The 49450-nt window shown below is 29.7% G+C and carries 61 protein-coding genes and 1 other annotated feature (1 of these 62 running past the window's edge); of the genes, 58 read left to right on the top strand and 3 right to left on the bottom strand.

All coding sequences use genetic code 11. From position 1 onward, the window contains the following. The first annotated feature begins 634 nt into the window (after nucleotides 1-634). The 12 genes from L1S49_RS12385 to L1S49_RS12330 all read left to right on the top strand — a co-directional run bounded on the left by L1S49_RS12385 (nucleotide 635) and on the right by L1S49_RS12330 (nucleotide 12382). Entirely contained in the window at nucleotides 635-2239 is a 1605-nt protein-coding gene (locus L1S49_RS12385) for an RNA-directed DNA polymerase (protein ID WP_238904901.1), read from the top strand. Nucleotides 2240-2418: 179 nt separating this feature from the next. Continuing rightward, nucleotides 2419-3033 (top strand): SLATT domain-containing protein, encoded by a 615-nt coding sequence (locus L1S49_RS12380; RefSeq protein ID WP_238904899.1) that lies wholly within the window; start codon nucleotides 2419-2421, stop codon nucleotides 3031-3033. A gap of 250 nt (nucleotides 3034-3283) precedes the next feature. Beyond that, complete coding sequence (locus L1S49_RS12375) at nucleotides 3284-6001, top strand: AAA domain-containing protein (RefSeq protein ID WP_238904897.1); 2718 nt, start codon at nucleotides 3284-3286, stop codon at nucleotides 5999-6001. Nucleotides 6002-6076: 75 nt separating this feature from the next. Continuing rightward, the gene (locus L1S49_RS12370; RefSeq protein WP_238904895.1) at nucleotides 6077-6973 is read left to right on the top strand and encodes an HNH endonuclease; all 897 of its coding nucleotides are present in this window, start codon (nucleotides 6077-6079) and stop codon (nucleotides 6971-6973) included. Nucleotides 6974-7194: 221 nt separating this feature from the next. Further along, nucleotides 7195-7755: a GIY-YIG nuclease family protein gene (locus L1S49_RS12365; protein WP_238904893.1), complete on the top strand. Its 561-nt coding sequence runs from the start codon at nucleotides 7195-7197 to the stop codon at nucleotides 7753-7755. Between the two features lie 200 nt (nucleotides 7756-7955). Beyond that, on the top strand, nucleotides 7956-8528 hold the full coding sequence (locus L1S49_RS12360) for a TetR/AcrR family transcriptional regulator (RefSeq protein ID WP_238904891.1): 573 nt from the start codon (nucleotides 7956-7958) through the stop codon (nucleotides 8526-8528). Between the two features lie 16 nt (nucleotides 8529-8544). Further along, on the top strand, nucleotides 8545-9363 hold the full coding sequence (locus L1S49_RS12355) for a CPBP family intramembrane glutamic endopeptidase (protein ID WP_238904889.1): 819 nt from the start codon (nucleotides 8545-8547) through the stop codon (nucleotides 9361-9363). Nucleotides 9364-9567: 204 nt separating this feature from the next. After that, the gene (locus tag L1S49_RS12350; RefSeq protein ID WP_238904887.1) at nucleotides 9568-10230 is read left to right on the top strand and encodes a Type 1 glutamine amidotransferase-like domain-containing protein; all 663 of its coding nucleotides are present in this window, start codon (nucleotides 9568-9570) and stop codon (nucleotides 10228-10230) included. 293 nt (nucleotides 10231-10523) lie between these two features. Then, nucleotides 10524-11291 carry a CPBP family intramembrane glutamic endopeptidase gene (locus tag L1S49_RS12345; protein WP_238904877.1) on the top strand — a complete coding sequence of 256 codons (768 nt, stop codon included), beginning with the start codon at nucleotides 10524-10526 and terminating at the stop codon, nucleotides 11289-11291. Between the two features lie 74 nt (nucleotides 11292-11365). Next, nucleotides 11366-11593: a hypothetical protein gene (locus tag L1S49_RS12340; RefSeq protein WP_238904869.1), complete on the top strand. Its 228-nt coding sequence runs from the start codon at nucleotides 11366-11368 to the stop codon at nucleotides 11591-11593. A gap of 65 nt (nucleotides 11594-11658) precedes the next feature. Then, nucleotides 11659-12051 (top strand): hypothetical protein, encoded by a 393-nt coding sequence (locus L1S49_RS12335; protein WP_238904867.1) that lies wholly within the window; start codon nucleotides 11659-11661, stop codon nucleotides 12049-12051. Between the two features lie 145 nt (nucleotides 12052-12196). Continuing rightward, nucleotides 12197-12382, top strand: coding sequence for a hypothetical protein (locus L1S49_RS12330; RefSeq protein WP_238904861.1), 186 nt, complete (start codon nucleotides 12197-12199; stop codon nucleotides 12380-12382). Here the strand turns inward: L1S49_RS12330 and L1S49_RS12325 are convergent. Together L1S49_RS12325 and L1S49_RS12320 are read right to left on the bottom strand one after the other, a co-directional pair. Continuing rightward, on the bottom strand, nucleotides 12363-12581 hold the full coding sequence (locus L1S49_RS12325; protein WP_238904858.1) for a DUF2922 domain-containing protein: 219 nt from the start codon (nucleotides 12579-12581) through the stop codon (nucleotides 12363-12365). The two genes, L1S49_RS12330 and L1S49_RS12325, sit on opposite strands and share 20 nt — an antisense overlap. A gap of 36 nt (nucleotides 12582-12617) precedes the next feature. Next, complete coding sequence (locus tag L1S49_RS12320) at nucleotides 12618-12854, bottom strand: DUF1659 domain-containing protein (RefSeq protein WP_238904855.1); 237 nt, start codon at nucleotides 12852-12854, stop codon at nucleotides 12618-12620. 258 nt (nucleotides 12855-13112) lie between these two features. On the opposite strand from L1S49_RS12320, the gene L1S49_RS12315 reads away from it, so the two are divergent. The 18 genes from L1S49_RS12315 (at nucleotide 13113) to L1S49_RS12235 (ending at nucleotide 24877) form a co-directional block, all read left to right on the top strand. Continuing rightward, nucleotides 13113-13526: a hypothetical protein gene (locus tag L1S49_RS12315; protein WP_238904852.1), complete on the top strand. Its 414-nt coding sequence runs from the start codon at nucleotides 13113-13115 to the stop codon at nucleotides 13524-13526. Between the two features lie 254 nt (nucleotides 13527-13780). Then, nucleotides 13781-14041, top strand: coding sequence for a hypothetical protein (locus L1S49_RS12310; protein ID WP_238904849.1), 261 nt, complete (start codon nucleotides 13781-13783; stop codon nucleotides 14039-14041). A gap of 46 nt (nucleotides 14042-14087) precedes the next feature. Next, on the top strand, nucleotides 14088-14549 hold the full coding sequence (locus L1S49_RS12305) for a DUF6882 domain-containing protein (protein ID WP_238904907.1): 462 nt from the start codon (nucleotides 14088-14090) through the stop codon (nucleotides 14547-14549). Nucleotides 14550-14767: 218 nt separating this feature from the next. Further along, nucleotides 14768-15196: a hypothetical protein gene (locus L1S49_RS12300; RefSeq protein WP_238904847.1), complete on the top strand. Its 429-nt coding sequence runs from the start codon at nucleotides 14768-14770 to the stop codon at nucleotides 15194-15196. Between the two features lie 60 nt (nucleotides 15197-15256). After that, nucleotides 15257-15793, top strand: coding sequence for a hypothetical protein (locus tag L1S49_RS12295; RefSeq protein WP_238904844.1), 537 nt, complete (start codon nucleotides 15257-15259; stop codon nucleotides 15791-15793). A 70-nt stretch (nucleotides 15794-15863) separates the two neighbouring features. After that, nucleotides 15864-16166, top strand: coding sequence for a hypothetical protein (locus L1S49_RS12290; protein WP_238904842.1), 303 nt, complete (start codon nucleotides 15864-15866; stop codon nucleotides 16164-16166). Between the two features lie 89 nt (nucleotides 16167-16255). Then, nucleotides 16256-16756, top strand: a complete 501-nt coding sequence (locus L1S49_RS12285) for a hypothetical protein (RefSeq protein ID WP_238904839.1) — start codon at nucleotides 16256-16258, stop codon at nucleotides 16754-16756. A 116-nt stretch (nucleotides 16757-16872) separates the two neighbouring features. Further along, nucleotides 16873-17118, top strand: coding sequence for a hypothetical protein (locus L1S49_RS12280; protein WP_238904836.1), 246 nt, complete (start codon nucleotides 16873-16875; stop codon nucleotides 17116-17118). A gap of 99 nt (nucleotides 17119-17217) precedes the next feature. Further along, entirely contained in the window at nucleotides 17218-17628 is a 411-nt protein-coding gene (locus L1S49_RS12275; protein ID WP_238904833.1) for a hypothetical protein, read from the top strand. Between the two features lie 52 nt (nucleotides 17629-17680). Beyond that, on the top strand, nucleotides 17681-18103 hold the full coding sequence (locus L1S49_RS12270) for a DUF4275 family protein (RefSeq protein WP_238904830.1): 423 nt from the start codon (nucleotides 17681-17683) through the stop codon (nucleotides 18101-18103). A gap of 273 nt (nucleotides 18104-18376) precedes the next feature. Further along, entirely contained in the window at nucleotides 18377-18874 is a 498-nt protein-coding gene (locus tag L1S49_RS12265) for a VanZ family protein (RefSeq protein ID WP_238904827.1), read from the top strand. A gap of 260 nt (nucleotides 18875-19134) precedes the next feature. Then, complete coding sequence (locus tag L1S49_RS12260; RefSeq protein WP_238904823.1) at nucleotides 19135-19314, top strand: hypothetical protein; 180 nt, start codon at nucleotides 19135-19137, stop codon at nucleotides 19312-19314. A 339-nt stretch (nucleotides 19315-19653) separates the two neighbouring features. After that, entirely contained in the window at nucleotides 19654-20439 is a 786-nt protein-coding gene (locus L1S49_RS12255) for a type II CAAX endopeptidase family protein (RefSeq protein ID WP_238904800.1), read from the top strand. 341 nt (nucleotides 20440-20780) lie between these two features. After that, nucleotides 20781-21620 carry an aminoglycoside 6-adenylyltransferase gene (locus L1S49_RS12250; RefSeq protein ID WP_238904798.1) on the top strand — a complete coding sequence of 280 codons (840 nt, stop codon included), beginning with the start codon at nucleotides 20781-20783 and terminating at the stop codon, nucleotides 21618-21620. A 111-nt stretch (nucleotides 21621-21731) separates the two neighbouring features. Then, complete coding sequence (locus tag L1S49_RS12245; RefSeq protein WP_238904795.1) at nucleotides 21732-22286, top strand: GNAT family N-acetyltransferase; 555 nt, start codon at nucleotides 21732-21734, stop codon at nucleotides 22284-22286. A gap of 305 nt (nucleotides 22287-22591) precedes the next feature. Next, nucleotides 22592-23032 carry an SMI1/KNR4 family protein gene (locus tag L1S49_RS12240; RefSeq protein ID WP_238904788.1) on the top strand — a complete coding sequence of 147 codons (441 nt, stop codon included), beginning with the start codon at nucleotides 22592-22594 and terminating at the stop codon, nucleotides 23030-23032. A 290-nt stretch (nucleotides 23033-23322) separates the two neighbouring features. Further along, nucleotides 23323-23457 carry a hypothetical protein gene (locus L1S49_RS23255; protein WP_275299586.1) on the top strand — a complete coding sequence of 45 codons (135 nt, stop codon included), beginning with the start codon at nucleotides 23323-23325 and terminating at the stop codon, nucleotides 23455-23457. 157 nt (nucleotides 23458-23614) lie between these two features. After that, nucleotides 23615-24877 (top strand): hypothetical protein, encoded by a 1263-nt coding sequence (locus tag L1S49_RS12235; protein WP_238904786.1) that lies wholly within the window; start codon nucleotides 23615-23617, stop codon nucleotides 24875-24877. 121 nt (nucleotides 24878-24998) lie between these two features. Here the strand turns inward: L1S49_RS12235 and L1S49_RS12230 are convergent, their stop codons facing one another. Next, nucleotides 24999-25478, bottom strand: a complete 480-nt coding sequence (locus L1S49_RS12230; RefSeq protein WP_238904782.1) for a YbaK/EbsC family protein — start codon at nucleotides 25476-25478, stop codon at nucleotides 24999-25001. A 122-nt stretch (nucleotides 25479-25600) separates the two neighbouring features. Between L1S49_RS12230 and L1S49_RS12225 the strand changes: the two genes are divergently transcribed. From L1S49_RS12225 to alaS, 28 genes are all read left to right on the top strand, one after another. Beyond that, nucleotides 25601-26155, top strand: a complete 555-nt coding sequence (locus tag L1S49_RS12225; RefSeq protein ID WP_238904772.1) for an XRE family transcriptional regulator — start codon at nucleotides 25601-25603, stop codon at nucleotides 26153-26155. A 233-nt stretch (nucleotides 26156-26388) separates the two neighbouring features. Further along, nucleotides 26389-26667: a DUF3953 domain-containing protein gene (locus L1S49_RS12220; protein ID WP_238904769.1), complete on the top strand. Its 279-nt coding sequence runs from the start codon at nucleotides 26389-26391 to the stop codon at nucleotides 26665-26667. A gap of 94 nt (nucleotides 26668-26761) precedes the next feature. Then, nucleotides 26762-27193 carry a hypothetical protein gene (locus L1S49_RS12215; protein ID WP_238904766.1) on the top strand — a complete coding sequence of 144 codons (432 nt, stop codon included), beginning with the start codon at nucleotides 26762-26764 and terminating at the stop codon, nucleotides 27191-27193. 22 nt (nucleotides 27194-27215) lie between these two features. Continuing rightward, the gene (locus L1S49_RS12210) at nucleotides 27216-27770 is read left to right on the top strand and encodes a hypothetical protein (RefSeq protein WP_238904764.1); all 555 of its coding nucleotides are present in this window, start codon (nucleotides 27216-27218) and stop codon (nucleotides 27768-27770) included. A gap of 21 nt (nucleotides 27771-27791) precedes the next feature. Continuing rightward, a complete protein-coding gene (locus L1S49_RS12205; RefSeq protein WP_238904761.1) occupies nucleotides 27792-28355 on the top strand; it encodes a GNAT family protein in 564 nt (187 codons plus the stop codon). A gap of 105 nt (nucleotides 28356-28460) precedes the next feature. Continuing rightward, nucleotides 28461-28592 carry a hypothetical protein gene (locus L1S49_RS23250; RefSeq protein ID WP_275299585.1) on the top strand — a complete coding sequence of 44 codons (132 nt, stop codon included), beginning with the start codon at nucleotides 28461-28463 and terminating at the stop codon, nucleotides 28590-28592. A 19-nt stretch (nucleotides 28593-28611) separates the two neighbouring features. Next, nucleotides 28612-29148 carry an HXXEE domain-containing protein gene (locus L1S49_RS12200; RefSeq protein WP_238904755.1) on the top strand — a complete coding sequence of 179 codons (537 nt, stop codon included), beginning with the start codon at nucleotides 28612-28614 and terminating at the stop codon, nucleotides 29146-29148. A gap of 277 nt (nucleotides 29149-29425) precedes the next feature. Beyond that, nucleotides 29426-29968, top strand: coding sequence for a hypothetical protein (locus tag L1S49_RS12195; protein WP_238904752.1), 543 nt, complete (start codon nucleotides 29426-29428; stop codon nucleotides 29966-29968). Between the two features lie 144 nt (nucleotides 29969-30112). Further along, entirely contained in the window at nucleotides 30113-31033 is a 921-nt protein-coding gene (locus L1S49_RS12190) for an ABC transporter ATP-binding protein (protein WP_238904749.1), read from the top strand. A 2-nt stretch (nucleotides 31034-31035) separates the two neighbouring features. Continuing rightward, on the top strand, nucleotides 31036-31818 hold the full coding sequence (locus tag L1S49_RS12185; protein WP_238904747.1) for an ABC transporter permease: 783 nt from the start codon (nucleotides 31036-31038) through the stop codon (nucleotides 31816-31818). Nucleotides 31819-32050: 232 nt separating this feature from the next. After that, entirely contained in the window at nucleotides 32051-32425 is a 375-nt protein-coding gene (locus L1S49_RS12180) for a hypothetical protein (protein WP_238904746.1), read from the top strand. 33 nt (nucleotides 32426-32458) lie between these two features. Beyond that, the gene (locus tag L1S49_RS12175) at nucleotides 32459-32806 is read left to right on the top strand and encodes a TIGR04076 family protein (RefSeq protein ID WP_073015836.1); all 348 of its coding nucleotides are present in this window, start codon (nucleotides 32459-32461) and stop codon (nucleotides 32804-32806) included. Nucleotides 32807-33122: 316 nt separating this feature from the next. After that, on the top strand, nucleotides 33123-34016 hold the full coding sequence (locus L1S49_RS12170; RefSeq protein WP_238904744.1) for a DUF4351 domain-containing protein: 894 nt from the start codon (nucleotides 33123-33125) through the stop codon (nucleotides 34014-34016). 470 nt (nucleotides 34017-34486) lie between these two features. Further along, complete coding sequence (locus L1S49_RS12165) at nucleotides 34487-35272, top strand: electron transfer flavoprotein subunit beta/FixA family protein (RefSeq protein ID WP_238904741.1); 786 nt, start codon at nucleotides 34487-34489, stop codon at nucleotides 35270-35272. A 20-nt stretch (nucleotides 35273-35292) separates the two neighbouring features. Then, entirely contained in the window at nucleotides 35293-36231 is a 939-nt protein-coding gene (locus tag L1S49_RS12160; RefSeq protein ID WP_238904739.1) for an electron transfer flavoprotein subunit alpha/FixB family protein, read from the top strand. 125 nt (nucleotides 36232-36356) lie between these two features. After that, nucleotides 36357-37898: an L-lactate permease gene (locus L1S49_RS12155; protein WP_238904737.1), complete on the top strand. Its 1542-nt coding sequence runs from the start codon at nucleotides 36357-36359 to the stop codon at nucleotides 37896-37898. 73 nt (nucleotides 37899-37971) lie between these two features. Next, nucleotides 37972-39405, top strand: coding sequence for an FAD-binding oxidoreductase (locus L1S49_RS12150; protein WP_238904905.1), 1434 nt, complete (start codon nucleotides 37972-37974; stop codon nucleotides 39403-39405). A 50-nt stretch (nucleotides 39406-39455) separates the two neighbouring features. Continuing rightward, nucleotides 39456-40595 carry an acyl-CoA dehydrogenase gene (locus tag L1S49_RS12145; RefSeq protein ID WP_238904724.1) on the top strand — a complete coding sequence of 380 codons (1140 nt, stop codon included), beginning with the start codon at nucleotides 39456-39458 and terminating at the stop codon, nucleotides 40593-40595. A 143-nt stretch (nucleotides 40596-40738) separates the two neighbouring features. Then, nucleotides 40739-40900 (top strand): hypothetical protein, encoded by a 162-nt coding sequence (locus L1S49_RS12140; protein WP_238904722.1) that lies wholly within the window; start codon nucleotides 40739-40741, stop codon nucleotides 40898-40900. 153 nt (nucleotides 40901-41053) lie between these two features. After that, nucleotides 41054-42364, top strand: a complete 1311-nt coding sequence (locus L1S49_RS12135) for an MATE family efflux transporter (protein WP_238904720.1) — start codon at nucleotides 41054-41056, stop codon at nucleotides 42362-42364. Between the two features lie 14 nt (nucleotides 42365-42378). Further along, nucleotides 42379-43020 (top strand): uracil-DNA glycosylase, encoded by a 642-nt coding sequence (locus L1S49_RS12130; RefSeq protein ID WP_238904718.1) that lies wholly within the window; start codon nucleotides 42379-42381, stop codon nucleotides 43018-43020. A gap of 206 nt (nucleotides 43021-43226) precedes the next feature. After that, entirely contained in the window at nucleotides 43227-43985 is a 759-nt protein-coding gene (locus tag L1S49_RS12125; RefSeq protein WP_238904716.1) for an NERD domain-containing protein, read from the top strand. A gap of 22 nt (nucleotides 43986-44007) precedes the next feature. Next, nucleotides 44008-44283, top strand: coding sequence for a hypothetical protein (locus L1S49_RS12120; RefSeq protein ID WP_238904714.1), 276 nt, complete (start codon nucleotides 44008-44010; stop codon nucleotides 44281-44283). A gap of 157 nt (nucleotides 44284-44440) precedes the next feature. Continuing rightward, complete coding sequence (locus L1S49_RS12115; RefSeq protein WP_238904711.1) at nucleotides 44441-45022, top strand: helix-turn-helix transcriptional regulator; 582 nt, start codon at nucleotides 44441-44443, stop codon at nucleotides 45020-45022. A 22-nt stretch (nucleotides 45023-45044) separates the two neighbouring features. After that, complete coding sequence (locus tag L1S49_RS12110; RefSeq protein WP_238904706.1) at nucleotides 45045-45461, top strand: hypothetical protein; 417 nt, start codon at nucleotides 45045-45047, stop codon at nucleotides 45459-45461. 194 nt (nucleotides 45462-45655) lie between these two features. Further along, nucleotides 45656-46144, top strand: coding sequence for a PRC-barrel domain-containing protein (locus L1S49_RS12105; RefSeq protein ID WP_073015848.1), 489 nt, complete (start codon nucleotides 45656-45658; stop codon nucleotides 46142-46144). Next, nucleotides 46137-47165 carry an AI-2E family transporter gene (locus L1S49_RS12100; RefSeq protein ID WP_238904704.1) on the top strand — a complete coding sequence of 343 codons (1029 nt, stop codon included), beginning with the start codon at nucleotides 46137-46139 and terminating at the stop codon, nucleotides 47163-47165. Before L1S49_RS12105 ends, L1S49_RS12100 begins: the two co-directional genes overlap by 8 nt. Before the next feature lie 75 nt (nucleotides 47166-47240). Next, nucleotides 47241-47417, top strand: a binding site (T-box leader). 54 nt (nucleotides 47418-47471) lie between these two features. Continuing rightward, nucleotides 47472-49450, top strand: partial view of an alanine--tRNA ligase gene (gene alaS / locus L1S49_RS12095; RefSeq protein WP_238904702.1) — the 5' portion only. The gene runs 661 nt beyond the window's last position; 1979 of the gene's 2640 nt are visible here — the first part of the coding sequence; the start codon lies at nucleotides 47472-47474; the stop codon falls past the right edge of the window.

Raw genomic sequence — 49450 nt, 5'->3', positions numbered from 1 at the left:
TATAAAAAAAAGCAGGGCATGTATTTCTACATACTCTACTCTTTGAGTGTATCATCTTAACTTAATGACATTGCTCTAAAAAGGTGCTCTTTTTTTCTTATAAAGAACTAGAGAGTATGTGAGTGTAGCAGAATAGCAAAAATGACATGAGTATCAACAGTACGAAAATTAATATTAAAGTTTATCTAGATTAAAATTATCAGAAATACTCCTTATTCTGTTAAACTACATATAATCTGTATAAATGAAATTTGAAAAAGGTGAGAAGCGCAACGATTGACTTTTAATTTAATATAGACGGCGACTATTATACATGTTAAGGTCAAAGATGGCTTATATTAAGAAAGGCCTAATAAATATTTTTATTTGAAATGATATAGTAGTAATACTTATATATATGTAGTCTACTTTATATTGCGAATACTATTATTATGATGTAAGAATAGGTTGCATTATATTATAAATTAAGATATTTAGTTGAGATTAGAAGGAATTTGGATAGAATTGTTGAATAAAATATGTTGGAAATATAAAGAATTTATTTAATAACCAGATAAAATCTTAAATATGGGATTGGAAACTTTAGATTATATAAGTTAACTTAAAAAATTTCTCGTGAAAATGGAGGATAGAAATGTTTTATTTGAAAGAAACGAGTATTGAATGGGCTATGAAACATTTAAGAACTTATTATGATAGTGATTTTTTTCCTAAAATTCTTGAATTTACTGCCATAATGCATGATTGGAAGTCAATTAAAGCATATATAAGTAAAATTAATTTACTCGAGTATTCAGCACATTCACCTATCATATGTTTAGCACCAAAAAAAAATAATAATTTTAGAGTAGTTCATCAATTAGATCCAATAGATTCAATTATATATACTGCTCTTATATATGAAATTGCGGATAAAGTTGAAAAATTTAGAATACCTAAAGAAAAGAAAAATGTCTATTCATATAGGATTTTACCAGATAGCAATGGATCATTGTTCGAGTCAGAAGTAGGATGGACTGATTTTACTAAAAGAACAAAAGAATTGTGTGAGGAGTATATAGATGGATATGTTATAGTAGCGGATATAACAGCTTTTTATAATCAAATATACACGTCAAATATAAAAAATTTAATTGACGAGGCTGCTAATGGAGAGTTAAATGGACATGCAAAAGTTGTTGAAAAGTTTATAAATGATTTAAATAGACAAACTGCAAGAGGTATCCCAGTTGGTCCAGCTCCAAGCATTATATTATCTGAGATTGTAATGGGAGATGTAGATAGAAAAATTTTAGAATACACAAGTGATTTTGTGAGATATGTTGATGATATGAGAATATTTTTTAAAGATAAAAAAGGTGCGATTGAAGCAATGCATGGAATTTCAAAATATTTATACTCATCACATAGATTAGTTTTTGCAAGTTCAAAAACCGAATTAGTTTCAGTACAAGATTTCCTTAATAACTATAAAGAAGATGAGGAAAATCAAGAGGAGATAGTTAAAAATTCTATTAAAACTGAGTTGTTAGATGAAAAGCTACAAATAATTTTTGAGGATATATATAAGGAATCACCATATTCATTCTTTAATAGTAGGTTGCCACATGATGCAATAAAAACATATGGGATAACAGAAGAAGAAGAAGCTGAAATTTTAGAAAATTGTTATTTTACTATTTTAAAAAGTCTTTTAGATGAAGAGAATTTAAATTATTCTTTTATCAGATATATAATAAAGAAGGCTACAAAATTTAGAGTCAGTAATTTAGTTGAGACTATTTTAGATAAATTTGATTTTTTTATGCCAGTTATAAGAGAGATAAGTATATATTTAAAAACAGTTCTTGATACGGAATTGATTATAAAGTATGAAGAGCAACTAAAAAATATTTGGTTTAGTCCGTATATTGATATAGAGTATATCAATAGATGGATTAGTTTTTTATTTCAACATGATAACTTTATTGAATTTAATAGAAATAACTTAGATTTAAAAAGTGTTAAAAGTGTAAGAGATAAAGCTATATTTGCGTATAAATTAAGAAATACAAGTTGGTTTAGAGATTATAGAGATGGTGTAGAACAGCTTGCATCTTGGGATAAAAGAGCAGTATTATATGCTTCAAGTGTATTACCATATAGTGAAATGAAAGAGTGGGTTACTTCTGTTGCATCTGCTGGTGATATTATTGATAAAGCAATAGCAGCTTATATTGTTGATAAATTTAAACCTTAGTAGGTAATAGTTTTCGGATAATTATATACAGCGATAAAATTAATAAATTACAAACAAGCTTTAAAAGAAACCATTGATTTTATAAAAATTCATTTAATTTGCTTATGAAGTTGTAGCATATTTAAACATATTAAATAAATATTATAAAAAGCTTCAATGAATATCTGGAGGGAACTTTAATGGGAGAAAATAAAATTGAAAAGGAAGCGTTATTAAAAAGTTTAGCAGAGAATGGATATAATATTGGGATTGGAGCAAAACGACACCTCAAAAGCTATGATATCTTATCTGGTGTTCCTAGATTGCTTAGTTTTATATTAATATGTATAGGTATTATTCAAATGACATCACTTTATAAAGATCAGTTTTCGAGTATAAATGATATTATCTCAGTTATTTTAATAATTGCAGGAATTATTGCATTAGTAGCAGATTTATCTTCTGAAAACAAAGAAGAATTTAATAATAAGGGTGTAATGCTAATTGAACTTTTTAATGAACTTAGAGATATATATAATCAAGTACAGAAATTAGATGACAATGATTTACTTAGTTTAGAAAAGAAAAGAATGCGTGAAATAGTAGAAATTGCTTCACAAAACTCAATAAGTAGGCAAATTTGGTTCAGTAATTGGTGGGCACACTTTGGTTTTTTTTATGAAATGCAAATTGACTGGATAAATAATGAGTTGAAATTTAAATTTTGGAGAGATAAGGTTCCAGCAACTTTAAAATTTGTATTTTTCATGATTATAGTTGGTTATATTATTAATAAAATTAGATTGGTGATATAAAGAGGGGTACTAAATGTGGTATTTATAAATAAGTAATTTTCAACACATAAGTATATAAGATATGGAAATATTTATCTTTAAGTCTAATTTAACTATACCCAACCACAAACAATCATCCACAACACCCGCAGGTGACAAACCATCACCTGCATTTTTTATACCCATAACTATCTATAAAAATTGGATATTACTATCAATAAATGGTAAAATACCAGTATACTTACACCAAAACAAAAGGAGACCTTAAATATTGAATATAAAAGAACACCTTGTACTTATAAATGGTAAAGATGAAACTAGCAATATTATATGTTATAAACTAATTGATGGAATATATCACTTTACTTTGAGAGACGGAAAACCTTGCTTATGCGACTATAATAAGCTTAAGTGGATAAAAGATCCTGCTGAATTAGATGTAGAAGCTACAAGGTTATATGAGAATAATCAGCTAATATCAGACATAGATAAGATTTTCAGATTTGATGATTATATTAGAGTTTTTTTTAAGCATAAAGAGAATAAGTTATATCCTATGTGCAATCTAACAATTGAAAAAATTTGTTTGAATAAGGCTGGTTCAAACAATTGTTTTGAGTATCTTAAAAGTTTATCACCCTTACTTAAAGTATCTAAGGATGAAGAAGATAGTTTTTTGAATAAAGAATACAATAAGATAAAAACAATTAATTCACTTAGTGTTTTAGACATCTACTTAAATCCTAGAGAATTTGAAAAGCTAGAACATGTAGGAAATACTATATTCCCTTTTGGATTTAATATTAGTCAAAAAGAAGCGACTCATAAGGCATTAACTAATCAGATAAGTATTATTGAAGGCCCACCTGGGACTGGAAAAACTCAAACCATACTTAACATTATTGGAAATGCCATAATAAATAATAAAACTGTTGCAGTAGTTTCTAATAACAACTCTGCTACGTTAAATGTATTAGAAAAGCTTGAAAAATATGGGGTAGGATTTATAGCGGCATACCTAGGCAATAAAGTAAATAAAGAGAACTTCTTCAATAACCAACCAGAGTATAATAAAGATATAGAAAACTGGCAAAAGAGTGAAGATGAACTTGAAGGGATAAAAGCTAAACTAATAAATTCTCAGAAAAAGCTTGAGGAAATGCTAGATAAACAAAATACATTAGCATCATTGAAACAAGAGCTTTCGGAATTATCCACAGAAATTGAGTATTTTAATAGTTATTATGATAATACCATGTATAATACCTCATACAGATCCATATTCAGGCATAACTCTATTAAAGTAATGTCAATATTGGTCAAATATAATGCTGACATTATAAAATATAATAAATTTTTGTTTAGACATAAGCTTAGTAATCTAGTATCTCATGGAATCTTCACTTTTGATTTTTATAATAAACCTTATGAGAATATAGTGGATCATCTTAAAAAACTCTATTATGATAAAAGAATAAAAGAATTAAATAAAGATATTGAAAGTTTAGAAAAAGAATTGGATAGATATAGTTTTAAAGATTCTATGGGAGAGTACAGTGGAAATTCAATGCTACTTCTTCAAGCTAATTTAGCTAGTAGATTTAAAAATAAAGAAAATAGAGTTAAATTCTCAAAAAATGACTTATGGAAGAACTTTGATAGCTTTATAAAGGAGTATCCAGTAATCCTAAGTACTACGCATGCTTTAAGAAGCTGTGCAAGCGAAAATTATTTATTTGATTATATAATAGTGGATGAAGCATCTCTGGTTGATATAGTTAGTGGGTCTTTGGCACTTTCTTGTGCTAAAAATGCGGTAATTGTAGGTGATTTGAAGCAGCTACCTATTGTAGTTGATAATGATTTGAAAGGTGAAACGAGTAAAATCTTCGAAAAATTTGATTTAAATAGTGCATATAGTTATAAAGATAACAGTTTGTTATCCTCAATGATTAAGCTATTTAAGGATGTTCCTAGAACTATATTAAAGGAGCATTATAGATGTCATCCTAAAATAATTGGATTTTGTAATAAGAAGTTTTATAACAATGAACTTATCATATTAACACAAGAAAATGAGGGTGATAAACCTCTTACAGTTTATAAGACAGTTAAAGGAAATCACGCTAGAGGAACCTTTAATCAAAGACAAATAGATATAATAATTGAAGAAGTTATTCCGGTCTTGGATATAGGGGAATCAAATAAATCTATTGGTATAGTAGCTCCTTTCAGAGCACAGACTGAAAAACTTCAAGCTTTATTTAACACCACTGATATTGAAGCAGATACTGTTCATAAATATCAAGGAAGAGAAAAGGAAACTATCATTTTAACTACAGTTTCTAACTATATAAATAATTTTATAGATGATCCTAAACTTATAAATGTAGCAATATCAAGAGCAGAGAATAAATTGATACTTATAGTAGCTGACAACTATACTTCAAGTAAAAATAGCAATATTGGAGATTTGATAAGATATATAAAGTATAATAACCTTGAAATCATAAATAGTGAGATTTATTCTATTTTTGATTTACTTTATAAATGCTACTCTAAGGAACTCTTAAAAGTGTTGAATAAAAGTAAAAAAGTATCGAAGTATTCTTCAGAAATTCTAATGAACAATATGATAGAAAAGATCTTAGAAAAAGATGAGTTTAAGATACTTGATAAAGTTTTACATCATCCTCTTAAGATGCTTATAAGAGATACGTCAAAATTAAATGAAGAAGAATACAGATTTGTTGTAAAAACACAATCCCATAATGACTTTGTCATATTTAACAAAATCGATAAAATGCCAGTACTAGCAGTAGAAGTTGATGGATACAAGTATCATGAAAATAACCCAGCTCAGCTAAAAAGAGATAAAATGAAGGATGAGATACTGAGAAAATATGACATACCTATATTAAGATTTTCTACTGTAGGGAGTGGGGAAGAGAAGATATTGAGTGATAAGCTTTTGTCATTAGTAAAATAGAAAAATATCTATAAAATTAGATTAATCTTATTTAACACGGGAATATAAAGATTTATTATACATTGGAGGAGCGGCATGATAGAAAAAATATGTGAAATTATTGATGATGAGTATTGTTGTGATATAGATATAACTGTAGAAGAATGGAAACAGCTATTAATTAATCCTAAAGTTTTTGATGATAAAAGCAAAGAAGCTATAAGAAAATGGTATATAGAGCCCGGATACTCAGCAAGCTGTAGTTATATAGGGAAAAAGTACAACGAGCACAGTATGAGTGCAAATGGAATTATCAATGGTTTGGCTGGGAGAGCTCAAAAAGAACTTGGAAGATTTGTTGTTAAGGGGATAGGTAACATAGCTAAAGGGACAAGATTTATTGTTGTGATGAAAAGCAAACAAGTTGATAAAAAGCCAAAGACTTGGGAGTGGACACTTAGAGAAGAACTTGTTAAAGCTATTGAAGAATTAAAAATATTTTCAGAGGATAGTTACTCAGATGATGAGCTTATTTCAGATATTACTAATAGTGATATTTCTAATAATGACTCTTGCGTTGAATATGGAGGTAAGCCTAAAGGGAAGAGAGAACTTGTGTATGTCCAAAATAAATATTTATATCCTAGAAGTAGAAATATATCAATAAATGCTTTGAATCATGCAAATTATAAGTGTGAATTTGATACTAATCATTTAACATTTACTAGGAGAAACTCGGATTTAAACTATACTGAACCTCATCATTTAATTCCAATCTCTTACCACAGTAGTTTTGATGTATCTCTTGATGTTGAAGAAAATATTGTTTCTTTATGCTGTAATTGTCACAAACAAATACATATGGGCAAGGGATTTGAAATTATACTGGAAAAGCTATATAATGAGCGAAAAAATTTATTAAAAATAGTTGGCATAAATATATCTTTAGATGAGTTGATTATGTTATATAAAAATATAAAGAGTGATAATTAAAAATAGGATTTAGAATATTATTAAGAAATAGCACTAGATTAGAGTTTTAATTAAATTTGCAGCAGCCACATCTAGTCTTTCACCTTCAGCAATTATTCCCAGGCGCAGACAACCATCCATAATACCCGCAGGTGACAACCCATCACCTGCATTTTTTATACCCACAACTATTTATACAAATTGCATACTATAACTAATCAATATGATTTAAGGAGAATAACATGAACTTTGAGTATTTGTTGAAGCAATTAAAGGCTAATATATTTCTACCTAAGGAAGATTCACCAACTAAGTTACCAGACGAAGCAGGAGCATACGTAATATGTGCTAAATGTATAGAAGATCTACCACTTAAGATGAAGGAGTTAGAGTTTTTATATATTAACGGATTACCTGTAATATATGTGGGAATAGCAGGCAGACCGACTTCAAAAGTAAAAAGTTTAAGAAAAAGAGATTACAAAAATCATTTTAATGGAAAAGCAAGAACATCAACTTTAAGAAAAAGTATAGGAGTATTGTTTGACTTAGAAAAAAGATATTTGTATAAAGAAAATAAATCCAAGTATAGCTTTATTCCAGAGCATGAAGAAAAATTGTCATTATGGATGAAGGATAATCTAGTGATGCACTATATTTCTATTGAAAACCCAATGGAGTTTGAAAAATACTTAATTAGTTTTTTTGAGGCTCCTTTGAATTTGAAGAGCAATAATAGTGAAAATAATAAAGATTTTAGAAAAGAGCTGTATAATTTGAGAAATCACACACAGATTAAATAAAAATATCACGTAATATAGCTCAGCTATAAACTTTTATATGTTTATAGCTGAATTTTTTTAACCAGAAGCCATAAGTAGTAGATATTCTCTGTCCATTGGAATATTCATTTGATAATGTTTGACAAGTATGAATTAGAATGATATGGTAAGCATATACTCAATATTAAGCATGTGCTTAATTAAGAAAGGCGGGTTATTATTTGGGAAATCGTGATAAGGAAAGGGAAAAACGACAGGGACAAATTCTACAAATAGCACTGGATCAATTTATTATGAAAGGATATTATGGAACATCTACCCGTGAAATATGTAAGATAGCTGAAGTAAGCTCTGGACTTATGTTTCATTATTTTGATTCAAAAAAAGCTTTATATGAAACCCTTATTGAAATTGGTTGTGAAAAGATGGTTTTTATGCCAGGGGAAGATCTTAGTCCATTGAAGATATTTGAGAAGAACATTCAAGATTTATTTCAGCTGATTAGGAGTAATCCATTTTCCGCAAAGATGTTTGTGTTTATGGGATATGCAGTATACAATGCTGCTCATATTTCACAAAAGGCAGGTGAGTTACTTGCGCAGCATGACATTATCAATCAGAGTGTACCTCTAATAGAAAAAGGACAAGAGTTAGGAGAAATTCGTTCAGGAAATCCTCTTGCTCTATCAATTTCATTTTGGTGCTCAATTCAAGGTATTGCAGAAGCTATAGCACTTAATCCTGATAATCCAATACCTGATGAGAAATGGATATTAGATATTCTTAAAAAGTAAAGGAGTGATAATTTTAGTGAAGAAGCAGAATATACGCAAACTAATTATATTTATAATAATAACTCTTGCAAGTGGCTGGATTGGAGTAGCCATTGACTCAGTTCTTACAGAACAGCCAGAGGGGAACTCTCTGGGCATGGGACTATGGCTGATATTACCTTTTTTGACTGGAATAATATTAAGGATAGTGTATAGAGACTGGAAGAACATAGGTCTTAAACTTAATATAAGAGATAACAAGAAATGGTATATATTATCTATAGGAATTTATCTGTTAGTAACAGCAATAACTATTGGACTAGCAAAGATCTTTAACTTAATTGAGGTGTCAAATTTCACAAAAGGTTCATTTTTATCATTTGCAATAGCTTCTGTTACTGGGGGATTACTTAAGAATATTTTTGAAGAATTTGCGTGGAGAGGTTATTTAACACCGAAACTTATTGAATTAAAACTCAATGACTGGTATATTTACGGTATTTCTGGTCTTGTATGGGCATTATGGCACGTCCCATATTATCTTGTATTTCTTCCAGATATCTATTTTGAATCAATATCAAGAGGTAATATGATTTTAATAGGATGTATATTAATGGTATGTTGGACTATTATGTATGTAGAAATATATAGGATTACAAAGTCTGTTTGGCCATGTGTGCTTATGCATACTGTTGAAGATGCAGTACCTAATGTTATGGTCATGACAGGTGGATTTGTTTCATTAACTAAAATAGGGGATATCTTATTAAATCCAATCACAGGTGTTATAGCTACAGCTATATTTATTACAACAGGACTTTTGCTTAGAAGATTCAGAATTATGAAGTATGAATAAACATGTGTAATCTTGATAATGTAAAATGTTAGATTTATATTTTAAATAGGAAACATATACTCAAATTATAAATCTATAAAATAAATAGTCTTTGAAAACTGAACAATACTGTATTGGATAAATATGATATAATTTATTCATAATTGTAAATTAAGGTGCGCTACAGACTATTTATATAATATAAACTTTACTACGGAGGTACTTATGAAAATACACTATTATTTGGGTTGGTTTAACGATGTTTTTCTAGAGAAGCTTGTCAGGTTGTTGCATGAAGATATAACTGATAGAAAATCGCTTGTTATGATTAGCGCCAATCCATTTCTTCATGAAGATGAGGAAGTTGGTGCTACTGAACGCTCGTGGCTTGATCAGGCCAACATTAAGTTTGATGAATATCATTTAATTGATTATGGTATACAGAAGGAAGAGGCACAAAAATTAATTCAAAATGCTTCGGTAATTTTCTTGTTGGGTGGAAAGACCATTGAACAGAACGGTATTTTAATTAAATATGAATTGTCGGATTTGATTAAAAAAAGCAGAGCTGTTGTGATGGGAACAAGCGCTGGTGCGATAAACATGTCCTCTAAATGGTTATGCTCTAAATACACTGGCTATGAAGGTGAAATAAGCTCTATTTACGATGGTATAGGCCTTGACGATTTTTCTGTCCTGTCTCATTGTGATCTTGAAAATAACATTACGCAGATTCAAGGAGATCTATCTCCCTTATTAGAAGAAATGAATGTTTATGCGTCGAACAAAGACTGTGCTGTACGTGTAAAGGGAGCCAAAATCGATATTTTAGGCAATGTATATTTAATTTCCAATTCAAAGATTCAGAAGTTGGATGAGACACTTTAGCTGTGGTGAATTTCTTGCACAATGTTCTTATATTATTCAAATAAAACTAAATATAAAGTTATTATGATACCGTATTGTTCAAAATGAATAGCGGTATTTTTTACTTTGCAATACAAAAAGGTTAGCTAAAAACATGAAATTAATGTGAAGTAAGTGGTTCTTTGAAAATTGAACAATACTGTATTGGATAAATGTGATAGAATTAACTTATAATTGTAAGATGATGAGGAATTAAGTTATAGAGCTAAACAGTAATTTGTTAAGAAGCTAAATAATTAAAGGTGGAATAAATAATGCTTAAAATTAAAGAAAAACTAACAATTGACTATAAAAATTTACTTGTTGAAGTAATATTTATTTCAATAATATCTATATTATTTTATAAATCTAATTTCATTAGTATTAATAAAGCTAAATATATGGCTGTTATTATATTAAGTATTGTATTAATGAATTTATATACCATTCTTTTTGAGAAAAAATATAAGTATAATATAATGACTCTAAAAGAAAATGGTAATTCATTTTGGATAGTAATTTACTATACCGTAGTATGCTTAATAGGAAATAAGTTATTGACAAATATCACCAATATATGGATTCCATATATATTAAACCTTTTATTATTATTTATAGTATTTAGAATCTGTAAAACTAAATTAAAAAACTTCAACTATAAAACAACTTTATTTTGGATAGTTGCAGTGTTAATTAGTGCTTACTTTTTATTGAATACAGGACTAAGAGGTAGGAGCAATTATCAAAATATTGTTAACTTTTTAGTATTTGTAATTGCTAATTTTATTTCTAATTATGGATTAGAAGAAGTTGTTTATAGAGGTTGTGCATTTAATGGATTGAGTAAAACAAAATTAAATTATACTCAGATTAATATTATTCAATCACTTTTATTTGCATTTAGCCATTTAGGTGGATTTGGGCATAATATAAATTCGCTCCCATACTATATATTGTTTGGTTATTTATTTGGAAAGATTTATGCAACATCTGGTTCATTAACACCTGGTATATTACTACATGGAATTTTTAATACGTATTAATATAAAGCTAAATTCTAATTCATCCATCATATTTTATTTAAAATGTATCTGTATCTTATGCAGGAGGTTAGCAAATGAGTTCTAAAACTAAATCAAGAGTTTTATTTGGAATTGGAATCGTACTATTAATGTGTTATTTAATAGGCATATTTTATTTTTATAATATTCAAGAGTATAGCCCCTATGCTTCTGCTGGGGCTGATCTTGATGCTTTAATTCACAGCGTATTATTTTTACCTCCAACTGCAATATGTCTTATATTTGCTCTTATATTACATATAAAAGCAAAGAAATACAGATAAGCAATTTGGTATATTTGCTAAGTTTTCATAATAATATATTATAAAAACATATTTGGAGTATTTGAATGAGAGAATTAGAGCAGGAATATTTTTATGAAAACTTAAAACCAGGAATTATAAAAAAGTATAATGATTTAATATCTAAACAAAAAACAGTTAACCTTTGTGAAAAAGTTGAACTAGGAACATATATAACTGCTATTATTATTAGTGTTAAAAATTATAAAGCACTAACAGGAACTATTACTGGAAATACGATAGCTGAACTTTGTGTAGCATTGTTAATAATTACTGCTGTAAATATTAACACTAAGCCAATAAAGGATAAATATAAAAAAATGAAAGAAGAGATGAGAAATAACTTAATAATAAAAGTTTGTAAATGTGAGGAATATTGTAATTGCAAAGAAGACTTTGTTAAGTTACTGAAAATGAAAAACATAGATGTATTTAAATAATCTTTATTAGCGAACCTCGCCCTTCACCCTCAGCAATTTTGCCAGTGCACAGACAACAATTTCAAAAGCAAATAGATCACACCATCCCCCACCTTTAGACTAGTATATTACTAAGTTTCATTTTTTGTGAAAGGAGGTAGTATAAATGACAGAGAGTATATTAACACGTATTTCTTTAGAAGTGGAATATAAAGCAGACTTAGATAAAGAAAGAAAAGATGAGTTTAAAAAGCAGAGCTTTATAGGAATTGATTACAAATTTATGAGAAGAGAGGCTGAAATAATTCAGCCTCTCAAATATTTTAAAAGGATTAGTCTAATTCATATTTAGTACTTTTCTTTTCATCCATTTTTGCAGAATATAGAGACACAAGATCGCCATTTTTAGTGGTGAAGATGTTTTGCTCTAATATGGCATTAGCTAATTTAACTACTTCTGATTTAGGCAGGTCAGGTTTAACATCTGAAACAGAGAAAGTTGCTTTATCTCCGCTTGCTGTTAAAAATATAAGGCTAAGAACATAATTCATTGGTATCCCTCCTTTGTAATTATTTTTTAAAATATACTAGGCTTCAGATAATATAGAAACTTCATTTAGCATAATGTTTCTAATAGGCGCATCAAGTAATGATGCAATTGCCTTAGCTACAATTAATACATTGTTTATAGGTGCATCCACCTTAACATTAGAAAAGCTCTTTTTCTTAAAAGTATCTGCTCCAGAATCATTTGTTCCTGATTTTAGTTCTATTACTAAAGAAGAGCTTTTAGGATCTTTTTTAGCTTCCGTTAATATAGTCACCTCCTTCCTATTAAAAATTGCCTATACTATATAAGTAAAACAATAAATAAAAAAGTGGCGTTTTTTCGTGAAAAAAGTTTGAATTAAGTTGAAAAAATCTAATATTTCTTTTCTCAGCACCAGTCTAATACGTTTAGTAGCTGTATAGTGGAATAACCATAAAGTCGACAAACCATAAAGTAGAATAACCATATAGTTATATTAGATAGTGGAGGCATATAATATAGAATAAATAAAAAATATAGGGGGGAAGTATTGGTGGAAGAAGATTTAAATAAGGATAAAAAAGGAGTAACAGATGGATTTGGTGGAAATAAAGATGATATTACAGTAGGGGGTACTTGGGATGATGGGGAGAAAAGCTATGGGAGAACGGTTAAAAATTTTAAAATTGATCCTGGGGAAGTTGTTAGTCGTGAACATGATGGTGAAGATAAAAAAGGAGTATTTCTTCAATTCAATAGAAAATTGAGTATGATAGACTATGATATTAAAGATGATGAGGCTGTGTTAAAAAAGACATTTAGTCTAAAGGAGTCAATTGTTGTAATGATTAATCAATTAAAGCTTGTTCATCCAAATGCCAATGCAAGATATAATTCGATAGTTGAAAAAGCAATAAAACACTACTATAAATACATTATGGAAGAAGGTGGAATCCAAGAAGATTAGTTCTTTTAAGGTTTTATGCATAAAAGGTAGTAATAGTCTTGTTTGAACTGCTCATTGTTAAGTAGACAAGGGGCAGTTCAAACGAGTAAGTGGTGTTTTTTGGTTAGCATTTCAAAATTTGTATTATGTATTTTGGAATTAATATAAAGTTAGCGATTCTTGGGAAAGTGAAGAGTATGGTAAATTTTTATTTATTATAATATCTTGAAATGGTACAATTTTGGAAGATATATTTATTTAAAGGGGAAAATAATATGCTTGAAAAGCTTAAATCCTTAAGACCGTTATTACATAAAATATTTTGGATAGACAAGTTTCAAGGAAAAGATAAATCATTGTTTACTGCTGCTAAGCTCTTTATGTATTTCTATATAATAGCAATTATAATATCTTTTTTAGATTCAGTAATTAATTTGAGTTTTGTAGGATTAGTTGAGACTGTATGTGTAGTAATTATAATTCCTATAGTTTATGGAATAGTAATGTGGATGCATAAAGCTATGAGAGGATTGTAAATTAACTAGATAAAGGCATTCAATTCAAATAAAAAATAGATTGAAGGTGTTATTAATGACTGAAGAGCAGTTTGGTAATTTTGTTGATAAATGTTATGAGGAAATGGAACAAAAGCAGGAAAAACTTTTTAATACTTATAATATAGGAATATATGATAGATACTGGTTTGATCAAGAAACCAAGACGCTTCAACTTAAAAACAATGACGAAGTCTCACTAGAATTTAATATTGTATGCATTGGGACTTGGGGACATCAAAAAAATACTTGGATGTGGGGTTGGGCTAATGCAAGCTTTACAAATGAGATAAGAGAAGATGCCATCTTACTAAAAGGATTAACGGAATACACTGGCTATGAAGTGTTTAAAAAAATAGGGTTTGAATGTGATGAAGTTATGGCGTATGAGTCAGTTGCTATGGCTGTTAACTATTTAAATGCTTTGGGTATGTACAAGATTCCAGGGGAAAAAAGTGATCTGTTTGTTGCGCTAATGGAAATAAAATAATTTATATACAGTTATGATAATACCGTATTATTCAAATGAATTTACGGTATTTTTTAGTTCTCAATTCAAAAATAGTACTTAGTATTTTAAAAATAACGTGAAGTAATAGACTCTTTGAAAATTGAATAATAAGGTAATAATAATTTTTTTAAAGTTAAAATCATGATATACTTTTTATAGAAACATACTAAATATTATTTTTTAACATGGGAGAACAAATGAAGGATATATTAAATTATGTGTTTTTAGGAACAGGAGCTTTTATTTTATTGTTTGTTATTTATTTTGTAGAAAAAAATATTTTAGGAGCTAAAAAACTTTTGATGATACAAGGAAAGATCTTTATCCCTATAGAGATAACATTTACAGCAATAAAATGGTATAAAACTAATGAAATATTTGGACCCAAAAATTATTTTGGATTATTTCTTGTTTTGAATTCTTTTATCCTTGCTCTGTTAATAATAACTGACTTTTTATCAAAAAATTTAATTATTTATTCTATGAATAATATATATTTTGATAAAAGAAATTATAAATATGTTTTAGCTATAGCAATACAAGTATGTAATTCTATTTTTTGTTCACTTGGAACAATTCTGTTTATTATAAATGATTTTATAATAAAGCTTAATTTCATGAATTAGTTATAGCATATATTTTTAGTTAATTATTTTAAAAAATTATTATATAAATATGAGGAAAACATGAGTAAAAATAAATTAAATCAGTGTAAGAACATTGATAAGACTATATATCCAAAGCAGTTTACAGGCTATTTTATAGTTAGTATTTTTATTACTGTATCATTGTTTTTTATTACATACATCCTAATTAGAAAAGCTCCCTTAGAGGATATTAAGACTAGTGATGTATTTCTTATGACCTCTTGGTTAAGTGTAGTTACACTGATTATATTTAACTATGCAATAACAATTCTATTTTTAATCAAAAAGAAAATAAAAATAGAAATTAGGGATGGAGCAATAGAATTAAAGAAGGTATTCAGTAAAAAGAAATTTGAATTTTATGAAATAGAGTCTATTAGAATAAACCAGTTAAATCTTCGATATCCACTAACTTTTGTAATAATTAAGGGGAAGAAAAAAACTAATAAATTTATTAATAGATATATAATGTTTCCTAAATCGTGGTTTTCTACTAAAGATATAAAATATTTAGTGAAAATTATAAAAAAGTATAATGATAAGGTAAGTATTGATGGAATGTGGAGTTTAAATTAATAGTATATAAGAAAAAAATAAATAGGTGTTTATACGGAACTATTTCTATTAATACAAGGAGGTAAGCAAAGTGAAGTATGTATTATTAAGTGCAGATAATAGTCCATCTGTTTATTCAGTTCCAAATGAAGTTGGGGACAACTTAAGAAAATACTGTATAGATTTTTGTGAAGAATGGCTACATGAGAGTCCACATGCAAAGAAATATCGCATAGGTGGGGCCATTCGCTATGATGAAAAGGATTTTATTATTTATTTAAATAAATGGATTTTTCCTAACATGCCTTCAATATTTATTGAAACGCTTGAATGGATTGATTCAAAAAAAGACATTCCTGAAAAGTATAAAGGTTGTGAGTGGTTCAATTTTTAGTAGTGCCTTAGAATTATTAAATTATATGGAGTCAGTGAAATTTATGCAAACTAAAAAATAATTACTATACTGAACTGGAGTTGATTAAGTTGGATAAAAAATTACATACACTGTGGGAAACTTCAAGTTATCCTTTTAACCAAGTTACAATTCATTTAGGCCATGAATATATAGATATAACTGACCTACTTTTATGTTTACAAAAAGTTTCATTATTCCTAAAACAATACTTCAATGATAGTAAAATTTATTTAAATCATGATTGGCATGAACATGATGGATTTATTAATAATTCAATGGTAATTAAATGGAATGATTATGAAAAAAGTCTACTGGATACACAGTCACTCTTTGATTCAAGAGATGGAGATGATTATGTAAGAATTACAATTTACCCAGAAAACATAGGTTTTATATTAAGATATTATATTCTAGAAGAAGATGACTTAAATATTGGGGTTTGTGGTACTTTTGATTTAACAATTGATAAAATGTATTTGAATGATTTATCTAAGTTGATTGAATCAACTGGTATGCAATATTTCACTTCATATTCTAAAGACTATTTTGATAAAAATTATTCTGGTTAAGCATATTTATTACTTCGAAAGCTGAATAATACGGCATTGGATGAATATGGTATAATTGACTTATTATTGTAAAACATTGCTAATAAATAAAGATAATGGTTAAAGGATGAGGTAAAATGTTTGAAATAGTGAAAAAAGCGATTGATGAGTTTAATCTTTACGGATTATTGCCAGGGGCACCAAGTGACGAGTTTGATAGTGAATCAAGAAAAATATTAGGAAGAATAACTATTAATAGTACTGTAGAGGAAATAGCGCAAGTCACTTGTGACGTATTTTCAAAATCGTTTAATGAAAACTTTAAACTTACAGATTTTATGATTACTGCGGAAAAAATATATAATTCAATAAAAGACAATTAAAAATATAAGCAAATTACTTTGAAGGTTAATATTAGTTAAAAATAGTGGAATACTGGGAGTCAATATAGGCAGAATTTAATGTTAAGAGGTGAAACTTTTATGTGGAGTAAAATCAAGAAACAATTAGAAGGAATTATATGTGATTCTTTAAGGGAGAGAGTAGAATTTCATTGTTCTAATTATAGAATGCATGATGGCATAGGTAGGACGTATATAACTGTAGATGGAAAAGAAGTCTATAATATGTGTACTTTAAAAAGAGACTATTACAGAACACCAGTAGAAGGCAATTATTCACAGGTAGAATTTATAGAAACGGTGTATAAGTACTTAAATACTCCAATAGAAGATTGCATGAAAACCCAAAATCCATTAGTGAAAATGCTTTTAATTTTAGACAGAAGGATAGGAAAAAGAACATTGATTAAAATGAAAGAAAGTATTGAAAATGAAGATACAATTATACAGTATTTCTACAGATTAAGATGTGATGCAGAAAAAATTCATTAGGACGGAATGTTTTTATGTTATGTAGCAAATAAGCATTTAATGGAGGGATTTAGTGGAATTAGCAAGGATATTAAGAGATAAAAATATTAAGGTAATAGAAATTCCAAAATGGGGATCTTTCTTAAGAAAACAATGGGAAGAAAATTTTGCTAATCATTTAACTTCTGATGAAAAAAAGCATATTTTCTTAAATGATTCTGGTGGATATTTATGGCATTTATTTAGCTATGAAAAAAGAGTTTGTTTAAAAGGTGAAGAAGCTAATAAAGCATTTAATAATATTCCGAAAGGTTCTTGTTATGTGTTTTATCAACGAATTAATGATGCACTAATTGTAGAGAGCGCATCTAGCTTTAATGTAGATGATTTAAATGAGGAGTCAGATATTTATATTGTGGATAAAGAGTTTAATTGGACTTATATAAAAACACATGAAGAGGGATATTTAGGACCTTATTTTAGTATGAGACATTAGCAACTTTAATAAGATTTTATTATTCCACTTTACTTCTTATATATTATACAAATAAAACTTAATATTAAGTTATGCTAATACCGTATTATTCAAATGAATAAGCGGTATTTTTTGGTTCGCAATACAAAAGTAGTACTAAGTATTGTGAATTTATTTTAAAGCAAGTGCTTCTTTTAAAATTGAATAATACGGTGTTGGGTAAATGTGATATAATTTATACATAATTGTAAAATAATGCGTATTAAGTTTTAAAAATGGCGGGGAGAGAAAATATTGAATAAGAAACTAACTTCAAAAGGTCTTAAATTATTAATTTCGTTCTTTTTTATAGTTTATTTAGCAGTTCTTGTGAACGTGATTATCTTAAAAGATGGAACTGCTTTAGTTATGGCGAAACACAGAACTCAAATACCTTTTTCACAAAAAATAACCCAAATAAATATTATTCCTTTAGTAAATACAATAGTTCCATATTTACAAGGCGGCCCCTCTATCCGTATCTCAATTGAAAACTTATTGGGTAATATTTTTGCTTTTAGTCCACTTGGCTTTTTTCTGCCTTTATTGTTTAAGAAATGTAATAGGCTTAAAAATACCTTATTAGTGTCTTTGATTATAAGTTTGCTCATGGAAGTGGTGCAATTGATATTTTCCATGGGGGCTTGTGATATAGATGATATAATCTTGAATGTTTTTGGTTCTCTTTTAGGGTTTGGAGTATATTATTTATTTGGGAATTTGTATAAAAGAAAAGTTAACATTCTTTCATGATATTCTTATATTATTCAAATAAAACTAAATATTAAGTTATTATGATACCGTATTATTCAAATGAATAAGCGGTGTATTTAATTTGCAATACAAAAATAGCATCATGTATTTTTGTATTGCGAAATAAGTGGTTCTTTTAAATTTGAATAATGTAGTGTTGGATAAATATGATATAATTGATTCATAATTGTAAAAATATTGAACAATTAAGTGATATTATAAGAAGGCAAGGTTTGTCTATACAGATAGGAGGAATATCATTGAAAATAAGTATTAATATAGGTTTAGTAACTTCACTTATAATTACAGGGTATCTTGCTATTTCAAATTTTAATCGAAGCAGAATATTATTCTGGTTATTTACAATAGCTTTTTTATTTGGTCTTATAGGTTTCATAGTTGAACTTATTAGCAAGCAAAGACTTCATAAAAGCAAATAGAACTATTTTATGTATAATTTTCTTATATATTATTCAAATAAAATTAAATATTAAGTTATTATGATACCGTGTTATTCAAATGAATAAGCGGTGTTTTTTATTTTGAAATACAAAAAAGTTAGTTCAAAACATGAATTTGTTATGAGCTAACTATACAATAATATTCTTAATTAATTAATTAAGGAGATATTGGATGTTGATTTATACTTAAAACTGACCCACCTTTAACGAGTAAAGTTGACCCACCATAATGGATAAATATGATATGATTGATTTATTATAAAATAGTGTGAAGTAAAGATATAAATATGTAAATTTTGAGCAAGGAGGAAGGGGCTATTGAGAGCAAATAAAATAATGTTGAGAATAGGTATAATGTTACTGTTTTCAATTTTAATCTGGAAGTTTATTCTTTACCTAAATAATGTGTTTTTAGGTAATGAGTACAATCGTGAAAATCATTTGCTTATTGCTTTAACAACTACAATCCTATGTCTTATTTTAATTAATTTTGCACGAAGAATTGATAAAATATCATGGAAGCAGTTTGGAATGAATGGATTAAATAATAATATAATTTCCTTTTTTGTTGGAGTCTTGATTTGGATGGTTCCTGCGGTTATAGGTCTAGCTATCTGTTTATTGACTGGTTGGTCTGAAATAACAGTAAAAACAGACTTAAATCAACTTTTATTAAGTGTATTGCTCTTATTAGTGACTGTATTTTTAATAGAAGCATTTCCAGAAGAATTAATCTTTAGGGGATATGTTTATGGTTACTTAAAAGAATTATTTCCAAACTGGATAACGATTGTTATACAATCCGTGATATTTTCATTATTCGCTTATTTTATAGGAGCGTTGTATTCTATGGATCAACTCCTATTTATACCGGGATATGGTTTTATGTTAGGCTATTTTAGAGCAAAATCAGGAAATGTATGGACACCGATAGGGTTTCATGTAGCAATAATGACTGCAACTCAAATACTAAATCCCATCCATAGGCACTTTAATGTTGATGGGATCTTCGCTATTCAATTTTTTGCTTTCAATCTATTACCCTATGTATTAGGAGCTATTGTATTAGACTACTTTTATCCAAAAAATGATTTAGTGAAATAGTTTTACTATTTCAAGGTGTTTATTATAAATATTTCTTACATAGGTAAGATTAAAACTTAAAATATGGTAATCATAAATGCCGTAATATTCAGAACTGGATTTTACGGCATTTTTATTTCGCAATACAAAAGCAGTACTAAGTATTATGAAATTATTGCGAAGTAAGTGTTCTTTGAAAATTGAACAATATAGTATTGGGATAATATGTTATAATTGACTTATAAATGTAATAAAATATTGCGTCAAGAATAATAGGGTAACATTGGCTTCAGACAAATATCCAGTATCCGCATTAAAGTATTGAATTTGAAATATGATTAATGAAATGGGGGAATATGTGTATGGACAGCAGATATAAAGATATAGTAGATAAAATAATTAAATATGGAGAAACATCTGAACTCGTTAAAGCAGAAGTTCTAATTGGATCTCAGTCAAGGCAAATTGATTGTGCTGATGAGTATTCAGATATTGATGTTATGTTATTTGTTTCAGATATTGATTTTTTTATTAATTCAGATGAATGGATTAGCTCCCTTGGAAAATACTATATATCATTTGTTGAAAAAACGGTTTCTGGAGGTATGGAAAGACGTGTTATTTTTGAAAATGCTATGGATGCAGATTTTATTTTTTTACAGGCAGATGATTTTAGCAGAATTAATGAATTATCTGAGATAGTTTCAAGATCCTATAAAATGCTTCTAGATAAAGATAATTTCACAGATATTATAAGTCGTGTGGCACAATTGGATAAATCATTTTCTATTCCATCAGAAAGCGAAATTCAGAATCTTATCAGTGAATTTTTCTTTCATGTTATATGGGCTTCCAAAAAGGTTATGAGAGGTGAGCTCTGGGCTTCAATAACATGTGTAGATGGTTATATGAAAAAATTACTTTTAAAAATGATAGAATATCACTCACATGCTTTACATGGCAAAGCTTATGATACTTGGCATAATGGCAAGTTTATTGAACGTTGGGCAGAACCGTGGGTTGTAAAAGAATTTCAAAATATTTATGCACGATTTTCTGATAAAGATATAATGAAAGCTTTATTAAATACAATGAATTTATTCCAGAAGATAGCTATTGAAACTATGGATAAATGGGATTATGAATACCCTGTGATTAGTAACAAATATGCTACTGAATGGTTTAATAATATTAAATATTAAAGCTTATAATTTGTTATGAGCTAATTAGTAATTTGTAAGCGAGAGGATAGTTCACAATTTCTATCGAATACTATGTGAAAAATTTATATTTAGTAGAGGAGGAATAAAGGAGTGAAGCATGCAGGAACACAAGCAATAAAAACTACACGATTGACATTACGGAAACTCGAACTTACTGATGCGGAAATGATGTTTAGGAATTGGACAAGTGATGAGGAAGTTACACGCTTTTTGAGGTGGGATGCACATAAAACAATTGATGATAGCAAGAAAATGATTCAAATGTGGGTTAACAAGTATCAAGCTGATTCCACTTATTACTGGGGAATGTATCTAAAAGACGGCGAAATGATTGGCTCGATTGGTATCTTGATAACTTCAGAACATGATTTTAAGGCTGAATTAGGTTACAAGATCGGTAGCTGTTGGTGGGGTCAAGGATATACTAGCGAAGCGGCAAGAGCTGTTATTGATTATATGTTTAAAAATACGGATGTTGAACGAATTGAATCATATAACTCAGTAGAAAATCCTGCTTCAGGGAAAGTTATGGAAAAGGTTGGAATGAGCAAGGAAGGCTTCTTACGACACAACTATAAAACCCGTGACGGCTTTCAAGATTGTACTTTATTCGGAATAATACGAAATGAATGGGAACAAACATAATAAACAGTTGGAGCATCTATATTGCTAAATCAATTTGGATTAATCACAGGGAAACAAAAGTAAAGATGATAGAAAAATATCTTTTATCAAACGGAATTAAAAAAACTATAGTATTGAAGCGAGCATTGGAAGGCTGTTTGCCAGTGAAAGTAAGAAGAAAAATTGAAGATATATTAAATTAGGAGTTTATAAATAAAAATGAATAGATTTCTAAATTAACGTATTATTCAAATGAATTTGAGGCATTTTTTACACGCAATAGTAATTTAGGACGAACTATATTAATACAAAGAGAGGTTACATAAATGAATGATATTAGAGAAAAAATAACCGAATTGATAAATAATTATTATGATGAAGGATTTTTTCTGGGGAATACAGAAGAGTCTTTAATTAAAGAAATTGAAATTAAACTTGGAATTATACTACCAGAAAGTTATAAGTGGTATGTAAAAACATATGGCTGTGGAGGTATAGGATTTGATATTATCGGAGTTAATAAAGAGAAAAAATTATCAGTAGTGAACAGTACAGAGAAGTATCGGAAATATGGTTTGCCTAAAGGTTTAGTAGTTATAGAGGATGTTGGAGAATGGATATATTGTTTAGATACTGATAGAATAAAAGACAATGAGTGTCCTGTTGTAACGTGGTCTATGCATGATAAAGATGGAGTTATAGAACGAAATGATAATTTTTACGAGTATTTGTTGGATAATCTCAATGAGGCTATAGATAACCTTTGATTTATAAATTCATTTAGTTAGCAACATTTCTTATATTATGAAAATAAAATTATATATGAAGATATAGAAATACCGTATTATTCAAATGAATAAGCGGTATTTTTTATTTTGTAATACAAAAAAGTTAGTTCAAAGCATGAAATTATTGAGAAGTAAGTGGTTCTTTGAAAATTGAATAATATGGTGTTGAAAAATTTGCTAATGAATTTTGGGAGTGTGTTGCATCTCAAGATAAAGATGAATTAAGAAAATATTTTTGTGAAAATGCAACTATCAGATGTTCATGGCAATTGAAAGAGGTAACTATAGATGATATGACAGCAATAACTATTTGCCATGGTTCTCCCTATAAAATAAATGAAAAGATGTTGGCAGATGATAATAAGACCATAGAAATTATGAACAGGGTAAAAACTTCAATTTGAAAGAGTAGTTTATGCAGAATTAATTTAAAATATATTTTTACATCTATACAAGTATAACCATTTGAAATCATATAACTATTATATAATTAGTTAAGTAAAAATAGTTAGATATTGTGTACTCATTATAAGTATTAGGTGGAAGGAAGGGTGCAGTAAAATGCCAAATAGTCATCTTAATTATCAAGTTGAAGCATGGGATACACTTCAACACCTTTTCAGAGTTAAAAATATTAATGACCATACATTGCATTTTGTAGCAACACTTGCGGAAAAACTTGATTTAGATCGTTTTAAACAGGCAGTAAATATTTCGGCTAAAGCATTTCCTCTTATTAGAAGTAGTTTCAATGAAAGTAAAAGTCAAGCTTATTGGCAGGATAGGGGATATACAGCAGATGATATGGTAAAGCTTGTAGTAACATCGAATACGGATAAAAATATTAATGCATTTATCTGCAAAGAAATAGATGCTCTAAATGGTCCGCAGCTTAAGATTGAGGTTATTCGAGATGACAAAAGGGATACCCTCTGTGTTTTAATTAATCATATGTTATGCGATGCTGCTGGATTTAAGGATTATCTTTATATGCTGGCTGATATTTACTCAAACATGAAAGAAAACTCAAGCTATTTTCCAACACCAATGGGCAATAGAAGGATAAGCCAAATATTAAAGGGCTTTTCAGTAGGTGACAAAGTAAAAATAATATTTAGTAAAAATGATATGTTTTCACTTGATCCAGCTAAGTTTGAACTTGAGGGGGATATTAGTAACCCGTTTATTGAGATTCGAGGGATTTCAAAAGAGCGTTTTTGTCAAATTAAAGCCTATGCCAAAAAGCATGATGCTACCGTGAATGATGTCATCCTTACAGCTTACTTAAGGGTTCTTTCTCAAATATTTGGACGTGTAATTAGTATAACTTGTACAGTAGACATGAGAAAATATCTTCCGAGTAGAAAAGCAGAAGGTATTTGTAATTTATGTACTAATCTTACTTGCGATATAGGTTCTGAGATTGGTACAGAATTTGAGCAGACTCTTGGTAAAGTAAAAAGGGCAATGGACAAAGAAAAATTAAATATTGCCTGCGTTAAAAGTATCAATTTAATGGAAAAGGTTTTTGAGATATTCCCTTATAAATTGGCAAGGGGTATCATAAAAAAGAAATTCACTAATCCATTAATTGCATTCACCAATATAGGGATACTTGATAAGACAAGGCTTAAGTTTGGGAAAGTTGAAATTACTAAAGCATATATGACTGGCTCAATTAAATATAGTCCCTATTTTCAGTTAGCTATCTCAACATTTGATGGTCAGGCAATACTTAGCGTTAATCTTTATGGAACCCAATCTGACAGAAATACAATATCGTTCTTTTTAGATAAACTTGTTCAAGAGTTAAATGAAGACTAGCTAAACGGTCCTTGTAATTGACTCTTTGAAAATTTAATGCTGTGTTGGAATATAATAAACTCATAATTAATTTCGTGACAAATAGCCATAAGATACTTAAAAAAATATCCTATGGCTACACTTATTTAACACAAATAATATTTCCCTTTGTTATTTCTGATAAAATTTTAGGAGTTAATTTAAAAACAGCGTTAGGAGTTCCAGCAGCAGCCCAAATTTCTTCGTACTGCATTAAATCTTCATCTATAAAGGTAGTAATAGGAGTTTTGTGTCCAATAGGCGGAATTCCACCAATTGCAAAACCTGTATGTTCCAAAACAAAATCTGCATCTGCTTTCCCTAATTTTTCACCAATATATTCCTTAATCGCCTTTTCATTAATTCTATTTGTACCACTTGCTATAATCAATATAGGATTTTTAGTTGTTTTACCCTGGAAAATTAATGATTTGGCTATTTGACTTATTGTACAGCCTATTGTATTTGCTGCTTCTTGTGCAGTACGGGTAGAATCTGATAGCTCTATTACATTAAGCTCAAATCCAAATTCATTTAGTACACTTTGCACTTTTTCTGCACTCTTCTTTAAGTTAGATGACATAAAAGTTCCCTCCTTTAATTGTGTTTATAATTTTTTCACATAATATAGTAAATATGTAATTACTGGTGTATAATATATTATACACATGTTCATAATAATAAACAACACTTGGAGGAATTTATATGAAGGACTTTAACTTGATAATAGGTAAAAATTTAAATAAAATAAGAAAACAAAAAAATTTGAGCCTCGATAAGGTTGCAGAACTTACTGGAGTAAGTAAAGGGATGTTAGCTCAAATAGAAAAAGGTAGTTCAAATCCAAGCGTATCTACTCTATGGAAAATCGCTACAGGACTAAATGTATCATTTTCTTATTTTATGGAAGAAGATGATATGGAGATTGTTTATATTTGTCACAATGATATTAAACCTATAGTAGAAAGTGATGAAAAAATGAGAGTGTTTCCTCTTTTTCCATATGATAACACTAGAAGATTTGAAGTATTTACTATTGAGCTTGAGGCAGGTTGTAATCATCAATCTTTGCCACATAATGAGAGGACTGAAGAGTATATTATTGTTACAAAAGGGCAGATGGAAGTAGAAATAGGAACTTCAATATACAAGTTATCACATGGAGATGCGATAAGATATTTTGCAAATAAGCCACATTGTTATAGAAATAAAACAAATGAAATAGTAAGTTTTCAACATATAATATATTATTTAAAGTAGAAGAAATAGCTTCGGAAAATTCTTATATATTGTACAGAATAAATTAAATATAAAGTTATTATGATACCGTATTATTCAAATGAATTTACGGTATTTTTTACTTTGCAATACAAAAAAGTTAGTTTAAAACCTGAAATTATTGTGAAGTAAGTGGTTGTTTGAAAAATGAATAATGGAGTGTTGGATAAATATGATATAATTAATTAATAATTGTAAAATATAGGGGTGGTATAATGGGGAAAACTAGACAAATATGGAGTCAAAAGCAAACACATGAGAAAGTAATTACTGTAATGGGGATTGTTTGTTCTATAAGTATAATAATATTGGCGGTTATGCAGATTTTAGATATATGGGAAAATGCAATAAATGTATTTGAACCATTACTAGGTGTACTAATGGTGATTCAAACCATTCAGAATTGGAAAAAAAATAAAGAAGTTGCTATATTTAGCTTATGTGTTGCAATATTTATTTTTGGTATTTCAATTTTTATATTTTTAACAAGATGAATTTATTTGAGGGATTTAAGGGAGTTAGTATCATAATACGAAATGATAATAGCTTAGATATCATATATAGAAATAAGTGTTTTTGGGGGAAATGATGAGTAAAAAAAGTAAATTAATAGCTTCAATTTTTGTAATATGTATAATTGGTATAGCAGTATACTTTCTAAGGGCTTACATAGGTGGGGATATTAATAATGTAAATCAATCTATACCACAGTCTGAAGTTTATAGTAACCAAGACATTGACGATGCTATGGATATTGTTAAGAAAAAATTTAAAAGCGAATTTAAGGGCTGTGCATTAACTGATTTATGGTATGACGAAGATATTAATATTTCTTCATCAGATGAATGGGCAAGGCAATATAATTCACATGAGGCAATAATTTTGTTATCAAATTTTCGAGTAAATTCTTCTGGTGGAGATGGTAGTCTTAATCCTAATTCTAAATATACTGATTGGCAGTGGATTTTAGTGCGTGATAAAGAAAATAGTAAGTGGACACTTAAAACATGGGGATATTAGTTTATTAAATTAAGGAGAAAAAATGAGAATAAAAAAGGTAGCTAAAGTTTCAATAATCATTATTTTTTTAGCAGGTATATTATCTATTTTTTACTTTAATAGCAAGACAATAATGTTCTCTTCAAATATGAACAGAGGTATTGATAACTATTGGAATGATAAGGTTAGTATTAAAGAAGTTAAAGACTTTGAAGTATATGGCAAGAAGTTTAAGGTGGTATTAAGCACACCTATTAATAATGAAAAATACAAATATCTTAATTGCTATGAAGAGAAAATGGATGGATTGTATTATAAGAGTTATAGAGCCGCAGAACAGGGTGGAAGTAATAGTTTATTTAGTTTCTCAACTATATTTGTAAATGATGTAGAAAACTATTTTACTATAGTATATGGATATAATAAAGACGCTGAAGTAGTTAGTTATGAAATTAAGGTTAGTGAACAAGAAAAAAGTATAGTTTCAAATGTATTAAGCAAAGAATACTTTATTGATGGATTTAAAGGTCATATTCAAGATATAGTAAAGGTTATAGGAGAAGATGGAAGCAATAAAATTAACGTTTTTGAAGATTAATCGAATGATGGGAGGAAATACATGAACACAAAAATTGATTGTCCTCGTTTAGAAACTCCACGGTTGTTATTAAGAAAATTATCATTAATTGATGCGGATGATTTATATCAAGTGTTTTCTGATGAAGAAACCACTAATTATGTACCAAGAGAGAAACATTCTGATAAGATTACTACAATCAATCATTTAGAGAACTTAATTAAAAAAATGGATGAAGGTATTTCAATTGTTTGGTCTGTTATTGATAAAGCTGACAACAGAGTAATAGGAACTGTAAATTTGTATTTTAAGGTAGATAGAGCAGCCTCATTAGGTGCAGTTATTAACAGAGAATATTGGGGCAAAGGAATTGCAACTGAAGCATTAAGGTCAGTTATTAGCTTAGGCTTTGATAAAATGAAACTCATACGAATTGAAGGAAAATGCGAATCAAATAATATTGCTTCAGAAACAATGTTAAAGAAACTAGGGATGACTTATGAAGGAACTTTACGAAATGAAGTGATAATAAAAGATATACCGAGAGATGCTAAAGTATATTCCATATTGGTGGAAGAATATAATACTTCAAGAACAAATAAATAATAATTAGTAGGGGTGAAAAAACACTGGTTATAAAGATGGAGAATGGCATATGGCAGCCAATACATTATTCAAATGAACATGCGGCATTTGAAAAATATGGTATAATTGATTCGAGTAGTTGTTGCTTACATTGTAAAAAGATTTGATAATTGGAGTGATATAACTATGGTTATTTTGATTAGTGGGGTTAGTTGTACAGGAAAAACAGTTATGGCTCAAAAATTACTTATAAAATAAACTTTTGGGAGGAATGTTGATGACTGATATAAACGTAATTATATGGCTATTTCCTATACTTTTTATTTTTCATGATTTTGAAGAAATAATTTTTATGCAATCATGGGTAAGGAAAAATAGACATTACTTATGTGAAAGATTTCCTAAATTATTAAAAAGGTTATTACCTCATTTTGATAATATTACAACATCATCTTTTGCATTGGGTGTAGCAGAAGAATTTATTTTAATTACTGTAATTACAGTTGTCTCTTATATGACAAATTGGTATATTTTATGGGTGGGAGCGTTTATAGCATTTACTTTACATTTAGTAATACATTGTTTTCAAACTTTGGTAGTAAAGATATATGTCCCAGCTATTATTACAAGCGTTATTTGTTTGCCTATATGTATTTATATTATTAATAATATGTTGAAGTTGTATCAGTTAGAAACTATTGTTTTATATTCTATTTTAGCTTTTGTGATTATGGTTATAAATTTAGTTATTCTTCACAAAGGCATGGATATATTTGACGAATGGTTATCGAAATATGAACAACAAAGCCGATGAACTCAATTCTAAATTTTAGATAGCAAGTAATTCTTATTATATAGATAAAACCAAATATAAAGTTATTATGATACCGTATTATTCAAGTGAATAAGCGGTATTTTTTACTTTGCAGTACAAAAATAGTATCATGTATTTTGACATTAGCACATAGCAAAATTATATATTTTTAGTGTTGAAAGTGAGGATAGTGTGGATATTCAACAAAAGTGTATAATTATTTGACTTTATATTATCAAAGTGATAATATTTTCATAAGTAATTAGGAGGAAGTGTTATGGAGCAAAAAGTTATAGAGTGCATTACTCACCCAATAAAATGTAAACTGTTATTAGAACTATATTCTTCTGGAAAAGCAACTGCTAAACAACTTACAGAAATATATAATGATATTCCACAAGCAACCTTATACCGCTACTTGAAGCGTATGACAAATGATGGTGTTTTAAAAGTAGTGGAGGAAAATCAGGTAAGAGGGACAATTGAAAAGACCTATGGAGTTGCCATTAATTTAGATTCTAACGGTCAGGATCTAATTGGTGAAAACTCAGGTGATGCTTATATGCAAATGTTTATGCAGTATGTCTTTGGATTTATTAAAAGATTTCAAGACTATTGTAAGAATCCGAACATAGATATATTAAAAGACAGGTCGGGTTTTTCTCTTGCACCCATCTATGCAACCGATGAAGAATTGGAATCAGCAATGGTGGAATACTCGAAAATAATTCAGCCGCTTTATAAAAATAGACCTACGGCAGATAGAAAATCACGAACTTTAGGATTAATTATTTCACCACCAGAAAATTACGATAAATAAGTTTTTTAAAGCTCCTTTACTTAGTGAATAGTAAAGGAGCTTCTTCTTGACATTATATTATCACAGTGATAATATAATCAATATAATAATAATTTAATCATTAGTTGATAAGATAAATTCTGTTAATGAAGAGGAGGAAAGCACATGAATGCAATCATTGCAGATAGGCTTACTAAAATATACCCTGGTGGAAAAAAGGCGTTGGATAATGTTAGCTTTGAACTAGGGCAAGGTGAAGTGTTCGGTTTTCTAGGCCCCAATGGGGCTGGTAAGACAACCTCAGTCAAACTTTTAAATGGTATGATATCTCCATCAGAAGGCTCTTGTCATGTTTTTGGCATAAATCCTTCGTCTAATCCAGAGAAAGTCCATGCTATCTCAGGAGTGGTTACGGAGCATGCTCAGATGTATGGCAATCTAACAGGTCAGGAGAACCTTCAATTTTATGGTACGTTATTTGGAATTTCAAAAGAAGAAAGTCGTAAGCGGGCACTCGATTTGCTAGAGAGATTGGATCTTATTAGCGCCAAAGACAAAAAGCTGAGCACATATTCTACTGGTATGCGTCAACGACTTTCCTTAGCAAGGGCAATGATCCATACACCAAAAATATTATTTTTGGATGAACCCACCTCTGGATTAGATCCTGAGAGTGCGCAAGGTGTAAATAATATGATTAAAGAATTGGCTAGCGACAAAGGAACCACAGTTTTTTTATGTACGCATCAGTTACGTTATGCTCAGGAGGTCTGCACCTCATATGGACTTATTGATGATGGGGCACTGTTAGAGGTAGGTAGCCTTGATGCTTTGCGTTGCAAGTTTTTCTCAGGTCTAAATGTTCAAATTAAAGCAAACTATTTCCCAAAAGGAATGCCTTTCAAGAAAACTGAAGGACAGTGGGCTGAAATCAATGTGCAGACGGAGGAGGAAATTCCACCGATTATTAAACACATTGTGGATGCTGGCGGCAACGTATATTCAGTTTCAGCAAATAAATTGTCTTTGGAAGAGATATACTTCTCCCTTATTGAGAAACGAAAAGAGAAAAAGGAGGTCAAATAGTTATGAATGCAATGAAATCTTTAATTCGAAAGGACATACGAGGCATCACTGCCAACAAGCAATTACTTATAGGAATGATAAGTGTTCCGATAGTGTTGACAGTTATTATACCTTCAATTTTTATTATAGTACTAAATTTTACGCCGGATTTTAGCGACTTTGATGCAATGATTCGTCTGTTGCCAGTAGACGTTCAGCCGGATAATATGAAGGGTGCGGTTATATCCCTACTTATAAACAACATTATGCCTGTTTTCTTTATAATAATTCCTATTATGGCTTCATCAATTATGGCGGCAAGTTCTTTCGTGGGGGAGAAGGAAAAGCGAACACTTGAAACTCTCTTATATTGCCCTCTTTCTCTAAAACAAATATTCAGAGCAAAAATACTTTCTTCATTTATCATGAGTGAACTGGTTTCTTTCCTATCTTTCATCATTATGACACTTGTGACTCAGATTGAAATATTTATAACAACAGGCAGCCTGATGTTACCTAATATAAGTTGGCTAATAGTGCTATTACTTATATCTCCAGCTATGTCCCTAATCTCAATTACATTGATTGTACGTGGCTCAGCCAAGGCACAAACAATGGAAGAATCCCAACAACTTGGTGCACTTTTAGTTTTGCCAGTAATTTTTCTAGTGGCTGGACAGTTTGTAGGGATTATCCTTATAAATATTTGGATTCTATTAGGCTTAGGAGTCTTTTTAGCAGCGATTGCATGGATTTTGATTAACGGTTCGTTTAAAAAAATAAGCTATGAATCAATCTTGCGTTAAATATAAGGAACAAAACAACACTATAAAACTGAGAACCAGTTTTATAGTGTTGTTTTACTCATTCAATGAAGAATTAGCGCTAACTAAGTTTATTTCTAAAGTCTCATTGCCCTAGGTTATATTTTCTATAACTTCCTTTATTAGATAAATATGATATAATTGATTTATAATTGTAAGAGAATTCAGAATTAAATTATAGAGCTAAATAGTAATTTAAATAGGGGGACAAACTATGAAACAAATCGAAAATTATAATGCTAATAAATATAATAGCGATATATATTCTGAAATTGAAAACGGAATATATGAAGTAAAAGAAGATGGTGAGATTTTATATGTAACTTCACTATCTTTTATTCAAGAGCCAGAATTTGATGAGGGAGCTAATGCAAGTAATATAACACAATATCCTTTAGAAGATATACTAGATAAATATTATTGCTATGTTTCAGATTTTTACAAAGAACTAAATACAGTTGATTCCCAAAAATGTTATCAAGAATTTGCAAGTCCTGATTTAGAGGATATTAGAAGACTACGCTTTTTAATAGGAAAACACGTATATAACAAAGAAACTGGAAGATATGTGGAACTTATTATTGAATAGGGTGGAAAGCAAATTTAAAGTTGGAGGTTAATCATGAAAAAATGGTATGATGAGGAGTACAAATTTGAAATTGAGGTGACTGGGTTTCTTCGAAGTGATCACACAGAACGATATTGCAGAAACGGGGAGGAAGTTGGAGATAAATATACCTGTACATATGGCTGTCCAACGAATTCGGATGGACAAGGTATCTGTTCCAAGGTCATGATGATTATGTTTCCAATCATGGAGGCAGTCAGAAGTGGCGGAGATTTAGAGAACATTGGTGGCAATGATAAATATAGCAAGGATATCGTATGCCCTGATGGTTGCGTCATGTTTAGGGTGACAGCTCAAAAACTTAACAATGAGAATTTTTATAAAGGGAAGTTTTTTGATTAGTTTTGAATTGGAATCCAAGTTTCAATTTTAAATATAAAAGCTCCTAAAACTTATGCGTTCATAAAAAGATTTACTGATGAAAATAATAATATTTTATAATATCGCTCTGCTATAAACTTATAAAGGGTTATGGCAGAGTTTTTTATTTACCATCAATGAGCAGATAAAAAATCAGAGAAATTTATTTATAAAGCATAGGAATATATGTTCTTCTAAATGGCAATAATAATCAAGGGAACAAATGTTCTGAATATCTAGGTACCTAATATTAAAATTATAATTAAGTTGTTTTGCTTAATTGAAATAGGAGGGTGAAATGGACTATAATAAAGTTGAAGATGCCATAATGAAAAAAGCTATGGATTACTTTAAGGATCATGCAATTAAGTTCTTTGGGATAGAAGATAAGGTAATAGCTCCAGCTGAAACTGAATTAAAAAATATTGAAATTAAAACAAATCAGATGGATTATTTATTCTATTTAGAAGATGGTACTTATCTACATTTCGAATTTCAAACTACAAATAAAAAAGATGATTTAAGTAGGTTTCTTTATTATGATGCTTCTTTATATTTCAAAAATAAAAGAAAAGTTAAAACAGTAATTATATATTCAGCCGATATTGCAAATGCCAATACATATGTAAATGCTGGTTCAGTAAAATACTCTGTTGAAGCGTTTTACATGAGCAGTTTAAATGGTGATGACAGATTAAATTATTTAAAAGAAAAAATCTTAAATGGTTCAAATTTAACTGATGAGGATATTGTAAATCTTACAATGATTCCGTTAATGAAAAGTAAAAGAGACAAAAGTACGCAAACTATTAATTGTATAGAACTAGCTGATAAGATTAAAAATAGCGAAGATAAAAGCAAATGTACAACACTTCTGTACGCATTATTTGAGAAGTTTGGAGATGAATTATCCAAGAAAAAATTTCTGGAGGTGATATCAATGACCGAAATAGGAAAAATGATATATGAGGATGGAAAATCTAAGGGTGAAGAAGAAGGACTTATTAGAGGAAAGGCTGAAGGAAAAGCTGAGGTTTTAATAAAGCAATTAGCAAAAAAATTTAAATCTATTCCTGAAGCTTACATTAATAAAATAAAGAAATTACCTGAAGCTATTATAGAAACTATAGCTACAGATATTTTTGATTTAGAAAAAGTTGAAGATATAGAGAAATATTTTGAAAGCAAATAAAATAATAAATCTTGCAGGTGGTAATTATCCGCCTGTTTTTTTTCTTTAGAAATTATACACATTATTACAGTAGAAGCTCTTTTCAGATTCATGAAATTCATTTACTAGACATGAACTCCTAAAGAATAAAAAACAAGAAAATTGAGCGCCTGCCAGTTTTTCCTCACATGCGTTTGGAAAGGCAGATGCGTGAAGGATTAGATGAGACTTGTGAAGAAGTCTCTACAGGTAGATGCGCAAAAAAAGTCGACGGCTCATAATCGCCTTGGCGACTTTTTTATACTCATTAATTATAAAGATATGACAACTAATGTATTAAATACAAAAATTAATTATTTATATAATGCGTTGAAATTTTTGGAATATTGTGATAAAATTAACTTATTAATTGGTAAGACCAATTTCTGATTATTTAAATACAAAATGATTTTTAAAATTAACAATCTGAAAAGGGTAAGGAGAGGGATAGTATGAGGATTCTATTATGTGTAAAACAGGTTCCGGATGATTCTGTTGAAATTCATTTGGACAAGGACAAGAAAAAACCTAAATTAAATGGAGTCAGTTTTGTGGCAAATGCATTTGATACATATGCATTGGAGTTAGCTGCACGTTTTGTTGAGACTCATGGAGGAACAGTTAGTGTATTGACGGTTGGAGCAGAGGATTCTATAAACACGTTAAGAAACTGTCTTGCAGTGGGAGCTAAAGAAGCCTTTTTTGTTAAAGATGATTTATATGCAGATTTAGATGCTATGGGAGCAGCTGGAGTTTTAGCTGATGCTATTCATAAAATTGAAGAAGATAAAGGTGAAAAGTTTGATTTAATTCTATGTGGAAAAGAATCTACAGATGAAATTACTGGACAAGTTGGAGCAATGCTTTCTGAAAAGTTAAGTTTAGGATATCTTAGTAGCGCTATTGAAATCGATTTAAAGGATGATGTGATGGAAATTCACCAAGAAACTGATGAAGGTTATAATTTAGTTTCTTTAGGTTTTCCAGCTGTTGTTACAGTAAGTAAACCAGATTATGATCCACGTTATCCTACTATTAAAAATAAGATGGCAAGCCGTAAAGCAGTTATCAAAACTTATAGTGCAGCTGAAATTGGAGATGTAGAGAAGTCAAAGGTACATTGTATTCAATATGTTGAACCCCTTAAGAAAGAGGCTGGCATAAAGATTCAAGAAAAAGACCCTATATTAGCAGTTAGTGCTACTATTGAGCAAATGAAAAAAGATAAAGCAATTTAATTAAGGGGGGAAGAGACGGTATGAAAGCATTATTATTTATTGAAACAGATAAAGAAAAAGTTTTGGGCGGAAGTATTGAGCTTATTAGTGCTATTAAGGAATTAGATGCAGAAGGTACAGCTATTGTGGTAAATAAGAAAGATGTTGCAGAAACTGTAGCTGATTTTGGAGTTTCAGTTACTTTTGTAGATGGAGCTTCTGACTGCGATACTTTGACAGAGATATTATCAGAAATAGTTAAAGAGCAGAATCCAGATATTGTTTTACTAGCAAATACAGCAATGGCTAAGGATATTGCACCACGTATTGCAGGACGTGTTGGTTTAGGTTGTGTAAGTGATGTAACAGGAATTAGTAAAGAAGATGGAAAAGTTATATATACTAGACCAGCTTATGGCGGTACTATTTTAGAACATATTGTGGTAGATGGCACAGCTGTAGTTACAGTTAGAAATGGAAGTTTTCCAAAGCCTGAAGCTGTTTCAAAAGCAGAGGTTATAGAGAAAACCATTGAAGTTCAAGCTGATGTTGTTAAGGCAAAGATTATTGATAGGGTAAAAGAAATTTCAGAATCTGTTAATTTAGAAGAAGCTGAAGTAATTGTTTCTGGTGGACGTGGACTTGGAAGTGAAGAAAACTTCAAACTTGTTGAAGAATTAGCACGTGTTCTTGGTGGTGTAGTAGGTGCAACAAGACCAGCAATTGAAAATGGATGGATTCCTCGTACACATCAAGTTGGACAATCAGGGAAAATAGTATCACCTAAACTTTATATTGCATGTGGTATTTCTGGAGCAACTCAACATACATCGGGTATGTCTAGCTCAAATTATATTGTTGCTATTAACAAAGATGAAGAGGCTCCAATATTTGAAATTGCAGATGTAAGCATTGTTGGAAATGTAAATGAGATTCTTCCAGTTATGATTGAAGAAATGAAAAAATTAAAAGAAAAGTAGGGATGTTTTATATAAAAAAGAAATTGTCGCACTAAAAAATGAGCTTAATGTGCACTAAAAATTGAACTTGGTGTCGCACTAAAAAATAGGGTTAATATTTTAAAATTAAATAGGGAGATGGAAAAATGTTATTTCTAAAATTCTTAATGGCAATATTACCTATTCTTTGGCTTATAATTGCGCTCAGTAAATTAAAGATGCCAGGCTATAAAGCTTGCTCTATAGCGCTTTGTATTACTATGTTTTTGGCGATCTTTTTCTGGAAACTGAGTGTAATTAATACTGTGACAGGAGTATTTGAAGGGATTCTTAATGCATTGTGGCCAATTTGCTTGGTTATTGTTGCAGCACTGTTTACTTATAATCTGATTTTACGTACAGGCGCAATGGATTCCATAAAGCAAATGCTAGCAGAAGTTTCTATAGACAAAAGGGTTTTGATATTAATTATTGGATGGGGATTCGGTAATTTTATGGAAGGTATGGCGGGGTTTGGTACAGCGGTTGCTATTCCTGCATCTATGCTGGCGGCTATTGGATTAAATCCTTTTGCAACAGTTATAGCATGTTTAGTTGCAAATACCACACCAACTGCCTTTGGATCAGTTGGAATACCACTAGTGACATTTTCAGCAGTAACTGGTGTTTCAACTACTGACTTAGCTGCAAATACAGCAGTAATTGAGGGGCTTCTTTGTTTTATCACTCCATTTATCATGGTGTGTATCATAGGTGGTGGAATTAAGGCTTTAAAAGGTTCATTTATTGTTACCTTAGTTTCAGCAGTAGCATTTACAGTGCCTGCTTATATTATGGCAACAACAGTTGGACCAGAACTACCAAACATAGTAGGTTCAATATGTTCTATGGTATTTACAATTATTGCAGCGAAGGTCTTTAACAAAAAACCTCAAGAGGAGTATTGTATTAAAGTTAGTGAGGAAAAGGAAAAAACAAGTTTATCCTTTGGGAAAGCAGTACAAGCGTGGTGTCCATTTATTTTAATATTTGTGATGTTAATTTCTACATCAACATTATTTCCGCCAATTCATGACGTAATTGCAGTATTTAAAACTAGTTTAAAGGTGTATGCAGGTCAAGGTGCAAATACATTGAATTTTAGCTGGATCAATACTCCAGGGGTTATTATCTTTGTGGCTGCAGTTATTGGTGGTTTTGTTCAGGGGGCCAAACTATCTTTGATATTTGATGTATTAGTTAGTACCTTAAAGGCAAACTGGAAAACGATTGCTACAATCTGTGCAGTTATGTCCACAGCAAAAATAATGGCATATAGTGGAATGATTTCTGATATTGCAAGTCTTTTAGTTGTGGTTACAGGAGGAGCATATCCATTGATTTCTCCATTGATTGGATCTATTGGTGGGTTTGTAACAGGATCAGGTACATCAACAAGTGTTTTATTTGGAGGATTACAAGTAGAGACAGCACAAAACCTTGGACTTTCTGGAGCTTGGATGGGAGCAGCAAATACTATGGGAGCAGGTATTGGTAAGATGATTTCTCCTCAAAGTATTGCAATCGGAGCAAGTGCAATTGGTGCAACTGGCTCAGAAAGTAAAATTTTAAGAACTGTATTTAAGTATTTTATCTGCTATATAGTTATAGCTGGTATTGTATGTTTCTTAGGAACCTTATGGCTTTAATAACTTTTAAGTGGTTTAATTGTGAGCAAAAATTTAAGTTTTTCACTAAATATATATGAAGGGAATGAGTAATATGGCTGAATATAATAAGTTAACAGAAGAGATAGTAGAAAAATTAAGGGCGGTGGCTCCAGGGCATATTTTAACAGATAGTGATATCAATGAAGATTATTCTCATGATGAGATGCCTATCTATGGAAAAAAGTCTCCTGAAGTTGTTTTTATGGCACATTCTACAGAAGAGGTTTCTGAAGTTGTAAGGATATGTAATGAAAACAAAATACCAGTAACTCCAAGAGGAGCAGGAACAGGTCTTGCTGGTGGAGCAGTTCCACTTTTAGGGGGAGTTTTAATTGACATTACAAAGATGAACAAGATACTTTCTTATGACATGGAAAATTTTGTTGTTCATGTACAAGCAGGAGTTTTATTAAATGATCTTGCAGAGGATTGTGCTAAAAAAGGATTGTTATATGCTCCAGATCCAGGTGAAAAGCTAGCTTGTCTAGGTGGAAATGTTTCAACAAATGCTGGTGGAATGAGAGCTGTTAAATATGGTGCAACTCGTGATTATGTACGTGCAATGACAGTTGTTCTTCCATCAGGAGAAATTACTCACTTTGGAGCTACAGTATCAAAAACAAGTTCAGGTTACAGTCTTTTGAATTTAATGATTGGTTCTGAAGGAACTCTTGGAATTATTACAGAGCTTACTTTAAAAATCATGACAGCACCAAAGGTAGTTGCAAGTTTAATTATTCCTTTTGAAAATTTAGATGATTGTATTTCTGCTGTTCCTAAATTCAAAATGGAACACCTAAATCCACAAGCATTAGAATTTATGGAAAGAGAAATTGTTTTATCTAGTGAAAGATATGTTGGAAAAAGCGTATTTCCACAAGTAATTGATGGTGTAACTGCAAATGCTTATTTACTTGTTACTATAGATGCTAACAATGAAGATGAATTAAATGATCTTATTGAAAAAGCAAGTGAAATAGTATTAGAAGCTGGAGCGATTGATGTTCTTGTAGCTGATACACCTGCAAAAATGAAGGATGCTTGGGCTGCGCGTTCTAGTTTCTTAGAAGCAATTATGGCAGAAACAAAATTATTAGATGAATGTGACGTTGTAGTTCCAGTAAATAAAATAGCTTCTTATCTTGCTTTTGTAAATAAAGCTGGTGAAGAGTGTGGGTTAACTATTAAGAGCTTTGGACATGCAGGGGATGGAAATCTTCACATATATCAATGTAGCAATGACTTAGAAGAATCAGAGTTTAAAGCAAGAGTTGATAAATTCTTCAAGATTATCTATGATGAAGCAACTTTATGTGGAGGACTTGTTTCAGGAGAACATGGAATTGGTAGTGGAAAGGTTAAGTATCTTGTTGACAGCGTTGGAGAATTAAACATGGAATTAATGAAGGGTATTAAAAAAGTGTTTGATCCGAATTCCATCATGAATCCGGGCAAGGTGTGTTACACATTAGATGGTATAAACTAATAAATCACAATTGATATACACATATAAAAAAAGAGAGGTAGGGAATTAATATGGATTTTAAACAAGATGAAAATCATCAACAATTACAAGAAATGTATCGTGACTTTGCAGAAAATGAGGTTAAACCAATAGCAAAAGAAATTGATGAAAGCATGCGTTTTCCAGAAGAAAATGTAGCAAAAATGGCTGAGATGGGTCTGCTTGGAATTCCATTTCCTGAAGAATATGGTGGAGCTGGAGTTGATACTTTAAGTTATATACAGTGTGTTGAAGAATTATCTAAATGTTGTGCAACAACAGGTGTTATTGTTTCAGCACATACAAGTCTTTGTGCATCACCAATTTATGCATATGGTACAGATGAGCAAAAAGAAAAGTACTTAAAACCACTTGCTACAGGTGAAAAATTAGGTGCCTTTGGACTTACAGAACCTGTTGCTGGAACTGATGCTTCTATGCAAAAGACAACAGCTGTTTTAGAAGGAGACCATTACGTATTAAATGGAAGTAAAATCTTTATTACTAATGCAGGATATGCAGATATATATATTGTTTTAGCTATGACAGATAAGAGTAAGGGAACAAAGGGAATTTCAGCATTTATCGTTGAAAAAGATTTCCCAGGTTTCTCTGTTGGAAGTCATGAAATGAAGATGGGAATACGTGCATCTTCAACATGTGAGTTATTCTTTGATAACTGTATAGTTCCAAAGGAAAATCTTTTAGGACAAGAAGGTAAAGGTTTTGGAATTGCAATGGCAACTCTTGATGGAGGACGTATTGGTATAGCTGCACAAGCTCTTGGTATTGCAGAAGGTGCAATAGAAGAGACTGTAAAATATGTTAAGGAACGTGTTCAATTTGGACGCCCTATCGCACAGTTCCAAAATACACAATTTGAACTTGCTCAAATGCGTGCAAGTACAGAAGCAGCAAAACTTTTAGTATATCAAGCTGCATGTGCTAAAGATGATCATGAAAGATATACACATTTAGCTGCAATGGCAAAATTAGTTGCATCAAGAAATGCTACTGATGTAACAAACCGCTGCTTACAATTATTTGGTGGTTATGGATACACAAGCGACTATCCAATAGAAAGAATGATGCGTGATGCAAAAATAACAGAAATTTATGAAGGAACATCAGAAGTTCAAATGATGGTTATTTCAGGATGGATGTTTAAATAAGAAGTTAATGTATGCTTATAATATTTGCAGGTGGGATTCTCTCATCTGCATTTTTACGTAGAATAAAATTTTATTAATTATAAAAGAATAAGTTGGGCAAATTAAAGGGTGAATAATATAGACACATTTAAGAGGTGAATTTGATGAGCACAAAATATAAAAATACTAAGAAGAAAATGGCATCTTTAGGTCTTAAAAAAGGTGAAAATGGAGACTATGTTTATATTGATCCCAATGATACTACTTCGGAGTTTGTACCAGTAAGAAATAGAAATAAAGAAAAGAATAAATCAAGTGAATCTTAATTGACACTAGTTTAAATTCATATTATAATGAAAAAAATTATATTGAATTTAAACTTTGCCACCGGGTAAAGATTTTAAGGTGTTCTGAAGCATTCCGTTAGGTCTTAGAAGGAATGTTATCAGGGCACCTTTTATTTTTTTGGAGGGGATTAGATGGAAAAGTCTATTTTAAAGAATTTTATTAAGTATGTTAGTTTAAACATCATGGGGATGATAGGGCTTTCTTGCTACATTTTAGCAGATACTTTTTTTGTAGCTAAGGCATTAGGAGCTACAGGTATTGCAGCACTTAATTTTTCTATTTCTATTTATAGTGTTATTCATGGTGCGGGATTAATGATTGGTATTGGAGGAGCTACGAGATATAGTATATTAAAATCACGAAACAAGGATATAAAAGCTAATATAATATTTACTACTTGCATGAAGTTAGGTGTTATTATAGGAATTATATTTGCATTAATAGGTATATTTGGGTCAACTCCCTTAGCCTTAGTTTTAGGTGCTGATGAGACTACATTACCATTAACAAAAGAATATTTGAGTACAATATTATGTTTTGCACCGTTTTTCATTATAAATAACATTGTGCTTGCTTTTGTACGTAATGATAATAATCCTAATTTATCAATGATTGCAATGCTTCTAGGGAGTTTTTCTAATATTGTTTTGGATTATGTGTTTATGTTCCCTTTTGGTATGGGAATGTTTGGAGCTGCTTTTGCAACAGGTCTTGCACCAATAATAAGTATGGGTGTACTATTAATTCATTTTATTAAGAAGAAAAATAATTTTCAGTTTATCCACAGTAAGGTAAATTTCTCTTATATTCGTGATATATTTAGCTTAGGGTTATCTACTTTTATTGTAGAGGTTTCTTCTGCTGTTGTTCTTATTACCTTTAATCTTGTTATTTTAAGACTTAGGGGAAATTTAGGAGTTGCTGCATATGGGATTGTTGCCAATATAGCTCTTGTAGGAATTTCAGTTTTTACTGGAATAGCACAAGGTGTGCAGCCTCTCATTAGTAAAGGGTATGGATTGAAAAATCATGAGTTGCTTGGAAAAGTGAAGAATTATGCTTTGATAACTTCCATTTCCTTAGCATTATTTATGTATTTATTTATGTTTTTTAATTCTGATAATATTATTGGAATTTTTAACAGTGAGAAGAATCTCGAAATAGCTCAAATTGCAAAATCAGGACTTAGAATATATTTTATAGGATTTTTCTTTGTGGGTGTTAATATAATCATGGCTATGTATTTAAGTGCTACAGAGCGTACAAGGGATGCTTTTATAATTTCTGTATCACGAGGATGTGTTATTATAGTTCCTTTAGTTATTTTATTAAGTAGAATTTGGAATATTACAGGAGTATGGTTTGCTTTTATTTTGACAGAATGTATTGTAACTGGTATAGCATTTTGTATGGTAAAATTAAAAAAGAAATCTTTAGTGTAAAAGGATTGATTATAATGATAAAGAAGCTGAAAAGTTTTGTGGAAGATTTAGCGGCTATAGAGGTTACTCCAAATGTATATAATCAGTATTCATATGAATATAAGGAAAGTTCTATAAGAAGGGATAATCTATTAATATATTTAAAGCAGATGTATGAATTAAAGCCTAAAATTATGATTGTGGGAGAAGCTCCTGGATATAGAGGCAGCCGTCTTACTGGAGTGCCTTTTACTAGTGAACATTTACTTGTAAATAATATGGATGGTTTAGATTTGTTTGGAATGGATAAAGGTTATAGGCTAGCTTATCCAAAAGAAAAGTTACTTAAAGAAGCAACGGCTACAATTATATGGAATACCCTTTTACAGTATGACATAAAGGCATTATCTTGGAACGCTTTTCCTTTTCATCCACACAAAAAAGATGATGAAGAAAGCAATAGAACCCCATTAAAAAGTGAACTTTTAATAGGTGAAAAGCCTCTTCTTCAAATGATAGAAATGTTTGAGATAAAAAAGGTAATTGCAATTGGTAATAAAGCTGAGGAAAGTCTTAATAAGATAGGCATTGATTGCTATAAGGTAAGACATCCGGCTCAAGGTGGGAAAAATGAATTTGTTGAGGGAATTAGGAAGTTTGGGGAGATGTTTGGTTAAAGTGTTGGTGACATTAAAACTTATTTTGTATTCTTTAATATAATTCACTAGGTTTAATATTCACTAAATGTCAAAGGACAGGAAGAAAAAATTCTTCCTTTATTTTTTGCTATAAAGCTAAAAGTCTGCTCCATTTAATACACATAACTGGAATAATGATGTAAAATATAGTGGACGATAATTTTGCTATATATGGGAGGGTTTATATGGACTTAATAATTCAAATACTAATACAAAATTGGTATGCAGTAGTAATAATTTTATTCTTTATAGTTTTAGGCGCATTTAAGCCAAAGATTAAAGGATTTATAGGGGAAGCTGCTGTTTCAAGTAGACTATCTAAGTTAAATCCAAATAATTATAAAGTTATAAATAATCTGATGATAAGAGTAGGAAATAAAACGACACAGATAGATCATGTAGTAGTATCTAATTATGGTATTTTTGTAATTGAGACTAAAAATTATAAAGGATGGATACTTGGGAATGAGCATGATGATTATTGGAGACAACAAATTTATAAGAGAAAAGAGAAGTTATACAATCCTATAAAACAAAACTATGGACATGTAATGGGATTAAAAGAAATTTTGAGTACATATGAGGATATAAAGTATATTCCTATAGTTACTTTTACCACAGAAGCTGACTTGAAGGTTAATACAAAATCAGAAGTTATTTATACAACAAAATTACTTAAAGCTATCGAGAAGTATATCGATACTAATATCTCTAACAAAGATAAAGAGGATATTTATAATAAGTTATTATCTCTAAATATTGATAGTAAAGATAATAGAAAAACTCATGTACAAGCTATACATAATAATGTGAAAGAGAAAAATAATAAAATTAGTAATGATATATGCCCTAGATGTGGTGGAAACTTAGTCACTAGAAAGGGCAAATACGGGAGCTTTAAAGGATGTAGTAATTTTCCCAAGTGCAGATTTACTGCTACATAAATTATTATGAGGGGGAAAATAGATGAGGGCTATAAAAAATAAGAATAATGAATTAGTAATAACTAATTATAGAGATATGGATGAACAGGAAATTTTTGATGAGATTTTTAATATTTTAAAAAACAATTCAGCTATTTATATTGGAAATAAAATAATAGGTCCCTCAGAAGATATTTATAAATGTAAGTTTATAAATGAAGAATTTATTTTAGTTTATGATATAGATTATGGTGTATTTATAAATAGTTCATCAGAAGTAATCATAGAAAAATTACAAGAAATATTGAATAGTTATTAATAGATAAAAGGTTAATAAGTATGTTTATAAATGCTATAATTAGGGCAATTGCAGGTATGTAAAATACTTTTGACATGTGAAAATAAGCCAGTGTAAAGCACTTTTGATTGTGATAATTTATTTAAGATCTTAGACTGAAGTTGCAGGAGGACCTTTTATGGAGATTGGAAAACAAATAAAAAAATATAGAAATGAGATTGGGATTTCTCAGGATGAATTAGCTGAAAAGATTTTTGTATCTCGACAAACAATTTCAAGTTGGGAAAATAGTAAGAGTTATCCTGATCTTAGAAGTTTATTATTACTAGGTTCTCTTTTTGATGTCTCTCTTGACAATTTAATCAAAGGAGATCTTGAAAAAATGAAAGAAAAGGTAAAGGAAGAAGACATTAAAAGATTTAAAAGTGAGGGGAGTATTTTTACTATCCTCATGGTAGTTTTGATTTTAACTCCAGTTCCATTAGCAATGCTTTGGAATTTCGTTGGTTTAGGAATATATGGAGTGATTTTTATTATAACTATGTACTATGCCCTTAGAGTAGAAAAACTAAAAAAGAATTTTGACATTCAGACTTATAGAGAGATTCTTTACTTTGAAGAAGGTAAAAGTATGGATGAAATTGAAAAGAATCAAGAATACGGGAAACGCCCATATCAAAAGTTTTTGTCAGCAGTAGGGGCAGGGTTGATTACTCTTGTTGTTGGAGTTGTTATAGCTATAGTTATTCGTGTATTGTAATAATATTAAAAAGGGGATATTTATGAATAAGAAAAAGTGGACTTTTATGGTCATTATAATGGGTTTAGCGCTTCTGTTTTATTATATTAACACAAAACCTAATTATAAAATTTCAAGGGGAAATGTTAAGGATATATATTGCAAGTATTCTGATAAAAATGGATATTATTCTATTAAAGTTAGTGATTCAGATAAAGAGATGATAATGGATGAAGTAAGTAAAATGAGAAAAAAGAGTGTAAGTGGAGACATAGTTACTCTAAATTATAGTTTTGTTATTGAACTTACGAGTGGGGAAACTTTATCTTTCCATGCAAATACAAAAAATATCATAAAGTTATATTCCAAAGATGGAAAGTCTATTTTAAATATAAAAGCTCCTAAAACTTATGAGTTTATAAAAAGATTTACTGATGAAAATAATATTGAGAGATATTGAAGAATCTAAAGTTGTCTGGAAATAATAATATCTATAGTATCACTCTGCTATAAACAGATAAAAGTTTATGGCAGAGTTTTTTTATTATTTAGGAAAATAGGCATAAAGAATCTAATGAAACTTCATAAATAAATGTTATATTTTATCAATTTTTAGAAATACTAAATATATAATTTTCTATGGGAGGCGATTTTTTGAAACGTAGGAAAGATTTTGTAGGAATGATGGTTTTTGATGTTGGGGGAAAGAAAATAGGAACTGTAACAGATATATATATAGATTTTTATAAGGGAATAGTTAAGGGTTTTAAGATTTCGGCTTTTAGTTTATTTAAGAAAAAGCAGTTTATAGCTGTTGAGGATATTTTATCTTTAAATGAGGTTATAGTAACAGCTAAAACAACCTCTGAAGAAGGCATAGCTTTTTTAGATATTAAGGACATGGAGGTAATAAGTAACGAGGGAAATATTTTAGGTGTAGTTGAGGATGTTCTTATTAATTTATTGAATTATTCAATTAAGGGTATGATTGTTGCCTCAGGGATTTTTGATAAAATATATAAGGGGAAAAGAGTTTTGCTTATAAATAATAGCATACTTGGTGAAAAAGAAATATTATATTATGAGGATCAAAGGATATCCTTTAAGTCTCTTCCACACAATTTGGTGATGTCTAATGAATAGAAGTTATGTGATGAAGTGGGGCAAAAGAATTGGAATATTACTTTTATTATTAGCTATTATATTCATAATAAACAAAAGCTCTATTATAAGAGAGATAGTAGGTGTGGTTTTTACATCCTTTATTATAGCCTATAGTTTAAAACCTGTTAAAAATTCTATAGTAAGTAAATTTAAGTTTAACGAGAGATTAGTTTCTGCTTTATTAGTAGTTGCTATATTAGGGACTGTAGTTTTAACCTTTGCTTTATTAATACCAACATTATTTAAGGAAACTTTGGATATAGAAAATATTTTAAATGGATTTACTGAATTAATAGACTCTGTTCTTAATAAACTTAGAAGTTATAATATAGGTGTTGTGGATGTGATTTATGAGCAGACTAGCGAAAAATTAAATGTTTGGCTTATTGATACTTCTTATAGATTTTTTGATACCCTTATAGCTTTGTGGGAGAATATGATATCCTTGGCTATAATTCCTGTTGTAACTTATTATTTTCTAGCGGATGGGAAAACTCTTGGCAGCAAGCTTTTATTGGTTCTTCCAACTGAAAAAAGAAGTGTTGTTAAACTTATTGGTAAGGATATTGATAAACTTTTAGGTAAATATATATTTTCTCAGCTTCTATTGTCACTTATTATAATAGTTTTAACCTTTATAGGTTTACTTGTAATAGGGATTAAATTTCCTTTATGGCTCTCTATTTTAAATGGAATATTTAATATAATTCCTTACTTTGGCCCTATAATAGGGCTAGTTCCAGCTCTTTTAATAGCTTTTTTAACTTCTCCATCTAAGGCTATTGCAGTTGCGATATTATATTTTGTAATACAACAGTTAGAAGGGGATCTTATAGCTCCTAAGGTTACAGGAGAATCTATTAGTATGCATCCTATTTGCATTATATTATTGCTTTTAATAGGTGAAAAATTAGGAGGAATATTTGGGATGGTTTTGGCCGTTCCTATAGGTGTTATGATTAAGGTTATATATGAGGATATAAATTATTATTTATTTTAGAGATATTAGTTATGACTAAAGGTGATAAATATTGACAAAGTTATTGGCGTATCCTATAATTCAAATATATATTTGTGTTTGGCTGTGAAGAGAATGAGTAGATTTAATTAATGTATCTAGAGAGGAAGTGGATTTGGTGAAAACTTCTTACATATTAAATTGAAGCTGTCTTGGAGCTGATTTTCTTGAGTGATGCTATTATTATAGCATAATTAGGGTGGTACCGCGGAAGTTATGTCTTTCGTCCCTTGTTTAGGGATGAAGGGCTTTTTATTTTAATTTTTTTTATTGTTGGAGGTAAAATATATGAAATTCATGGGAGCAAATGAGCTTAGAGAAGCATATTTAAGTTTTTTTGAAGGTAAAGAACATTTAAGGCTTGAGAGTTTTTCTCTTGTACCTAAAAATGATAAGAGTTTATTATTAATTAATGCAGGTATGGCGCCATTAAAGCCTTATTTTACAGGACTTCAAGAGCCACCTAAAAACAGAGTAACAACCTGTCAAAAGTGTATAAGAACTGGTGATATTGAAAACGTAGGAAAAACTTCAAGACATGGTACTTTCTTTGAGATGCTTGGAAACTTTTCTTTTGGAGATTATTTTAAGGAAGAGATTATTCCATGGGCTTGGGAATTTATAACTGAAACTTTACAAATTCCTAAAGATAAGCTTTATGTAACTATATATTTAGAAGATGACGAAGCTTTTGATATTTGGACTTCAAAAACAGATGTAGATCCAAGTAGAATTTTTAGATTAGGTAAGGATGATAACTTCTGGGAAATTGGAGTTGGACCTTGTGGACCTTGTACAGAAATTCACTTTGACAGAGGAGAAGGTAAGGTTCAGACTGTTGAAGAATTCCTAAAGGCTGCTGATGATGATAGAATAGTTGAGTTCTGGAACCTTGTGTTTACTCAATTTGATAAGGATGAACAAGGAGTTTACAACAAACTTGCAAAACCTAATATAGATACTGGAATGGGTCTTGAAAGAATAGCTACAATAATGCAAGGGGTAAATAATATTTTTGAAATAGATACAGTAAGAAGCATACTTAACAAGGTATGTGAGGTTACAAATTCAAAATACGGTGAGGACCCTAACAAAGATATATCTTTAAGAATAATTACTGACCATCTTAAGAGTGTTGCTATCTTAATTTCTGATGGAGTTTTACCTTCAAATGAAGGAAGAGGTTATGTTTTAAGAAGATTATTAAGAAGAGCTGCAAGACATGGAAGATTGTTAGGAGCTAAGGATATCTTCCTTATAGATATAGTTGATGTTGTTATTGAGAACTATGGAAAAGCTTATTCTAATTTAGTTGAAAAGAAAGATTATATAAAGAAAATCATTTTATTAGAAGAGCAAAGATTTAATGAAACTATAGATTCTGGTATGGATATATTAAAGTCTTATATAGAAGAAATGGAGAAGGCTTCTGAAACTGTATTAGTTGGAGAAAAAGCTTTCAAATTATATGATACTTTTGGATTCCCACTAGAACTTACTATGGAAATATTAGAGGAAAAAGGTTTATCTTTAGATTTAGAAGGTTTTAATAAGTCTATGGAGCATCAAAGAACATCTGCTAGAGAAGCAAGAGGGGAAAGTACTTACATGGGTACTGATGATAAACCTATCAATAAATTAGATGCTTATATAGAAACTGAATTCTTAGGATATTCAAAACTTGAACTTAAATCAGAAGTGGTTGCATTAGCTGATAGTAGTGATTTAAAAGAAAAGTTATCTGAAGGAGATAAAGGTTATATAGTTACTTCTAACACTCCATTTTATGCTGAAATGGGAGGTCAAGTAGGAGACACTGGTGTTATTTATAATGATAATTTTAAGGCAGAAGTTTATGACACTAAGAAAAATGTTTCTGGAAAGACAATCCACTATGTTACTGTAGTTCAAGGTGAAGTTTCAGTTAATGAAGAAGTAACACTTAAGGTAGATAGAGTAAGAAGAAGCAGCATAGGTAAAAATCATACTGCAACTCATATGCTTCATGAAGCTTTAAGAGAAATACTAGGAGAGCATGTATCTCAATCTGGATCTTATGTTGATGCTGAAAGATTAAGATTTGACTTTACACACTTCCAAGGATTAACTAGAGAAGAGCTTGACAAGGTTGAGGATTTAGTTAATGAAAAAATAATGGAAGTATTTGATGTTGATACTGATGTTATGACTATGGATGAAGCAAAATCTTCTGGAGCTATGGCTTTATTTGATGATAAATATGGTGATAAGGTTAGAGTGGTTTCTGT

The sequence above is a fragment of the Clostridium sp. YIM B02506 genome (genome assembly GCF_022324845.1).
Lineage (GTDB): Bacteria > Bacillota > Clostridia > Clostridiales > Clostridiaceae > Clostridium_T > Clostridium_T intestinale.
The sequence above is the reverse complement of the archived record's forward strand: the minus strand, read 5'-3'. Positions and strand labels throughout refer to the sequence as shown.

What these genes read in the sequence shown, in the direction of transcription:
- L1S49_RS12190 (WP_238904749.1), top strand. Translation starts at nt 30,113, where the DNA reads ATGAATGCAATCATTGCAGATAGGCTTACTAAAATATACCCTGGTGGA.
- L1S49_RS12145 (WP_238904724.1), top strand. Translation starts at nt 39,456, where the DNA reads ATGGATTTTAAACAAGATGAAAATCATCAACAATTACAAGAAATGTAT.
- L1S49_RS12280 (WP_238904836.1), top strand. Translation starts at nt 16,873, where the DNA reads ATGTTTGAAATAGTGAAAAAAGCGATTGATGAGTTTAATCTTTACGGA.
- L1S49_RS12120 (WP_238904714.1), top strand. Translation starts at nt 44,008, where the DNA reads ATGAGGGCTATAAAAAATAAGAATAATGAATTAGTAATAACTAATTAT.
- L1S49_RS12195 (WP_238904752.1), top strand. Translation starts at nt 29,426, where the DNA reads ATGGAGCAAAAAGTTATAGAGTGCATTACTCACCCAATAAAATGTAAA.
- L1S49_RS12380 (WP_238904899.1), top strand. Translation starts at nt 2,419, where the DNA reads ATGGGAGAAAATAAAATTGAAAAGGAAGCGTTATTAAAAAGTTTAGCA.
- L1S49_RS12170 (WP_238904744.1), top strand. Translation starts at nt 33,123, where the DNA reads ATGGACTATAATAAAGTTGAAGATGCCATAATGAAAAAAGCTATGGAT.
- L1S49_RS12150 (WP_238904905.1), top strand. Translation starts at nt 37,972, where the DNA reads ATGGCTGAATATAATAAGTTAACAGAAGAGATAGTAGAAAAATTAAGG.
- L1S49_RS12140 (WP_238904722.1), top strand. Translation starts at nt 40,739, where the DNA reads ATGAGCACAAAATATAAAAATACTAAGAAGAAAATGGCATCTTTAGGT.
- L1S49_RS12250 (WP_238904798.1), top strand. Translation starts at nt 20,781, where the DNA reads ATGGACAGCAGATATAAAGATATAGTAGATAAAATAATTAAATATGGA.
- L1S49_RS12115 (WP_238904711.1), top strand. Translation starts at nt 44,441, where the DNA reads ATGGAGATTGGAAAACAAATAAAAAAATATAGAAATGAGATTGGGATT.
- L1S49_RS12350 (WP_238904887.1), top strand. Translation starts at nt 9,568, where the DNA reads ATGAAAATACACTATTATTTGGGTTGGTTTAACGATGTTTTTCTAGAG.
- L1S49_RS12275 (WP_238904833.1), top strand. Translation starts at nt 17,218, where the DNA reads ATGTGGAGTAAAATCAAGAAACAATTAGAAGGAATTATATGTGATTCT.
- L1S49_RS12340 (WP_238904869.1), top strand. Translation starts at nt 11,366, where the DNA reads ATGAGTTCTAAAACTAAATCAAGAGTTTTATTTGGAATTGGAATCGTA.
- L1S49_RS12215 (WP_238904766.1), top strand. Translation starts at nt 26,762, where the DNA reads ATGAGTAAAAAAAGTAAATTAATAGCTTCAATTTTTGTAATATGTATA.
- L1S49_RS12230 (WP_238904782.1), bottom strand. Translation starts at nt 25,478, where the DNA reads ATGTCATCTAACTTAAAGAAGAGTGCAGAAAAAGTGCAAAGTGTACTA.
- L1S49_RS12165 (WP_238904741.1), top strand. Translation starts at nt 34,487, where the DNA reads ATGAGGATTCTATTATGTGTAAAACAGGTTCCGGATGATTCTGTTGAA.
- L1S49_RS12345 (WP_238904877.1), top strand. Translation starts at nt 10,524, where the DNA reads ATGCTTAAAATTAAAGAAAAACTAACAATTGACTATAAAAATTTACTT.
- L1S49_RS12135 (WP_238904720.1), top strand. Translation starts at nt 41,054, where the DNA reads ATGGAAAAGTCTATTTTAAAGAATTTTATTAAGTATGTTAGTTTAAAC.
- L1S49_RS12310 (WP_238904849.1), top strand. Translation starts at nt 13,781, where the DNA reads ATGCTTGAAAAGCTTAAATCCTTAAGACCGTTATTACATAAAATATTT.
- L1S49_RS12300 (WP_238904847.1), top strand. Translation starts at nt 14,768, where the DNA reads ATGAAGGATATATTAAATTATGTGTTTTTAGGAACAGGAGCTTTTATT.
- L1S49_RS12385 (WP_238904901.1), top strand. Translation starts at nt 635, where the DNA reads ATGTTTTATTTGAAAGAAACGAGTATTGAATGGGCTATGAAACATTTA.
- L1S49_RS12160 (WP_238904739.1), top strand. Translation starts at nt 35,293, where the DNA reads ATGAAAGCATTATTATTTATTGAAACAGATAAAGAAAAAGTTTTGGGC.
- L1S49_RS12100 (WP_238904704.1), top strand. Translation starts at nt 46,137, where the DNA reads ATGAATAGAAGTTATGTGATGAAGTGGGGCAAAAGAATTGGAATATTA.
- L1S49_RS12365 (WP_238904893.1), top strand. Translation starts at nt 7,195, where the DNA reads ATGAACTTTGAGTATTTGTTGAAGCAATTAAAGGCTAATATATTTCTA.
- L1S49_RS12370 (WP_238904895.1), top strand. Translation starts at nt 6,077, where the DNA reads ATGATAGAAAAAATATGTGAAATTATTGATGATGAGTATTGTTGTGAT.
- L1S49_RS12220 (WP_238904769.1), top strand. Translation starts at nt 26,389, where the DNA reads ATGGGGAAAACTAGACAAATATGGAGTCAAAAGCAAACACATGAGAAA.
- L1S49_RS12325 (WP_238904858.1), bottom strand. Translation starts at nt 12,581, where the DNA reads ATGAATTATGTTCTTAGCCTTATATTTTTAACAGCAAGCGGAGATAAA.
- L1S49_RS12130 (WP_238904718.1), top strand. Translation starts at nt 42,379, where the DNA reads ATGATAAAGAAGCTGAAAAGTTTTGTGGAAGATTTAGCGGCTATAGAG.
- L1S49_RS12240 (WP_238904788.1), top strand. Translation starts at nt 22,592, where the DNA reads ATGAATGATATTAGAGAAAAAATAACCGAATTGATAAATAATTATTAT.
- L1S49_RS12200 (WP_238904755.1), top strand. Translation starts at nt 28,612, where the DNA reads ATGACTGATATAAACGTAATTATATGGCTATTTCCTATACTTTTTATT.
- L1S49_RS12175 (WP_073015836.1), top strand. Translation starts at nt 32,459, where the DNA reads ATGAAAAAATGGTATGATGAGGAGTACAAATTTGAAATTGAGGTGACT.
- L1S49_RS12235 (WP_238904786.1), top strand. Translation starts at nt 23,615, where the DNA reads ATGCCAAATAGTCATCTTAATTATCAAGTTGAAGCATGGGATACACTT.
- L1S49_RS12155 (WP_238904737.1), top strand. Translation starts at nt 36,357, where the DNA reads ATGTTATTTCTAAAATTCTTAATGGCAATATTACCTATTCTTTGGCTT.
- L1S49_RS12125 (WP_238904716.1), top strand. Translation starts at nt 43,227, where the DNA reads ATGGACTTAATAATTCAAATACTAATACAAAATTGGTATGCAGTAGTA.
- L1S49_RS12225 (WP_238904772.1), top strand. Translation starts at nt 25,601, where the DNA reads ATGAAGGACTTTAACTTGATAATAGGTAAAAATTTAAATAAAATAAGA.
- L1S49_RS12210 (WP_238904764.1), top strand. Translation starts at nt 27,216, where the DNA reads ATGAGAATAAAAAAGGTAGCTAAAGTTTCAATAATCATTATTTTTTTA.
- L1S49_RS12110 (WP_238904706.1), top strand. Translation starts at nt 45,045, where the DNA reads ATGAATAAGAAAAAGTGGACTTTTATGGTCATTATAATGGGTTTAGCG.
- L1S49_RS12205 (WP_238904761.1), top strand. Translation starts at nt 27,792, where the DNA reads ATGAACACAAAAATTGATTGTCCTCGTTTAGAAACTCCACGGTTGTTA.
- L1S49_RS12330 (WP_238904861.1), top strand. Translation starts at nt 12,197, where the DNA reads ATGACAGAGAGTATATTAACACGTATTTCTTTAGAAGTGGAATATAAA.
- L1S49_RS12180 (WP_238904746.1), top strand. Translation starts at nt 32,051, where the DNA reads ATGAAACAAATCGAAAATTATAATGCTAATAAATATAATAGCGATATA.
- L1S49_RS12185 (WP_238904747.1), top strand. Translation starts at nt 31,036, where the DNA reads ATGAATGCAATGAAATCTTTAATTCGAAAGGACATACGAGGCATCACT.
- L1S49_RS12295 (WP_238904844.1), top strand. Translation starts at nt 15,257, where the DNA reads ATGAGTAAAAATAAATTAAATCAGTGTAAGAACATTGATAAGACTATA.
- L1S49_RS12335 (WP_238904867.1), top strand. Translation starts at nt 11,659, where the DNA reads ATGAGAGAATTAGAGCAGGAATATTTTTATGAAAACTTAAAACCAGGA.